The 55584-nt window shown below is 69.9% G+C and carries 59 protein-coding genes, 1 tRNA gene and 1 riboswitch (2 of these 61 only partly in view); of the genes, 30 read left to right on the top strand and 30 right to left on the bottom strand.

The features are described 5' to 3' along the window. The 3 genes from ELY19_RS02620 to ELY19_RS02610 form a co-directional block, all read left to right on the top strand. A protein-coding gene (locus ELY19_RS02620; protein WP_126194814.1) for a DoxX family protein crosses the window boundary here: on the top strand, window positions 1-192 show its end. The gene continues 636 nt to the left of window position 1, outside the view; only the last 192 of its 828 coding nucleotides appear in the window; the start codon falls outside the window, past its left edge; it ends in the stop codon at window positions 190-192. Window positions 193-249: 57 nt separating this feature from the next. Continuing rightward, window positions 250-588, top strand: coding sequence for a hypothetical protein (locus tag ELY19_RS02615; RefSeq protein WP_126194813.1), 339 nt, complete (start codon window positions 250-252; stop codon window positions 586-588). A gap of 155 nt (window positions 589-743) precedes the next feature. Continuing rightward, on the top strand, window positions 744-1046 hold the full coding sequence (locus tag ELY19_RS02610) for a MerR family transcriptional regulator (RefSeq protein WP_126194812.1): 303 nt from the start codon (window positions 744-746) through the stop codon (window positions 1044-1046). Window positions 1047-1061: 15 nt separating this feature from the next. Here the strand turns inward: ELY19_RS02610 and ELY19_RS02605 are convergent, their stop codons facing one another. The 4 genes from ELY19_RS02605 to ELY19_RS02590 all read right to left on the bottom strand — a co-directional run bounded on the left by ELY19_RS02605 (window position 1062) and on the right by ELY19_RS02590 (window position 7158). Further along, window positions 1062-1775, bottom strand: coding sequence for a lytic transglycosylase domain-containing protein (locus tag ELY19_RS02605; RefSeq protein WP_227967136.1), 714 nt, complete (start codon window positions 1773-1775; stop codon window positions 1062-1064). 58 nt (window positions 1776-1833) lie between these two features. Further along, entirely contained in the window at window positions 1834-2796 is a 963-nt protein-coding gene (locus ELY19_RS02600) for a nucleoside triphosphate pyrophosphohydrolase (protein ID WP_126194810.1), read from the bottom strand. Continuing rightward, a complete protein-coding gene (gene mfd, locus ELY19_RS02595; protein WP_416222730.1) occupies window positions 2793-6374 on the bottom strand; it encodes a transcription-repair coupling factor in 3582 nt (1193 codons plus the stop codon). Before mfd ends, ELY19_RS02600 begins: the two co-directional genes overlap by 4 nt. A 124-nt stretch (window positions 6375-6498) precedes the next feature. Then, window positions 6499-7158, bottom strand: coding sequence for a TetR/AcrR family transcriptional regulator (locus ELY19_RS02590; RefSeq protein WP_126194808.1), 660 nt, complete (start codon window positions 7156-7158; stop codon window positions 6499-6501). 69 nt (window positions 7159-7227) lie between these two features. Between ELY19_RS02590 and ELY19_RS02585 the strand changes: the two genes are divergently transcribed. Both ELY19_RS02585 and ELY19_RS02580 read left to right on the top strand, forming a co-directional pair. Further along, the gene (locus ELY19_RS02585; RefSeq protein WP_126194807.1) at window positions 7228-7614 is read left to right on the top strand and encodes a DUF1761 domain-containing protein; all 387 of its coding nucleotides are present in this window, start codon (window positions 7228-7230) and stop codon (window positions 7612-7614) included. A 187-nt stretch (window positions 7615-7801) separates the two neighbouring features. Beyond that, window positions 7802-9232, top strand: coding sequence for a lipase family protein (locus ELY19_RS02580; RefSeq protein ID WP_126194806.1), 1431 nt, complete (start codon window positions 7802-7804; stop codon window positions 9230-9232). Here ELY19_RS02580 and ELY19_RS02575 read toward each other — a convergent pair whose 3' ends face one another. The 18 genes from ELY19_RS02575 to ELY19_RS02490 form a co-directional block, all read right to left on the bottom strand. Continuing rightward, window positions 9233-9871 (bottom strand): TetR/AcrR family transcriptional regulator, encoded by a 639-nt coding sequence (locus ELY19_RS02575; RefSeq protein ID WP_126198659.1) that lies wholly within the window; start codon window positions 9869-9871, stop codon window positions 9233-9235. A gap of 44 nt (window positions 9872-9915) precedes the next feature. Beyond that, window positions 9916-10239, bottom strand: coding sequence for a hypothetical protein (locus ELY19_RS02570; protein ID WP_126194805.1), 324 nt, complete (start codon window positions 10237-10239; stop codon window positions 9916-9918). A gap of 15 nt (window positions 10240-10254) precedes the next feature. Next, a complete protein-coding gene (gene nuoN / locus ELY19_RS02565) occupies window positions 10255-11736 on the bottom strand; it encodes an NADH-quinone oxidoreductase subunit NuoN (RefSeq protein WP_126194804.1) in 1482 nt (493 codons plus the stop codon). After that, a complete protein-coding gene (locus ELY19_RS02560; protein WP_126194803.1) occupies window positions 11733-13247 on the bottom strand; it encodes an NADH-quinone oxidoreductase subunit M in 1515 nt (504 codons plus the stop codon). Before ELY19_RS02560 ends, nuoN begins: the two co-directional genes overlap by 4 nt. After that, a complete protein-coding gene (gene nuoL / locus ELY19_RS02555; RefSeq protein ID WP_126194802.1) occupies window positions 13244-15121 on the bottom strand; it encodes an NADH-quinone oxidoreductase subunit L in 1878 nt (625 codons plus the stop codon). Before nuoL ends, ELY19_RS02560 begins: the two co-directional genes overlap by 4 nt. 3 nt (window positions 15122-15124) lie before the next feature. Beyond that, window positions 15125-15424 carry an NADH-quinone oxidoreductase subunit NuoK gene (gene nuoK, locus ELY19_RS02550; RefSeq protein ID WP_126194801.1) on the bottom strand — a complete coding sequence of 100 codons (300 nt, stop codon included), beginning with the start codon at window positions 15422-15424 and terminating at the stop codon, window positions 15125-15127. Then, window positions 15421-16206, bottom strand: a complete 786-nt coding sequence (locus tag ELY19_RS02545) for an NADH-quinone oxidoreductase subunit J (protein WP_126194800.1) — start codon at window positions 16204-16206, stop codon at window positions 15421-15423. Before ELY19_RS02545 ends, nuoK begins: the two co-directional genes overlap by 4 nt. After that, window positions 16203-16733 (bottom strand): NADH-quinone oxidoreductase subunit NuoI, encoded by a 531-nt coding sequence (nuoI, locus tag ELY19_RS02540; protein WP_126194799.1) that lies wholly within the window; start codon window positions 16731-16733, stop codon window positions 16203-16205. The genes ELY19_RS02545 and nuoI overlap by 4 nt, the downstream gene beginning before the upstream one ends. Then, window positions 16726-18042: an NADH-quinone oxidoreductase subunit NuoH gene (gene nuoH, locus ELY19_RS02535; protein WP_126194798.1), complete on the bottom strand. Its 1317-nt coding sequence runs from the start codon at window positions 18040-18042 to the stop codon at window positions 16726-16728. Before nuoH ends, nuoI begins: the two co-directional genes overlap by 8 nt. After that, window positions 18039-20381: an NADH-quinone oxidoreductase subunit G gene (locus ELY19_RS02530; protein ID WP_126194797.1), complete on the bottom strand. Its 2343-nt coding sequence runs from the start codon at window positions 20379-20381 to the stop codon at window positions 18039-18041. The genes nuoH and ELY19_RS02530 overlap by 4 nt, the downstream gene beginning before the upstream one ends. After that, window positions 20378-21718: an NADH-quinone oxidoreductase subunit NuoF gene (gene nuoF / locus ELY19_RS02525; RefSeq protein WP_126194796.1), complete on the bottom strand. Its 1341-nt coding sequence runs from the start codon at window positions 21716-21718 to the stop codon at window positions 20378-20380. Before nuoF ends, ELY19_RS02530 begins: the two co-directional genes overlap by 4 nt. Continuing rightward, the gene (gene nuoE, locus ELY19_RS02520) at window positions 21715-22437 is read right to left on the bottom strand and encodes an NADH-quinone oxidoreductase subunit NuoE (RefSeq protein WP_126194795.1); all 723 of its coding nucleotides are present in this window, start codon (window positions 22435-22437) and stop codon (window positions 21715-21717) included. The genes nuoF and nuoE overlap by 4 nt, the downstream gene beginning before the upstream one ends. After that, the gene (locus ELY19_RS02515) at window positions 22434-23693 is read right to left on the bottom strand and encodes an NADH-quinone oxidoreductase subunit D (RefSeq protein ID WP_126198658.1); all 1260 of its coding nucleotides are present in this window, start codon (window positions 23691-23693) and stop codon (window positions 22434-22436) included. The genes nuoE and ELY19_RS02515 overlap by 4 nt, the downstream gene beginning before the upstream one ends. A gap of 26 nt (window positions 23694-23719) precedes the next feature. Further along, window positions 23720-24457, bottom strand: a complete 738-nt coding sequence (locus tag ELY19_RS02510; RefSeq protein WP_126194794.1) for an NADH-quinone oxidoreductase subunit C — start codon at window positions 24455-24457, stop codon at window positions 23720-23722. Continuing rightward, entirely contained in the window at window positions 24454-25008 is a 555-nt protein-coding gene (locus ELY19_RS02505) for a NuoB/complex I 20 kDa subunit family protein (protein WP_126194793.1), read from the bottom strand. Before ELY19_RS02505 ends, ELY19_RS02510 begins: the two co-directional genes overlap by 4 nt. Window positions 25009-25063: 55 nt before the next feature. Continuing rightward, window positions 25064-25426: an NADH-quinone oxidoreductase subunit A gene (locus tag ELY19_RS02500; protein WP_126194792.1), complete on the bottom strand. Its 363-nt coding sequence runs from the start codon at window positions 25424-25426 to the stop codon at window positions 25064-25066. A gap of 141 nt (window positions 25427-25567) precedes the next feature. Continuing rightward, window positions 25568-25963: a response regulator gene (locus tag ELY19_RS02495; RefSeq protein WP_126194791.1), complete on the bottom strand. Its 396-nt coding sequence runs from the start codon at window positions 25961-25963 to the stop codon at window positions 25568-25570. A 28-nt stretch (window positions 25964-25991) separates the two neighbouring features. Then, entirely contained in the window at window positions 25992-26966 is a 975-nt protein-coding gene (locus tag ELY19_RS02490; RefSeq protein ID WP_126194790.1) for an isopenicillin N synthase family dioxygenase, read from the bottom strand. Window positions 26967-27117: 151 nt separating this feature from the next. Between ELY19_RS02490 and eno the strand changes: the two genes are divergently transcribed. The 6 genes from eno (at window position 27118) to ELY19_RS02460 (ending at window position 31936) form a co-directional block, all read left to right on the top strand. Continuing rightward, the gene (gene eno / locus ELY19_RS02485) at window positions 27118-28401 is read left to right on the top strand and encodes a phosphopyruvate hydratase (RefSeq protein WP_126194789.1); all 1284 of its coding nucleotides are present in this window, start codon (window positions 27118-27120) and stop codon (window positions 28399-28401) included. A 38-nt stretch (window positions 28402-28439) separates the two neighbouring features. Further along, complete coding sequence (locus ELY19_RS02480) at window positions 28440-28859, top strand: FtsB family cell division protein (RefSeq protein WP_126194788.1); 420 nt, start codon at window positions 28440-28442, stop codon at window positions 28857-28859. After that, window positions 28859-29383 carry a DUF501 domain-containing protein gene (locus tag ELY19_RS02475; protein WP_126194787.1) on the top strand — a complete coding sequence of 175 codons (525 nt, stop codon included), beginning with the start codon at window positions 28859-28861 and terminating at the stop codon, window positions 29381-29383. Before ELY19_RS02480 ends, ELY19_RS02475 begins: the two co-directional genes overlap by 1 nt. After that, entirely contained in the window at window positions 29380-30333 is a 954-nt protein-coding gene (locus tag ELY19_RS02470; RefSeq protein ID WP_126194786.1) for a Ppx/GppA phosphatase family protein, read from the top strand. The genes ELY19_RS02475 and ELY19_RS02470 overlap by 4 nt, the downstream gene beginning before the upstream one ends. 90 nt (window positions 30334-30423) lie before the next feature. Then, window positions 30424-30702 carry a Rossmann-fold NAD(P)-binding domain-containing protein gene (locus tag ELY19_RS02465; RefSeq protein WP_126194785.1) on the top strand — a complete coding sequence of 93 codons (279 nt, stop codon included), beginning with the start codon at window positions 30424-30426 and terminating at the stop codon, window positions 30700-30702. Between the two features lie 88 nt (window positions 30703-30790). After that, window positions 30791-31936, top strand: a complete 1146-nt coding sequence (locus tag ELY19_RS02460; RefSeq protein ID WP_126194784.1) for a DUF418 domain-containing protein — start codon at window positions 30791-30793, stop codon at window positions 31934-31936. On the opposite strand, the gene ELY19_RS02455 is transcribed toward ELY19_RS02460, so the two are convergent. Then, a complete protein-coding gene (locus ELY19_RS02455; RefSeq protein WP_126194783.1) occupies window positions 31920-32234 on the bottom strand; it encodes a DMT family transporter in 315 nt (104 codons plus the stop codon). The two genes, ELY19_RS02460 and ELY19_RS02455, sit on opposite strands and share 17 nt — an antisense overlap. 18 nt (window positions 32235-32252) lie before the next feature. Next, window positions 32253-32319, bottom strand: a riboswitch (guanidine-III (ykkC-III) riboswitch). 68 nt (window positions 32320-32387) lie between these two features. Between ELY19_RS02455 and ELY19_RS02450 the strand changes: the two genes are divergently transcribed. The 3 genes from ELY19_RS02450 to ELY19_RS02440 all read left to right on the top strand — a co-directional run bounded on the left by ELY19_RS02450 (window position 32388) and on the right by ELY19_RS02440 (window position 34628). Continuing rightward, window positions 32388-32963, top strand: a complete 576-nt coding sequence (locus ELY19_RS02450) for a dihydrofolate reductase family protein (RefSeq protein ID WP_126194782.1) — start codon at window positions 32388-32390, stop codon at window positions 32961-32963. A gap of 67 nt (window positions 32964-33030) precedes the next feature. After that, on the top strand, window positions 33031-34005 hold the full coding sequence (locus ELY19_RS02445) for a mechanosensitive ion channel family protein (protein ID WP_126194781.1): 975 nt from the start codon (window positions 33031-33033) through the stop codon (window positions 34003-34005). Between the two features lie 56 nt (window positions 34006-34061). Further along, the gene (locus tag ELY19_RS02440) at window positions 34062-34628 is read left to right on the top strand and encodes a dihydrofolate reductase family protein (RefSeq protein WP_126194780.1); all 567 of its coding nucleotides are present in this window, start codon (window positions 34062-34064) and stop codon (window positions 34626-34628) included. Window positions 34629-34706: 78 nt separating this feature from the next. On the opposite strand, the gene ELY19_RS02435 is transcribed toward ELY19_RS02440, so the two are convergent. Further along, on the bottom strand, window positions 34707-34985 hold the full coding sequence (locus tag ELY19_RS02435; RefSeq protein ID WP_126194779.1) for a hypothetical protein: 279 nt from the start codon (window positions 34983-34985) through the stop codon (window positions 34707-34709). Window positions 34986-35410: 425 nt separating this feature from the next. Between ELY19_RS02435 and ELY19_RS02430 the strand changes: the two genes are divergently transcribed. Next, window positions 35411-36586: a hypothetical protein gene (locus ELY19_RS02430; RefSeq protein WP_164711699.1), complete on the top strand. Its 1176-nt coding sequence runs from the start codon at window positions 35411-35413 to the stop codon at window positions 36584-36586. 256 nt (window positions 36587-36842) lie between these two features. Continuing rightward, window positions 36843-37229 (top strand): hypothetical protein, encoded by a 387-nt coding sequence (locus ELY19_RS02425; RefSeq protein WP_126194778.1) that lies wholly within the window; start codon window positions 36843-36845, stop codon window positions 37227-37229. 369 nt (window positions 37230-37598) lie between these two features. On the opposite strand, the gene ELY19_RS02420 is transcribed toward ELY19_RS02425, so the two are convergent. After that, a complete protein-coding gene (locus ELY19_RS02420; RefSeq protein WP_126194777.1) occupies window positions 37599-38102 on the bottom strand; it encodes a hypothetical protein in 504 nt (167 codons plus the stop codon). A gap of 136 nt (window positions 38103-38238) precedes the next feature. On the opposite strand from ELY19_RS02420, the gene ELY19_RS02415 reads away from it, so the two are divergent. The 8 genes from ELY19_RS02415 to ELY19_RS02380 all read left to right on the top strand — a co-directional run bounded on the left by ELY19_RS02415 (window position 38239) and on the right by ELY19_RS02380 (window position 46380). Further along, a complete protein-coding gene (locus ELY19_RS02415; protein ID WP_126194776.1) occupies window positions 38239-38502 on the top strand; it encodes a helix-turn-helix domain-containing protein in 264 nt (87 codons plus the stop codon). A gap of 871 nt (window positions 38503-39373) precedes the next feature. Continuing rightward, a complete protein-coding gene (locus ELY19_RS02410) occupies window positions 39374-39652 on the top strand; it encodes a hypothetical protein (protein WP_126194775.1) in 279 nt (92 codons plus the stop codon). Beyond that, the gene (locus tag ELY19_RS02405) at window positions 39649-40461 is read left to right on the top strand and encodes a hypothetical protein (RefSeq protein WP_126194774.1); all 813 of its coding nucleotides are present in this window, start codon (window positions 39649-39651) and stop codon (window positions 40459-40461) included. Before ELY19_RS02410 ends, ELY19_RS02405 begins: the two co-directional genes overlap by 4 nt. After that, window positions 40461-40736 (top strand): hypothetical protein, encoded by a 276-nt coding sequence (locus ELY19_RS02400; protein WP_126194773.1) that lies wholly within the window; start codon window positions 40461-40463, stop codon window positions 40734-40736. The genes ELY19_RS02405 and ELY19_RS02400 overlap by 1 nt, the downstream gene beginning before the upstream one ends. Window positions 40737-40876: 140 nt before the next feature. Next, complete coding sequence (locus tag ELY19_RS02395) at window positions 40877-43105, top strand: AAA family ATPase (RefSeq protein WP_227967132.1); 2229 nt, start codon at window positions 40877-40879, stop codon at window positions 43103-43105. Window positions 43106-43310: 205 nt separating this feature from the next. After that, window positions 43311-44033: a putative phage terminase small subunit gene (locus ELY19_RS02390; RefSeq protein WP_126194772.1), complete on the top strand. Its 723-nt coding sequence runs from the start codon at window positions 43311-43313 to the stop codon at window positions 44031-44033. A gap of 237 nt (window positions 44034-44270) precedes the next feature. Then, window positions 44271-44900: a recombinase family protein gene (locus ELY19_RS02385; protein WP_126194771.1), complete on the top strand. Its 630-nt coding sequence runs from the start codon at window positions 44271-44273 to the stop codon at window positions 44898-44900. A gap of 1 nt (window position 44901) precedes the next feature. Beyond that, window positions 44902-46380 (top strand): tyrosine-type recombinase/integrase, encoded by a 1479-nt coding sequence (locus ELY19_RS02380; protein WP_126194770.1) that lies wholly within the window; start codon window positions 44902-44904, stop codon window positions 46378-46380. Here the strand turns inward: ELY19_RS02380 and ELY19_RS02375 are convergent. Both ELY19_RS02375 and ELY19_RS02370 read right to left on the bottom strand, forming a co-directional pair. Further along, a complete protein-coding gene (locus tag ELY19_RS02375) occupies window positions 46377-47243 on the bottom strand; it encodes a DUF4062 domain-containing protein (protein WP_126194769.1) in 867 nt (288 codons plus the stop codon). The two genes, ELY19_RS02380 and ELY19_RS02375, sit on opposite strands and share 4 nt — an antisense overlap. A 151-nt stretch (window positions 47244-47394) precedes the next feature. Continuing rightward, window positions 47395-47468, bottom strand: a tRNA-Leu gene (locus ELY19_RS02370). Between the two features lie 84 nt (window positions 47469-47552). Here ELY19_RS02370 and ELY19_RS02365 point away from each other — a divergent pair. The 3 genes from ELY19_RS02365 (at window position 47553) to ELY19_RS02355 (ending at window position 49373) form a co-directional block, all read left to right on the top strand. Next, window positions 47553-47759, top strand: coding sequence for an RNA polymerase subunit sigma-70 (locus ELY19_RS02365; protein WP_068524404.1), 207 nt, complete (start codon window positions 47553-47555; stop codon window positions 47757-47759). A gap of 18 nt (window positions 47760-47777) precedes the next feature. Beyond that, on the top strand, window positions 47778-48317 hold the full coding sequence (locus ELY19_RS02360; protein ID WP_126194768.1) for a Clp protease N-terminal domain-containing protein: 540 nt from the start codon (window positions 47778-47780) through the stop codon (window positions 48315-48317). 129 nt (window positions 48318-48446) lie between these two features. Next, window positions 48447-49373 (top strand): Bax inhibitor-1/YccA family protein, encoded by a 927-nt coding sequence (locus tag ELY19_RS02355; protein ID WP_126194767.1) that lies wholly within the window; start codon window positions 48447-48449, stop codon window positions 49371-49373. 63 nt (window positions 49374-49436) lie between these two features. Here the strand turns inward: ELY19_RS02355 and ELY19_RS02350 are convergent, their stop codons facing one another. Then, entirely contained in the window at window positions 49437-50354 is a 918-nt protein-coding gene (locus tag ELY19_RS02350; protein WP_126194766.1) for an SGNH/GDSL hydrolase family protein, read from the bottom strand. A 70-nt stretch (window positions 50355-50424) separates the two neighbouring features. On the opposite strand from ELY19_RS02350, the gene ELY19_RS02345 reads away from it, so the two are divergent. The 3 genes from ELY19_RS02345 to ELY19_RS02335 all read left to right on the top strand — a co-directional run bounded on the left by ELY19_RS02345 (window position 50425) and on the right by ELY19_RS02335 (window position 54391). Then, the gene (locus tag ELY19_RS02345; RefSeq protein WP_126194765.1) at window positions 50425-51807 is read left to right on the top strand and encodes a cystathionine beta-synthase; all 1383 of its coding nucleotides are present in this window, start codon (window positions 50425-50427) and stop codon (window positions 51805-51807) included. 14 nt (window positions 51808-51821) lie between these two features. After that, window positions 51822-52994, top strand: coding sequence for a cystathionine gamma-synthase (locus tag ELY19_RS02340; RefSeq protein WP_126194764.1), 1173 nt, complete (start codon window positions 51822-51824; stop codon window positions 52992-52994). A gap of 329 nt (window positions 52995-53323) precedes the next feature. Then, window positions 53324-54391: a polysaccharide deacetylase family protein gene (locus ELY19_RS02335; protein ID WP_126194763.1), complete on the top strand. Its 1068-nt coding sequence runs from the start codon at window positions 53324-53326 to the stop codon at window positions 54389-54391. Between the two features lie 96 nt (window positions 54392-54487). Here ELY19_RS02335 and greA read toward each other — a convergent pair whose 3' ends face one another. Then, complete coding sequence (gene greA / locus ELY19_RS02330; RefSeq protein WP_126194762.1) at window positions 54488-54982, bottom strand: transcription elongation factor GreA; 495 nt, start codon at window positions 54980-54982, stop codon at window positions 54488-54490. Window positions 54983-55149: 167 nt separating this feature from the next. Then, window positions 55150-55584 carry the 3' portion of a queuosine precursor transporter gene (locus ELY19_RS02325; RefSeq protein WP_227967131.1) on the bottom strand. 330 nt of this gene lie beyond the right edge of the window, so the window shows 435 of its 765 coding nt (coding positions 331-765); its start codon lies off the right edge, out of view — the gene reads right to left on this strand; it ends in the stop codon at window positions 55150-55152.

Below are 55584 nucleotides of genomic sequence, written 5' to 3'. Positions count from 1 at the left end.
GCGATCGCCGACGCCGCGGACAAGGTGAAGCCGGTCGTCGACGACGCGGTGGACCGCGCGCGACCGGTCCTCGCCGACGCGGCGGACACCGCGGCCGGTCTCGCCGAAAAGGCAGGGGACCGTCTGCATGCCCTGCGGGACGAGGCGTCCGCGACGGTGGCGGACAGGAAGAAACGGGCCCGGGTCGCGTAACGTGGGGCCGCCCGGCCCGGATCGCGGCCGCGGTAGGTCGAGCAGAATCGAGACGCCGTGCCCCGCAGGCCAGAGTTCACCGGGCGCTACACCGACGCGCTGCACGCGCTGGAGGTCTCGACGCAGCGGAGCGCCCGCGTCGAGAACCTCGGCGGGCAGTACGCACTGCGCGTCGACTTCGAGCTCGGTCGCTACCTGCTCGCGACCAACACCGACGCGGAGACCGGCTTGGCCGACGAGGACGCGGGCGCACCCTGGCGGGTCCGGTTCTTCGACGGGGCCCTGGCCGACACTGCGGCCGTCCAGGTGGCGGACCGCTCGGCGGCGTGGCTGATCGACGCCTACGACGCGGCGGTCGGCGACCTCCCGCCGCTCACCGAGGTCCCGCACGCCTGATCGTCCCCGCGGAGCCGATCCGCGGGGACGATCCGCGGGTGACGGCGGCGGGGGTCCACGCCGCGGCGGTCGCCAGGATCTACAGTGGAGGGTGTAGGTTTTCGCTCCCGACGGGCACAGCAGTGGAGCGACGGTGCGAAGGAGGTGTGCGTGCGATGACCCAGTCCCATCGCGTGCGCTCCGACCTCGGCGTGTACAGCATCTCGGTGGCGTCCGAACTGTCACAGGTCGGCCTTCAGACGCTCCGACTCTACGAGCGGCGGAACCTGATCCAGCCGCAGCGCACCGCGGGCGGCACCCGCCGCTACAGCGAGGACGACATCGCACGCATTCGCCGCATCACCGACCTCGTCGCCACGGGGGTCAATCTCCCTGGTGTCGACCGCATCCTGGCCCTCGAGGACGAGTGCGCGGCGCTGCGGGCGGAGCTCGACGCCTGCCGAGCCGGCGCCGAATAGGCGCCGAGTGGGCCGCTACGGCTGCACGTTCACCGAGTAGGCGGCCGCGGCGTCGCGCACGTCGAGCACGTACTTGCGGGACTGGTTGTAGACCATGACGGCCTTCTCCCAGCCCTTCGCCGTCGTCAGGTCCTTGCCCGAGACGCACAGGTAGCGCGCCGCGGTCATCGCGGCGTCGTCGATGTTGTCCGGGTCGGCCTTGCCGTCGCCGTTGGCGTCCACGCCGAAGCGCTGCCACGTCTCCGGGATGAACTGGAACGGACCCATCGCGGCGTCGTACTTGGCGTTCGGCCGGTGCGGGTCGGTCCCCGTCGCGAGGATCTCCTGGTTCCCGTTGGTCCCGTCGAGCGGCACGCCGCGGATCGGCGGTGAGACCTTGCCGTCGGGTGCGATCGTCGCGCCGTGGTACGTGCCGTGCTTGCTCTCGATGAAGGCGATGCCGGCCAGCGTGGTCCATGCGATGCCGCACTCGGGCGTGCGTTGCCGCAGCGCCTCGGCCGCATTGCCGTACGCCTCGAGCGAGATCACCGGGATGCCGGTCGCCACGCTGATCGGCGTCGCCCAATCGCGGAGCAGGTCCGACGTGCGGCCCGGTCCGTTGACGTTGATGTACGGCACGGGCGCGCCCGCACCGGGCGGGATGCCCTGTGGGATGTCGGGGCGCGGATCGATCGCGCCGCACCCGGCGAGCACCGTCGCCGCACCTACGGCGACCACCGCTGCGCGCATGCGGGAACTGACCATGATCCTGCCGTGAACTCTCTCGCCGAAAACTGGGGACGCGATCTCAACGTCCGGGTCGTGCCTCGGGGTTCCCGGCGTGACCGGCCCCCCAGGCGGTGACCCATGAGTCTACCTCGCCGGAGGCCATCGCGGCCTCGGCCCGGCGCACCCGGTCCATGAAGGCCAGGACCCGCCGCCGGTAGTCCAGTTCGTACGACGCGTCCGGTTCCGTCGGGTCGACGGTGACGGTCCGCACGTCCTCCGGCACCAGCTCGGCCGGGAAGTCGACGGTGCGCAGCCGCTCGAAGACCTTCGCCACCAGCGCCAACGCGGGCTGGCCGAGGGAGATCGAGTCGAGGACGGAGGCGCGGTCGCCGCGCTCGAGCCGCTTCTGCCGCTCCCAGTTCTCGGCCTGCGTCGCCACGTCGACCTCGGCACCGTCGGCGAGGTGCGGCGTGCGCCGACGCACCTTCGCGGACAGGGTGCGGGCCACGTCGTCGATGCCGAAGGGGTGCGGCCCCTCCTCCGCGATGCGGGAGTGGAACACCACCTGCAGGAGCAGGTCACCGAGCTCGCTGCGCAGCTCGTCCGCGGCGGCCGCCCCGTCCTCCGGGGAGTCGAGCGCTGCGACCGCGTCGGCCACCTCGTAGGTCTCCTCCACGAGGTAGCGCAGCAGGCTGGCGTGCGTCTGCTCGGACTCCCACGGTCCCGCGCGCCGCAGCCGATCGATCAGCTCGACGGTGTCGAGGACGGCCAGCCCGGCGGGCCGCGGCGCGGTGATCACGTCGGCGCCGGCCGTCCGCAGCGCGGCGGCGGCCGGGTGTTCCCCGTCAGTGGTGAGCAGGGTCGCGCCGGCGGGCATGTCCGCGCCGAGGGCCGGGCGGCCGTCGGGCAGGTGCCAGGCGAGCTTCACCGGCAGCTCCTCCGTGTAGTACACGGTGCCGGTGAGCCGGCCGAGGGCCGCGACGGGCAGCAGGGTGGGCAGCTCGGGGTCGAGCAGGACGACGGTGCCGCGCGCGCCGCTCACGGGGCGTCCGCCGTCGCGACGGCGCGGGGCGGCTGGTCGAGCCGCCAGTACCCGGCGCCCTTACCGTCCATCGCCGCAAGGAAGTCGGCGACCGCCTGCAGCACCTCGATGTCGCGCACCCGCTCGCTGCCGACGCCGCCCCCGCCGACCCGGGGGAGCGGGAAGGTGACGGTGCGGGTCGCGGCGCGGTACGAGCCGCCCGGGTACAGGCGTTTGAGGCGCATCTGCTGCGAGTCCAGCAGTTCCATCGGCGCGATCCGGAGATTGGTTCCGGTGACGGTGATCTCGGTGACCCCCGCGTTCCGCGCGAGCGAGCGCAGCCGGGCGATCGCGGCGAGCCGCTCCACCTCGACCGGCGGCGGGCCGTAGCGGTCGGTGAGCTCGGTGAGCACTTCGGCGACCGCCGCGTCGTCGTGCGCCGCCGCGAGTTTCCGGTAGGCCTCGAGCCGCAGCCGGTCGCTGGTGACGTAGTCGGGTGGGATGTGCGCGTCCACGGGCAGGTCGATGCGCACCTCCTTCTGTTCCTCGGGAACGGTGATCGGCTTGCCGTCGGCGGCGGCGCGGTAGGCCTCGACGGCCTCGCCGACGAGCCGGACGTACAGGTCGAAGCCGACGCCGGCGACGTGGCCGGACTGCTCCGCACCGAGAACGTTGCCGGCACCGCGGATCTCGAGGTCCTTCATCGCCACCGCCATACCGGCGCCGAGGTCGTTGTTCTGCGCGATGGTCGCCAGCCGGTCGTAGGCGGTCTCGGTGAGCGGCTTCTCCGACGGGTAGAGGAAGTACGCATAACCGCGCTCGCGGGAGCGGCCCACGCGCCCGCGAAGCTGGTGCAGCTGGCTCAGGCCGAGGTTCTCGGCCCGCTCCACGATGAGCGTGTTCGCGTTGGATATGTCCAGGCCCGTCTCGACGATCGTGGTGCACACGAGCACGTCGAACTCGCGGTTCCAGAAGCCCTGGACCGTGCTCTCGAGGGCCTCCTCGCCCATCTGTCCGTGCGCGACCACGACCCGCGCCTCGGGCACCATGTCGCGGATGTGCTTGGCCGCCCGGTCGATCGAGCTGACGCGGTTGTGCACGTAGAAGACCTGGCCGTCGCGCAGCAGCTCGCGGCGGATGGCGGCGGCCACCTGCTTGTCGTCGTAGGCGCCGACGTAGGTCAGCACCGGGTGCCGCTCCTCGGGCGGGGTGAGGATGGTGGACATCTCGCGGATGCCGGCCATGCTCATCTCCAGCGTGCGCGGGATCGGGGTGGCGCTCATGGTGAGCACGTCGACGTTGGTGCGGAGCGCTTTGATGTGTTCCTTGTGCTCGACGCCGAAGCGCTGCTCCTCGTCGACGATCACGAGGCCCAGGTCCTTCCAGCGCACGCCGGTCTGCAGGAGTCGGTGCGTGCCGACCACCACATCGACGCTGCCGTCGGCGAGGCCCTCGAGCACGGCCTGCGTCTCCTGCTTGTCGGTGAATCGGGACAGCCCCTTGACCGTGACGGGGAAGCCCTGCATCCGCTCCTCGAACGTCTTCAGATGCTGTTGCGCGAGAAGGGTGGTGGGCACGAGCACAGCGACCTGCTTGCCGTCCTGTACGGCCTTGAAGGCGGCGCGCACGGCGATCTCCGTCTTGCCGTAGCCCACGTCGCCGATCACCACGCGGTCCATGGGGACGGGCTTCTCCATGTCGGCCTTCACATCGCCGATCACCGTCATCTGATCGACGGTCTCCGTGAACGGGAAGGCGTCCTCCATCTCGCGCTGCCACGGGGAGTCGGGCGCGAAGGCGTGGCCCGGGGCGGCGTTGCGGGCCGCGTAGAGCTGCACCAGCTCGCCCGCGATCTCGCGGACGGCCTTGCGCGCCTTGCGCTTGGTGTTCTGCCAGTCGCTGCCGCCCATCTTCGACAGCGCCGGCATCTCGCCGCCGACGTACCGGGAGAGCTGATCCAGCGACTCCATCGGGACGAAGAGCTTGTCGCCCGGCTGGCCGCGCTTACCGGGCGCGTACTCGATCACGAGGTACTCGCGACGGGCGCCCGCGACGGTGCGCTCGATCATCTCGACGAACTTGCCGATGCCGTGCTCGTCGTGCACCACGAGGTCGCCGGCCGTGAGGGCCAGCGGGTCGACCTGGTTGCGGCGCTTGGCCGGCAGTCTCCGGCCATCGCCGACGCCCGCGACCCGGTTGCCCGTGAGGTCGGGCTCGGCGAGCAGCACGAGCTTCTCCGCGGGCACGGTGAGGCCCGTCTGCAGGCTGCCGCGCAGCACGCCGACGGTGCCGGGCCGCGGCGCGGCGCCCGCGTCCAACTCGGCGGCGGGGACCTCCGCGTCGCGCAGCCGCTCCAGGATACGGGCGCGGGTGCCCTGTCCGGCGACCACGATCACGCCGGTCCCGCCCGCCGCGGCGTGGGCGCGCAGCGTCGCGAACAGCTTCTCCGCCTCGGCCTCGGAGCCGCGGGGCGCGGGCGCGTGCTCGGCGCGCACCGTCAGGTGGTCCGGCCCCTCGTCCGGCCCCGTCGCCAGCGGGGAGACGGTCCACCAGGGGCGGCCGGCGTCGGAGACGGAGTCGTGCACCTCGTCGAGCGAGCGATAGGCGCTGGCACCCAGGTTCATCCCCGTCGGGTCCAGTGGCGCCGCGGAGCCGAGCGCGGCCGCGGTCCACGACGCCTCGAGGAACTCCTGACCGGTGCGGCCGAGATCCGCTGCGCGGGTGCGGATCTTCTCGGGGTCGAGGAGCAGGGTGTGCGCGCCCGCGGGCAGTACGTCGGTGAGGAGCTGCAGCTCGCCCGGGATGAGGGCGGGGATCAGCGCCTCCATGCCCTCGACCGGGATGCCCTGGGAGAGCTTCTCCAGCATCTCCACGAGGGCGGCGTCGGATTCGTGCTCGGCCTTCAGTGCTGCGGCGCGCTCGCGGACCTCCGCAGTGAGCAGGAGCTCGCGGCACGGGTACACGTGCACGGTTCCGACCTCGACTTCGGGCTGGGAACGCTGGTCGGCCACCGAGAAGGCGCGCAGGTCGGTGATCTCGTCGCCCCAGAACTCCACGCGCACCGGGAGATCCGTGGTCGTGGGGAAGACGTCGAGAATGCCGCCGCGGACGGCGAACTCGCCGCGCTTGCCCACCATGTCGACCCGCGTGTAGGCGAGCTCCACGAGGGTCTCGATCAGCTGGTCGAAGTCGTGCTCGACGCCCTCGCGCAGCGTGATCGACGGGGCGTCGCCGAGGCCGGGCGCCATCGGCTGCACCAGCGAGCGGACCGTCGCCACCACGGCCCGGAGCGGCTCGCCGTACTGGGCGTCCTCGGGGTGGGCGAGCCGGCGAAGGACCTGGAGCCGTCGTCCGACGGTGTCGGCGCCGGGGGAGAGACGTTCGTGGGGCAGCGTCTCCCAGCTGGGGAACTGGGCCACCGCACCGTTGCCCAGCATCTCCCTCAGCTCGGAGGTCAGGTCGTCCGCCTCGCGGCCGGTGGCGGTGACGACGAGGACCGGTGCGCGGTCGGCGAGCGCCGAGACGAGGAAGGGGCGGGCACCGTCGACCGCGGTCACCGTGAGGTCGGGCCTTCCCGCGGCGTCGGCGAAGGCGGCGATGTCCGGATCTGCGGCGACCGCCCTGGTCAGTCCGGAGAGGGCTGGGACGGAGGAGGGGGCGGCGTCAGGCACCGAACCAGTGTATTGGCGCGGTCCGACACGCGCCGACGGGCCCGAGTGCCGTTCACGCGCCGGAGCCGGGCGCGGCGTAGCGCGCCAGGAACGTCGCCACCGCAGCGTCCGCGACGGCGTCGGATTCCTCCTGCGTGCCGCCCGTCCGGCCCCCGGTGAGCGTGAGGCGGTTGAGCGGCGCGGCGAGGGCGAGCCAGGTGAACTGCTCGGCGGCGACGGCCGGGCTGTCGATGCGCAGGAGACCCCGCGCGGCGAGGTGCGCGAGGGCGTCCGCGAGCAGGGCCAGGTTGCGGTCCCAGCTGCGGCGCACGTAGTCGTCGGCCACCTCGGGGAAGCGGTGCGCCTCTGCGGCGACCAGGGTGCGCATCCGCAGGACGGGGGCGCTGAGGACGCCCGCCTGCAGCGTTCGGGCCAGGGAGCGCAGCCCGCGGCCGACGTCGTCGGTCGCGATCAGCGCGTCGAGGTGGGGGCGCATCGCGTCGCGCCCGCGATCCACCCAGTCCCGGACGACCGCGGCGTACAGCCCGTCCTTCGACGGGTACTGCCGGTAGAGGGTCTGCTTCGAGATCCGGGCACCGGCCGCGACGGCGTCCATCGTCGTGCCCGCGAAGCCGCGATCGAGGAACAGGTCGCGTGCGATGGCGAGCAGGTCGGCGCCGCTGCTGCCGCCGGGCCGGCCACGCGGGCGCGGTACGTCGGATGCGCTGTCCATGCCGAAATAGTACTGGACAGTACTGAGGCTCGGACGTAGAGTACTCATTAGTACTAAAAGGAGGACGTCATGATCGTCGCAGGTATCGCCGTCGCCGCCCTTGCGGCATTCGTTCTGAGCTCGGTCTACTACGTGCTCCTCTCGCCGGTCGAGCAGCGCGCGCTCGGCGACCGCGCGCTCGACCGCGGCACGCCGGGGCCCGCCAAGGTCGTGGCGGAGTTGGTCCGCACCGCGGTGGTCGCCGCCGGCTTCGCGTGGATCGCCGAGCGGTCAGCGCTGCTCGCGCTTCCGAGCTCCCTCGCGCTCGCCCTGGTGCTGTGGGTCGCGTTCCCGGTGGTCCTGCTCACGGGCTCGATCATCTGGGAGCGCGTCCCGTGGCAGACCGCCGCGATCCACGCCGGCGACTGGCTGCTCAAGCTGGCACTCGTCGCGGTCGTGCTGGGGTTCCTGCACTGACCCCGGCCGTCCCTAGCGGGGCATGCACCGCCCTCGCGTGTCGTGCATTCCCCACGTCCATGGACCTGGGGAGGCGGCCGTCCCGCTAGGGGCGTCCCGCGAGCGCGAGCCCCAGTCGCCGATCATGTGTGAGCCCGGTCGCCGCAGGTCTTGACAGGTGACGCGGGTCACTTTAAATTCCTTGCTCATGGTGAATGAAACATCAGCGTTCCGGATGGGGTCGCGGGCGCTCGCCGCGCTGCTCGGGGCCGTCCTCGTGATCGCCGTGGGCGTCGTGACCGCTCCGAGCGCCCGGGCGCTGCCGCCCATCGTCGAGCCGGCTCCGCCCGCCGACGCCTTCTACGACCGGCCCGCGAACCTCGCATCGCTCAAGCCCGGCGAGATCGTGCGCACCCGCACGACGTCGATCCGGTCGCTGCAGGTGATGCCGCTCAACGTGGACGCCTGGCAGCTCGCCTACCGCACGACGGGAATGACCGGCGAGCCCGACCTCAGCGTGACCACGGTGATGGTGCCGCGCGGCAAGAAGCCCACGAAGCTGCTCTCCTATCAGGCGGCCGCCGACTCCACGCTGCGGATCTGCCAGGCCTCGTACGCGACGACCAAGGGCGGTCCCATCGACCTCGCCGCCAAGGAGGGGCCGCTCACCTTCGGCATGCCCGGCGCCGAGTTGCTCTTCGCCGGCCTCGGCGTGCAGGAGGGCTGGGCGGTGGCGATGCCCGACCACGGCGGCGGTGACGACCGCTTCCTCACGCCGCGCCAGCCGGGCTGGGCCGTGCTCGACGGCATCCGCGCGGTGGAGAACTTCTCCCGCCTCGGGATGAACGAGAAGACCCCGGTGACCCTGTGGGGTTACTCCGGTGGCGCGATCGCCAGCAGCTGGACCATCGAGGAGCACCCGACCTACGCGCCGGAGCTCAACATCCGCGGCGCCGCGTTCGGCGCGCCCGAGCGGGACCTCGCCGCGTCGCTCAAGGCCGTGAACACCTCGCTGCTCGCGGGCCTCATTCCGCTGGCGCTCTCCGCGCTCGGCAAGGACTCCGAGGAGTTTCGCGTGGCCCTCGACGGGGTGCTCACGCCCGAGGGGCGGGCGCGCGTGAACGAGACCCGTCGGCACTGCATGCCGCAGAACGTCGTCGCCAACCTGTGGTTCGACTACAACCGCCTGCTCACCAAGCCGGTCGACGAGGTGCTGCGCATCCCGATCATCGCCAAGACCATTCGCGAGCGCGGCATCAGCGGCCGCATCCCGACGGTGCCCGCGTACGTCTACAACGGCGTCACCGAGGAGGTCGCGCCGATCACCGGAACAGACAAACTGGTGAACTCGTACTGCGCCGGCGGCGCGTCCGTGACCTACCGCCGCGAGGACTTCCCGCCCAACCCGGTCAAACAGCTCATGACCACCCACGGGACCGTCGTGGTGACCGGCGCGGGCGGCGCGTTCGACTGGCTCAAGCAGCGCATGAACTCGACCGGGCCGGCACCGTCGGGCTGCGACATCCGCACCGTCTTCAGTAGCGGCCTCGAGCCCGCGGCGATCGGCACCTTCGGGCAGGCCATCGGTACCGTCCTCGCCTCGCTGGTCGGCGCGCCGATCGGGGCGGGACCCCGGTAGTCAGTCCCCGGGGGCGGGTTCGACGGTGCCGTCGGGCCCGCCCAGCCGGCTCGGCTCGATGGCGACGGGGTTCTCCTTGAGGCCGATGAGGCCGTACCAGGAGAGGTTCACGATGTGCGCGGCGACGGCCTCCTTGGGCGGAGTGCGTACCTCCAGCCACCACTGCGCCGTCATGGCGACCATGCCGACCAGGGCCTGCGCGTACAGCGGGGCGAGCTCCGGATCGAGGTTCTTGCGCTCGAACTCGCCCTCGAGGTGGTTCTCCACCTGTCCGACGAGGTCGTTGAGCAGCGTGGAGTACCCGCCCGAGTGCTCGACGGAGCTGTTGCGGGTCAGGATCCGGAAGCCGTCGGCCCGCTCTTCGACGTAGGTGAGCAGGGCGAGCGCGATCTGCTCGATGCGCGTCTTCGACCGGTCCTCGCGCATCGCGCGGGAGAACACCTCGAGGACCATCTCCATCTCGCGGTCCACGACCACCGCGTACAGGCCCTCCTTGCCGCCGAAGTGCTCGTAGACGACGGGCTTCGAGACGCCGGCCTTCGCCGCGACCTCCTCGATGGTGGCCGCCTCGTAGCCGCGATCGGCGAACACCGACCGCGCCGTGTCGACCAGTTGGTTCCGGCGCTCGGCCGCGGTCATCCGCTTCCGCGCCGGCGCGGCGCGGTTCGCCTTGGCGGAGGAGGTCACGACGCGTCCGTCGGGCCGGGCACGGCACCGTCGTCGCCGGGGGCGTCCGACGGCTTGCGCGCGGCATCGGCCTGCGCGGCGATCTGCGCGCGGTACGCCGCCTCCGCCTTGTCGTGCTGCTTCTTGATGAACCGGCTCGCGAAGATCAGGCCGACGAAGAACAGCACCTCGAAGACGATGGCCGCGACGTACAGCACGCGCGCCGTGGTCGTGGTCGCGTCGGTCAGCCGCCAGATCAGCACGCCGAGCACCAGCAGCAGGACTGCGCCCATGGACTTCAACTGCAGGCCGTTGCTGAACGGAAGCGGCTTGTCACTCATGGGTGCCGATTCTACTTATCGGCCCGTGAACACCGTGAGATCGGCGAACAGGTCCAACAACGGCTGGGGGAGGATCCCGAGCGCGACCACCGCCGCCACGCCCAGGACGATCGCGAAGCCGGTGAGCGGGTCCACCCGCGGCACGTCCGGCGCGAACTCGTGGGCCGGAGCGAAGTACATGGTCATCAGCACGCGGATGTAGAAGACCGCGGCCAGCGCGCTCGCCAGCACGCCGACGACCACGAGCCACCCACCGCCCCGCTGCGCCGCCGCCGCGAAGACCGCGAACTTGCCGACGAACCCGGCGGTCAGCGGTATGCCGGCGAACGACAGCAGGAACAACGCCATGGCCCCCGCGAGCAACGGGCGCGACCGCCCGAGCCCCGCCCACCGATCCAGCTCCGCCACCTCCGCGGTCGTCCCGTCGGGCCGCGTCTCCCGGACGGCGGCGGCGACGGCGAAGGCGCCGACGGTGCTGATCCCGTAGACCCCGAGGTAGAAGCAGACCGCGCCCGTCCCCCGGACGGTCCCGGCGAAGACGCCGATGAGCAGGAAGCCCGTGTGCGCGATCGCGGAGTAGGCGAGCAGGCGCTTGACGTCCGACTGGGTCACCGCGATGACCGACCCCACGACGACGGTGACCACGGCGACCGCGGCGATCACCGGCCGCCAGGGCACGTCCCGGAACGCGACCAGGGTGAGCCGCACGATCACGCCGAACGCGGCGATCTTGGTGGCCGCCGCCATGAACGCGGTGACCGGGGTCGGTGCGCCTTGATAGACGTCGGGGACCCACGAATGGAAGGGCACCGCACCGACTTTGAACAGCAGCCCCACACCGATCAGTGCCGCGCCGAGCGTGCCGAACGTCGCGTCCTGCGGCACCGCCGTGATCGCCGTCGATCCCGTCGCGGCGAACCGGAGGGCGACGCCGAACAGCAGGATCGCCGAGCTGAACGCCCCCAGCAGGAAGTACTTCAGCGCCGCCTCGAGCGGCAGCAGGCCGCGCCGTTTCGCGAGCGCGCACAGGAGGTACAGCGGCAGCGAGAACACCTCGAGTGCGACGAACACCGTCAGCCAGTCTTGCGCGGAGACGAAGGCAAGCATGCCGCCGAGCGCGAACAGCGTCAGTGGCACCGCCTCGGTGTGCGTCAGAGAGTCGTACCGCGCCACCATGAGCGCCAGCGCGGGCAGCGTGGACACCAGCAGCAGACCCTGCAGCGCGAGGGAGAGCCCGTCGTCGGCGACCGACCCGGCGAGGACGGCCCGCGGGCGCGCTCCGGCGTCCGCGAGCAGCGCCACCGCGAGCAGCGCCACCCCGACGGCGCCACCGCCGAGCACCGCGTGCACCCGCGCGCGGACGCCGGCGGGCGCGAAGGACTCGACGAGCACGCCGATGATCGCCGCCGTGAAGACGATGATGGCCGGGGCGATCTGCGAGTACTCGATCGACGGCGCCGGGAGCGCAGCGAGCGGGCCGAGTGGTTGCGGGTTCATCGGGCGACCTCCGCGACCGTGGGTGAGACCGACGGGTTGATCGCGTCCAGCGCGGGGCCGGGGAAGAAGCCCAGCAGGAACAGCGCGACGACCAGCGGGACCAGCACGAGCAGTTCGCGCGGCCGGGCATCGCCGGAAGCATCCGGCCCGCTCGCCGCGCTCCCGGCACCGAAGGTGCGCTCCACGGCTTCCGGCGCGGGGCCGGTGAACATGCGCTGGTAGGTCCACAGCACGTACATCGCCGACAGCACCAGTGCGAGGACGGAGACGACCGCGGCGAGCGCCCACCGCGGGTAGGTGCCGACCACGACCAGCAGCTCGGACACGAACGGGCCGAGGCCGGGCAGGGAGAGCGTGGCGAGGCCGGCGATGAGGAAGATCGCGCCCAGCTTCGGCGCGCGGGACCAGACGCCGCCGAAGTCGGCGACCCTGCGGCTCCCGCGACGCGCCACCAGCACCCCGGCGGTGAGGAACAGCGCGGCCGTCGCCACGCCGTGGTTCACCATGTAGAGCACCGAGCCGGCCTGCGAGTCGCCGGTGCGCGCGAACACGCCGAGGATGATGAAGCCGAAGTGGCTGATGGACGTGTACGCGATGAGCGACATCACGTCGGACTGCCCGATCGCGAGGATCGCGCCGTAGACGATCCCGATCACCGCCAGCGCCGCCACCCACGGAGCGATTCGGGCGGCGGCGTCGGGGAACAGGGTGAGGCAGTAGCGCAGCATGGCGAAGGTGCCCACCTTGTCGACGATCGCCATCATCAGCACGGCGGTCGGCGGATTCGTCTGCACCGCCGCGCCGGGCAGCCAGGTGTGCAGCGGCCACAGTGGCGCCTTCACCGCGAAGGCGAAGAGGAAGCCCAGGAACATCAGGTCCTGCGCGATCCCGGGGCCGGGCCGCGCACCGTCGAGCAGGGCCCGCAGGTCGAAGGTGCCGGACGCGGCGTACAGCCCGACCATCGCCGCGAGCATGACGAGCCCGCCCGCCAGGTTGTAGAGCAGGAACTTCACCGCGGCACGGATGCGGACGCCGGGTTCGCTTCCGGTGCCGCCGAATCCGGCGAGCAGGAAGTACAGCGGGATCAGCATCGCCTCGAAGACGAGGTAGAACAGCAGCACGTCGGTGGCGACGAAGCTGACCAGCACCATCGCCTCGACCGCCAGCGTGAGCGCGACATAGGTGCCGGCCCGCTCGCTCTGCGGGGAGGTCTCGCGCCACGCGGCGAGCAGGAGGACGGGCAGCAGCGCGGTGGTCAGCAGTACCAGGACCAGACCGGTCCCGTCGAGCCCCAGGCGGTAGCCGGCGCCGAACGACGGTATCCACGAGTGTGATTCGACGAACTGGAAGCCGCCGGCGGTGTCGAACGCGAACGCCAGCGCGACGCCGATCACCAGCGCGACGAGTGACGCCGCCAGCCCGATCCACCGCGCCGCGCGAGGCGCCGCAGCGGCGGCGACGCCGCCGACCGCGGGCGCCGCCCACAGCAGCGTCAGCCACGGCCCGCTCATGAGAGCCACACCGCCGCGGCGCCGATGAGCACCGCCGTCCCGGCCAGCATGGTCAGCGCATAGCTCCGCGCGTACCCCGTCTGCGAGCGGCGCAGGAGGAGGGATCCGAGGTGCACGCCCGCGGGGATCGCGTCGACCGCGCCGTCGATGCCCCTGCGCTCGGCGATGAGCAGCGCTTCGGTGGCGGCCTGGCCCGGACGCATGAAGACGGCCTCGTTGAGGGCGTCGCCGTACAGGTCCTGGCGGGCCGCGCGGGTCAGGGGGCTCACGGCCGTCGGTGCCTCGACGGGCACCGTCCGCGTCAGGCGGACCGCTACCGCGACGCCGATCGCGACCGCGCCGAGGACCAGCAGGGTGACCGCCCACGCGGGGATCGCGTGGTGCGCCTCGGGTGCGGATCCGACGGCGGGGGAGAGGAAGTCGGAGAGCGTGCCGCCGAGCACGAGCAGCGCGCCCGCACCGACGCTGCCCAGCGCCAGCACGATCATGGGCGCCGTCATCACGCTCGGCGACTCATGGGGATGCGTGCCCGCGCGCCAGCGGGGCTCGCCGTAGAAGGTCAGCACCATCACCCTCGTCATGTAGAAGCCGGTGATCCCCGCGCCGAGGATCGCGGCGCCGCCCAGCACGACGCCCCAGAAGCCGCCGCGGCCCAGCGCCGCCTCGATGATTCCGTCCTTGGTGAAGAAGCCCGACAGCGGCGGGACGCCGATGATCGCGAGGTAGCCGAGGCCGAAGGTGACCGCGGTGACCGGCATGACCTTCGCCAGGCCGCCGTACCGGCGCATGTCCGTCTCGTCGTTCATCCCGTGCATGACCGAGCCCGCCCCGAGGAACAGCCCTGCTTTGAAGCAGCCGTGCGCCAGCAGGTGCGCGATGGCCAGGGCGTAGCCCGCGGGGCCGAGGCCGGCGGCGAGCACCATGTAGCCGATCTGGCTCATCGTCGACGCGGCGAGGGCCTTCTTGATGTCGTCCTTCGCGCAGCCGATGACGGCACCGAAGAGCAGCGTCACCGCGCCGACGGCGAGTACGAAACCCTGCGCCACGGGAGCGGCCTCGAAGACGGGGCCGGTGCGCACGATGAGGTAGACGCCCGCGGTGACCATCGTCGCGGCGTGGATGAGCGCGGAGACGGGCGTGGGGCCCTCCATCGCGTCCCCGAGCCAGCTCTGCAGCGGAACCTGCGCCGACTTGGCACACGCGGCGAGCAGCAGGAGCAGCCCGAGCCAGGTGAGCGCGCCCTCGCCGGCCTCACCCGCGCGCGGCAGGAACTCGCCGAAGGTGGTGGTGCCGAAGGTCGTCAGGGTCACGGCGACCGCCAGGGCGAGTCCCATGTCGCCCACGCGGTTGACGATGAAGGCCTTCCGCGCCGCCGTCGCCGCCGAGGGCTTGTGCTGCCAGAAGCCGATGAGAAGGTACGAGGCGAGGCCCACGCCCTCCCAGCCCAGATAGAGCACCACGAGGCCGTCCGCCAGCACCAGCACCAGCATCGCGCCGAGGAACAGGTTGAGGTACCCGAAGAACCGTCGTCGTCCCGGATCGCTCGCCATGTATCCGATCGAGTAGATGTGGATCAGGGTGCCCACGCCCGTGATGAGGAGCGTGAAGCACACCGACAGCTGGTCCAGCCGGAACGCGAGGTCGACCGACAGGTCTCCGCCCGAGAACCAATGATAGAGAACGGTGCCCACGGACCGGTCCGCCGGATCGCGGGCCAGGAGCAGGCCGAAGGCGATGGCCGCGACCACGAAGGACAGCGCAGCGACGGCGGTCCCCACCAGGTGCCCCCAGGCGTTCGTGCGGCGCCCGCCGAGCAGCAGGACCGCCGCTCCGGCGAGGGGGATCAGCGGCAGAGCCGCGAGGAGTACGGTCACCGGTCACCGCCTCAACAGGTGCGGCTCGTCGACCGACACGGACTTGCGGACCCGGAAGATGGCGATGATGATCGCGAGGCCCACCACCACCTCGGCGGCGGCCACGACCATCGTGAAGAAGGCGAGTACCTGGCCGTGGGGCACCGCGTGCATGCGGCCCGCGGTGACCAGCGCCAGGTTGGCGGCGTTGAGCATGAGCTCCACGCACATGAACACGACGATGGCGTTGCGGCGCAGCAGCACCCCGGCCGCGCCGATCGCGAACAGCAGCGCGGCCAGGTACAGGTAGAGATGCGGGTTCACGGAGACACCTCCTCGTCGCGGAGCACGTGCGGGACCTCGTCGTCGAGCGACGCGGCGCGGTCGGGCAGGGCGCGGCGTTCGCCGGGCGCGCGCGGCGTGAGCGTGTGGTTGACGGAGTCGAGGGCAGGCGAACCGTCGGGCAGTCGGGCCGGCAGGTCGACGGCGTTGCCCAGCGCGTACACACCGGGGTTGGGCAACGGCGTGGCCCGGCGGCCCTCGCGGAACCGGCGGATCGACTGCTCGCGCTGACTGAGCGCGGTGGTGAGCTTCTCCCGGTGCGCCAGGATCATCGCGCCCAGCGTGGCCGTGATGAGCAGCGCGGCGGTGAGTTCGAACGCCCAGAGGTAGCGCACGAAGACGGTGTCGGCCAACGCCTCCACGGAGTTCGGCGGGTACTCGCCCGGGGGCGCCCCCTGCGCGGCCCCGGCGTCCCGTACCGAGGCCCGGGCGACGAGGCCGATGAGCAGCATGCCGAAGCCGAGCCCCGCGACGGCGGCGGCCACCCGGTGCCCGCGCAGGGTCTCCACGAGCGAGTCGGAGGAGTCGACGCCCACGAGCATGACGACGAACAGGAACAGCATCATCACCGCGCCGGTGTAGACCACGATCTGGACGACACCCAGGAAGGTCGCGCCCTGGGCGATGTAGGCGACCGCCAACAGGATCATGGTGGCGGCCAGGCACAGCGCCGAGTAGACGGCCTTGGAGGCCAGCACGACGCCCAGCGCGAAGACGACCGCGGGTACCGCGACGATCCAGAACGCCCACTCCTCGCCCGTCATTCGTCCACCGCCCCGCGGTAGTAGTCCGCGGCCGTGAGGCCCTCGCGCATGGCGTGCGGTGGCGGCTGCTCGCCCTCGTGCAAGGGGGCCAGCAGGTCGTCCTTGTCGTAGATCAGCGCGCCGCGATCCCGGTCGGCCATCTCGTAGTCGTTGGTCATCGTCAGCGCGCGCGTCGGGCAGGCCTCGACACAGAGGCCGCAGCCGATGCACCGCAGGTAGTTGATCTGGTAGGTCCGGCCGTAGCGCTCGCCGGGGGAGTACCGCTCCTCCTCGGTGTTGTCGGCGCCCTCCACGTAGATCGCGTCCGCGGGGCAGCTCCACGCGCACAACTCGCAGCCGATGCACTTCTCCAGGCCGTCCGCGTAGCGGTTGAGCTGGTGGCGCCCGTGGTAGCGGCCCGCGGTGGGTGCCTTCTCCTCCGGGTAGTTCTCGGTGACCGGTTTGGTGAACATCGTCCGCAGGGTCACGCCGAACCCGGCGAGGCCGAGCGGGTGGCCTCCGGGTGGGGGCGATGCAGCATCAGCCATGGGACGCCTCCTTCGCATCCGCCTCACTCGGCAGGGCGCGCCGAGCGGGCTCGGACAGGTACTGGCCCGGCAGGGGCGGCACCGGGAAGCCGCCGGCCATGGGATCGAAGGGCATCGAGAAGGTCTCGGGGTCGGGGCCGGGATCGGGCGCCTTCTGGCGACGGTGCCGCGCCACCAGGACGGCGAGCACGACGAGGGTGAACAGCAGTGAGACGACGGGGGCCAGCACCGTCGTGGAGCGCCCGGTGAGCGCCCACGCCTGCACCGCGCCGGCGACGAGCACCCAGGCCAGCGCCGTGGGGATCAGTAGCTGCCAGCCGAAGCGCATGAACTGGTCGTACCGCAGCCGCGGCAGGGTGGTGCGCAGCCAGATGAAGGCGAACAGGAAGCACCACACCTTGCCCACGAACCAGACCACCGGCCACCAACCGGAATTGGCGCCCTCCCACATGTTCAGCGGCCACGGCGCGTGCCAGCCGCCGAGGAACAGGGTGGTCGCCAGGGCGGAGACCGTGGTCATGTTCACGTACTCCGCGAGCATGAACATCGCGAACTTCAGCGAGCTATACTCGGTGTGGAAGCCGCCCACCAGTTCGCCCTCGGCCTCGGGGAGGTCGAACGGCGCGCGGTTGGTCTCACCGACCATGGAGACCACGTAGACCACGAACGAGGGCAGCAACAGGAAGACGTACCAGGTGCCCTCCTGCCGGGCGACGATGCCCGACGTCGCCATGGTGCCCGCGTACAGGAAGACGGCGGCGAACGAGAGGCCCATCGCCACCTCGTAGCTGATCACCTGCGCCGTGGACCGCAGCCCGCCGAGCAGCGGGTAGGTCGAGCCGGAGGACCAGCCGGCGAGCACGATGCCGTACACGCCGATGCTGGTGATCGCCAGGATGTAGAGCACCGCCACGGGAAGGTCCGTGAGCTGCAGCGGCGTCCACGTCCCGAACACCGAGACCTGCGGTCCGAAGGGGATCACGGCGAACGCCATGAAGGCGGGGATGGTGGCGATGATCGGCGCGAGCAGGTAGACCGGCTTGTCGACGCCCGCGGGCGTGATGCCCTCCTTCAGCGCGAGCTTGATGCCGTCCGCGAGGGACTGCAGGATGCCGAAGGGACCCACCCGGTTCGGCCCGTACCGGTGCTGCATCCGCGCCATGACCTTGCGCTCGATGAGGATCGCGGCGAGCACGGTCAGTACGAGGAAGGCGAAGATCGCCACGGCCTTGAGCAGGATGAGCCACCACGGGTCGCGGCCGAAGGCGGAGAGGTCGACCGGGTCGTGCGGTCCGAGGGCGAGGGTCATCGTGCCACCCCGATCCCCACCACGGCGCCCCAGCCGACGCCGAGGGTCTCGGCGACGGTGCTCCCGGGAGAGTTTCGCGGCACCCACACCACGCCGTCGGGCATCTCGGTCACCGCGAGCGGCAACGTGATGGTGCCGCGGTCGGTCGAGATCGATACGTCGGCGCCGTCCGCGGCGAGGATGCCGGCCGCCGTCGCCGCGGACATCCGTGCGACCGGGCGGCGCGCGGTGGCCGCGAGGTCGGGCTCCCCGTCCTGGCCGCGGCCCAGGTCGAGCAGCTGCCGCCACGTCGCGAGCAGGGCCTCCCCATCGCCAGGAGCCCCGACGGTGCCGGGTCGCCCGGTGACGGGGCGGCGCGGCAGCCGGACGGTGCCGAGCGTGCGGAGGGCGGCGGCGGCCCCGTCGCTGTCGGTGAAGCCGAGGTCGGCGCGCATCGCCCGCGCGAGCACGGCGAGCACCCGCGCGTCGGCGAGGGCGCCGGGCGTCGGGAGGGCGGCGGCGAAGGACCGGTCGCGGCCCTCCCAGTTCCGGAACGTGCCCGCGCGCTGGGTCACGGTGGCGACGGGGAGCACCACGTCGGCCCGGGCCGTCACCTCGGACTCGCGCTGTTCCAGGCTCACCACGAAGGCGGCGTCGAGGGCGCGGCGCGCGGCCCGTGGGTCAGGCAGATCCGCGACGTCCACCGCGCCGCACACCAGTGCGGGGAGTTCGCCGCTCGCCGCAGCGGCGAGGATGCCTGCGGTGTCGCGACCGGGCCCCTCGGGCAGGGTGACGCCCCAGAGGCTTTCGAGCTCGGCGCGGTGGGCGTAGTTGGCCGTCAGCCGACCGCCGGGGAGCATCCCGGGCAGCGCGCCCCCGGCGACGGCGCCGGGCTCGCCCGCGCGGCGCGGGATCCATGCGAGCCGAGCGCCGGTGGTGCCGGCCAGTGCAGCGGCGGCCGCGAGCGCGTTCGGGGTCTCGGCGAGCCGCTCGCCGACGAGGATCACCGAGCCGGGCTCCGTCAGCCGCTCCATGAGGGCCGCGTCCGCGAGGGCGGCGGGTTCGTCGCCGGGCGGGCAGGGCAGCAGGGTGCCGTGGAGGCGGCCGAGGCCGCGCGAGGCGAACGGGGCGATCGACAGCACCCGGGTGCCGCAGGCCCGGACGGCCTTGCGCAGCCGCAGGTGCACGATCGGCGACTCCTCCTCGGGTTCGAGGCCGGCGAGCAGGACGACCGGCGCCGCCTCGAGGTCGGCGTACGTCACCCCGCCCACGGCTCCGGAGGCGAGGAAGGACGCCTCCTCCGCGCTGTGCGGCCGGATCCGGAAATCGATGTCGTTGGTGCGCAGTGCGATGCGGGCGAAAGCGGAGTAGGCGTAGAGGTCCTCGACGGTGCCGCGGCCGCCGGCGAGGACGCCCGCCGCCCGCCCGGTCAGCCCCTTCGCGGCGGCCGCGATCGCCTCCGGCCACGACGCCGGGGCGAGGGCACCGTCGGCCGCGCGGACCAGGGGCGTCGTGAGCCGGTCCGGCGCCGACGCGTAGGTGAACGCCCAGCGTCCCTTGTCGCAGCTCCACTCCTCGTTGACCTCCGGGTCGTCGCCCGCGAGGCGGCGCAGTACCTCGCCTCGGCGGTGGTCGACGCGCAGCGCGCAGCCGCTGGCGCAGTGTTCGCACGCCGACGGGGTGGAGGTCAGGTCGAAGGGGCGGGCGCGGAACCGGTACGACGTGTTCGTCAGCGCGCCGACCGGGCAGATCTGCACCGTGTTGCCGGAGAAGTAGGAGTCGAGCGGCTGATCGCCGGCGACGCCCACCTGCTGCAGCGCACCGCGATCCATGAGTTCGATGAAGTCGTCGCCGGCGATCTCGTCCGAGAAGCGGGTGCACCGGGCGCACAGGACGCAGCGCTCGCGGTCGAGCACGATCTCCGCCGAGAGGGGGATCGGCTTGGGATAGGTGCGCTTGTCGGCCGCGGGAAAGCGCGAGGTGGCGCGGCCGGCGGACATCGCCTGGTTCTGCAGCGGGCACTCGCCGCCCTTGTCGCAGACGGGGCAGTCCAGCGGGTGGTTCACCAGCAGCAGCTCCATCACGCTCCGCTGCGCCCCCGCCGCGGCGGCGGAGGTGGCCTGCGTCCGCACGACCATGCCGTCGGTCACCGTCGTCGTGCAGGAGGCGAGCGGCTTGCGCTGGCCCTCCACGTCCACCAGGCACTGCCGGCACGCGCCCGCGGGGGCGAGCAGTGGGTGATCGCAGAAGCGGGGGATCGCGATGCCCAGGTCCTCGGCGGCGCGGATCACGAGAGTGCCCGGCGGGACCTCGATCTCGATGCCGTCGATGGTGGCCTTGACGGGTTCGGGCGCGGTCATCGCGCACCTCCCGGGACCGGGGCCTCGCGCATCGAGGCGGCGGGGTCGAAGGGGCAACCGCCCTCGGCGACATGTCTCGCGTACTCCTCGCGGAAGTACTTCAGGGAGCTCTGGATCGGGCTCGCGGCACCGTCGCCGAGCGCGCAGAAGGCCTTGCCGAGCACCCCATCGGCCACCTCGGCGAGCGTGTCGAGGTCCTCCGCGCGGCCCTCGCCCTCCTCCAGCCTGCGCAGCAGCCGCACCAGCCAGTAGGTGCCCTCGCGGCACGGGGTGCACTTCCCACAGGACTCGTGCGCGTAGAACTCCAGCCAGCGCAGCACGGCCCGCACGACGCACACGGTGTCGTCGAAGATCTGGAGCGCCTTGGTGCCCAGCATCGAGCCGGCCCCGGCGACCCCCTCGTAGTCGAGCGGCACGTCGAGGTGCTCCGCGGTGAGCAGCGGCGTCGACGATCCGCCGGGCGTCCAGAACTTGAGCTCGTGCCCGGGCCGGACACCGCCCGCCAGCTCGAGCATCTCCCGCAGCGTCACCCCGAGTGCGGCCTCGTACTGGCCGGGGCGGACCACATGCCCCGAGACCGAGTACAGCGTGAAGCCCGGCGACTTCTCGCTGCCCATGGTGCGGAACCACTCGGCGCCGCGCGCGAGGATCGCCGGGACGCTGGCGATCGACTCGACGTTGTTCACGCACGTCGGCGAGGCGTACAGGCCGGCGACCGCGGGGAAGGGCGGCCGCAGTCGCGGCTGCCCGCGGCGGCCCTCCAGGGAGTCGAGCAGCGCCGTCTCCTCGCCGCAGATGTACGCGCCGGCACCGCCGTGGACCACGAGCTCGAGGCTGAAACCGCTCGGACCCATGGGTTTGCCGAGATAGCCCGCCGCGTACGCCTCGGCGACGGCGGCGCGCAGCCGCCGCTGCACGCCCAGTACCTCGCCACGGACGTAGATGAACGCCCGCCGTGCTCGGATGGCGTACGAGGCGATGATGACGCCCTCGATCAGGGTGTGCGGCGTGGCGAACATGAGCGGCATGTCCTTGCACGTACCGGGTTCGGACTCGTCGGCGTTCACCACGAGGTAATGCGGTTTGTCGGCGCCGGGTGCGGGGTCCTCGCCCGGGCGGAGCTGCGGGATGAAGCTCCACTTCAGGCCGGTCGGGAAGCCGGCGCCGCCGCGGCCCCGCAGCCCCGCGTCCTTGACCAGGGCGATCACCTCGTCGGGGGTCATCGTGAGCGCGCGTTCGAGTCCCTCGTAGCCGCCCGCGGCGCGGTAGGAGGTGAGGGTCCAGGGCTCGGGGTCGCCCCAGTGGGCGGAGAGCACGGGGGTGAGCTGCGCGGTCATGACTCCGCCTCCCGGGCGGCCTGCAGGCCGGCCATCGTGGGCGCGCCGCCAGCGCCGGAAGCGGAGACGGCGCCGGGCCGGGGGTCGTCGAAACCGGCCAGCAGCCGGGCGGTCTCGCGGAAGGTTCCGAGCGGGGCGCCGCGCGTCGGCGACGGTGGCCGGCCCGACCGGAGCGCGTCGACCAGGTCCCGGGCGCTCGCCACCGTCTGGTCGTCGAAGAACTCCCAGTTGACCATCACGACGGGGGCGTAGTCGCAGGCCGCGTTGCACTCGACCCGCTCGACGGTGACCTTCCCGTCGTCGGTGGTGCCGCCGGGGGCGATCCCGAGGTGTTCGCAGAGCGAGGACAGGATGGCGTCGCCGCCGAGCACCGCGCACAGCGTGGTGGTGCACACGCCGACCAGGTATTCGCCCGTCGGGCCGCGCCGGTACATCGAATAGAACGTGGCGACGGAGACCACCTCGGCGGCGGTGAGGCCCAGTGCGGCCGCGCAGAACTCGATGCCCGCGGGCGTGATGTAGCCGTCCTCGGACTGCACCAGGTGCAGCAGCGGCAGCAGGGCCGACCGCTTCTCGGGATAGCGTGCGATCAACTGTGCGGCGTCCGCCGCGAGCCGCTCGGCGACGGGCGCGGGGTACTCGGTGGGCGCGCCGGGCCGGTACAACTGCACGGCCTCCTGCGGTCGCGCGCCGAACTCGAGGAAGACGGGCTCGCTCATCGATCCACCCCTCCCATGACCGGGTCGATGCTGGCGACGGCCGCGATGACATCGGAGACCATGCCGCCCTCGCACATCGCCGCGACCGCCTGCAGATTCGTGAACGAGGGGTCGCGGAAGTGCACCCGATAGGGCCGGGTGCCACCGTCGCTGACGGCGTGCACGAGCAACTCGCCCCGCGGTGCCTCGACCGAGACCGCGACCTGGCCGGCGGGAACCGCGAAGCCCTCGGTGACGAGCTTGAAGTGGTGGATGAGCGACTCCATCGACTCGCCCATGATCTCCGCGATGTGCGCGCGCGAGTTGCCGAGACCGTCGGGACCGACCGCGAGGTCCGCCGGCCAGCCGAGGCGCGCATCGTCGACCATGACGGGGCCGGGCGCGAGCTTGTCGAGGCACTGCTCCACGATGCGGAGGGACTGGCTCATCTCCAGCACGCGGATCAGGTACCGGCCGTAGCAGTCGCAGCCACTGTCGGTGACCACGTCGAACTCGTAGTCCTCGTAGCCGCAGTACGGTTCGCTGCGGCGCAGATCGTGGGGCAGGCCCGTCGACCGCAGGACCGGCCCGGTGACGCCGAGCGCCATGCAGCCGGTGAGGTCGAGGTAGCCGATGTTCTTGGTCCGGGCGATCCAGATCGGGTTGTCCGTGAGCATCGACGACATCGCGTCCAGCTGTGGCGGCAGCGTCCGCAACAGCTCCCGGATCTGCGGGACCGCCTCGGCGGGCAGGTCGGCCGCCACGCCGCCGGGCCGGATGTAGGCGTGGTTCATCCGGAGCCCGGTGATCGTCTCGAAGACGTCGAGGATCTGCTCGCGGATCTCGAAACCGCGGAGCATCGGGGAGACGGCGCCCAGCTCCATACCACCGGTGGCCAGCGCCACGAGGTGGCTGGTGATCCGGTTCAGCTCCATGAGCAGTACGCGGATGACCGTCGCGCGCTCGGGGATCTCCTCCGTGATGCCCAGCAGTTTCTCCACCGCCAGGCAGTACGCGGTCTCGTTGAACAGCGGCGCGAGATAGTCCATCCGGGTGACGAAGGTGGTGCCCTGTGTCCAGGTGCGGAACTCCAGATTCTTCTCGATGCCGGTGTGCAGGAAGCCGATCCCGCACCGCGCTTCGGTCACGGTCTCCCCGTCGAGCTCGAGGATCAGGCGCAGCACGCCGTGCGTCGACGGGTGCTGCGGGCCCATGTTGACCACGATCCGCTCCTGGCCGATCGCCTCGGCGGCGATGTCGTCCCAGTCGGAGCCCATGGCGGTGAACTCGCTGTGGTCGGTGGTCACGAGTACGACCTCCGGGTGTCGGGCGCGGAGACCTCGGCGCCGTGGAACTCGACGCCGATGCCGCCCAGCGGGTAGTCCTTGCGCTGCGGATGCCCCTCCCAATCGTCCGGCATCTCGATCCGGGTGAGCGAGGGGTGGCCGTCGAAGACGATGCCGAAGAAGTCGTAGGTCTCGCGTTCGTGCCAGTCCGTCGTGGGGTACACGGAGAACAACGACGGGACGTGCGGATCGGCGTCGGGGCACGAGGTTTCGAGGCGCAGCCGGCGGCCGTGGGTGATCGACTGCAGGTGCGTGACCGCGCGCAGTTCCGCGCCGGCGTCCTCGGGGAAGTGCACGCCGGAGGTGCCCAGGCACATCTCGAACCGCAGGGCCGGCTCGTCGCGCAGCAGCCGCGCCACGGCGACCACGTGCTCGCGCGGTACCCGCAGCGTGACCTCGCCCCGGTGCACCACCACCGCGCGGACCGCCTCGGCGAAGGGCGCACCGTCGGTGCGGTCCAGGGCGTCCCGCAGCACGGCGAGCATCCCGTCGAAACCGTCGGGCAATGGTTCCTCGCCGGGCCCGGGCATCACGACGGGACGGCTGATCCGCCCGTAGCCCGAGGTATCGCCGGTGCCGCCGCTGAACATCCCGGTACGCGTCCGCACGACGTCGGGCTGGGGTGTCGTGCGCTCGACGGCGTCGCCGGGGTCGACGGTGCCGCCGGGCTCGGGCGGGTCGGGGGACTCGGTCATCGCAGCAGACCCTTGAACTCGATGGTCGGGCGTGCGGCGAGAGCGGCCTCCTCCGCGGCGCGGCGGGCGGCCTCGCGGTTCACGCCCATCGGCGTCTCCGCGACCTTCTCGTGCAGCGCCAGCAGTGCGTTGAGCAGCATCTCCGGGCGGGGCGGGCACCCGGGCAGGTAGATGTCGACGGGAACCACGTGGTCGACGCCCTGCACGATGGCGTAGTTGTTGAACATGCCGCCCGAGCTGGCGCAGACCCCCATGGCCAGGACCCATTTCGGCTCCGCCATCTGGTCGTACACCTGGCGCAGCACCGGTGCCATCTTCTGGCTCACGCGGCCGGCGACGATCATCAGGTCGGCCTGCCGCGGTGAGGCGCGGAACGCCTCCATGCCGAACCGGGCGATGTCGAAACGCGGGCCGGTGGTGGCCATCATCTCGATCGCGCAGCAGGCCAGGCCGAACGTGGCCGGCCACAGCGATCCCTTCCGCGCGTACCCCGCCACCACCTCGAGCGTCGACAGCAGGAATCCGCCCGGAACCTTGTCCTCTACCCCCACGGCGGAACCTCGCTCCCGACGAATCCGTCAGCGTGGCGCACCGCGGGCGCCTCCCTCAATCCCACTGCAGTCCCCCTCGCCGCCACTCGTAGACGTAGGCGACCGTGACGTTCACCAGGAACAGCGCCATTGCGAGCAGGCCGTACGTGCCCAGCACGTCGAAGTGCACGGCCCACGGATAGAGGAAGACGATCTCGATGTCGAAGATGATGAACAACATGGCCGTCAGGTAGAACTTCACCGGGAACCGGCCGCCGCCCGACGCGGGCGTGGGGGAGGGGTCGATGCCGCACTCGTACGCCTCGAGCTTCGCGCGGTTGATGCGGCGCGGCCCGACGAACCGGGCGACGCCCACGGAGAACACCGCGAAGGCGGCCGCGATCGCCCCCAGTACCAGGATGGGCACGTACAGGTTCACGGCGACGCTCCTTCCGCGGTGTATGCGAAATCCCATTCAGCAGAACCGGTTAGGCTCCCCTGAGTGAAGTTGTGAGCTACATCACAACTATATGTCCTACGTGTGATCGGGGTGGGCTTTTGGGGCGAGCGTGTCTGATTTTCAGAGGGTCGCGGTGGCGAGCAGTCGTCCGGCGGCCTCCGCCAGCTCGAACGGGTCGAGCGGGTGGCTCACCCAGGCGTCCGCCTGGGACCACCGTGCCAACCAGCGGTCGGCACGACGCGCTGTGACGACCAGCAGCGGAGGGCACGGATCGATCTCGTCGCGCACCTGCCGCGCCAGGCCCATGCCGCCCGCGGGGGCGGCCTCCCCGTCGAGCACGACCAGTGCGACCCCGCCCTCGTCGAGCCGCGCGATGACCGCCGGGGCCGTGGCGGCCTCGAGGACCGTGATCGGAGGTCTGTCCGGGGCGGGGCGTGTGCCCAGGGCCGCCGTGATCTCCGCGCGGTGGCGCGCGTTGGAGCTGTAGACGAGGACGAGCGGGGCTGCGCCGGTCATGGTCCCCACGATAGGGACGAGGATCGGGTTACGAGGCGGTTTGCGGGTAGTGCCGCGCCGCCACGTCCGGGTGCGCCCGCAGGCGGCTCTTCCAGGCGTTCTCGCCGTAGGTGTCGAAGATCGGGTTGTCCGGGTCGACGGTGACGCCCGTGCGCAGCTCCGCGGGGAGCGGCAGGTGCGGCATGCGCGCCGTGACCGACGGGTTGAAGAAGTACGGCACGGAGATCCGGTCGGCGCCGGTGCGGCGATTCACCACGCGGTGCTCCGTCGCATGCAGGTAGCCGTCGGTGCCGACCTCGAGCATCTCGCCGATGTTCACGATGAACGCGCCGGGCAGCGGTGGCACGTCCACCCATACGGTCGCGCCGGGCGGCAGTACCTGCAGGCCCTCCGACGCCGGGTCCACCAGCAGCAGCGTCAGCACCCCGGAGTCCTTGTGCGCGCCCACGCCCTGGGCGGTGGCCGTGCCCGCGGGATAGCGCACCACCTTGATCAGCGTCGCCGGCCGCTCTGCGAAGGCCTCGTCGAAGACGTGCGGGTCGGCGCCCAGTGACCGCGCCCACGCGCGCAGCAGCGCGAGCGAGATCCGCGACAGGTCCGCGTCCCAGCGCTCCATGACCGTCCGCAGCTCCGGCAGGGCCGCCGGCCACTGGTTCGGGCCGAGCAGGTTCCGGTAGTCCGGTCCCGGGCCCGACGGTGCCGGGTCCTCCCGTCCCAGATCGATCTGCTCCCGCCAATCCACCTCGCCGCGGGTGAGCTCGCCACCGAGACGGGTGTACCCACGGAAGTGGGGCGAGTTCGTCATCGCGACGGCGTCCTTGTCCGCCTGCGGCAGCGCGAAGAAGGCGCGGGCCACGGAGAGCACCTCGTCGATGCGGTCCTGCGGGAGGCCGTGCCCCGTCAGATAGAAGAAGCCCACGTCGTGCGCGGCGGCGCGGACGGCACCGTCGAACCGCGCGGGGTCGGTGTCCAGGAGGGCGAGGTCGAGCACCGGGACGGACATGACCGCAGGGTAGCGCCGGACGGTCCCGGTATGAGTGGATCCGATCAGCGTGATCGGGACTTCGTGCGCGCCGGGCTTCGTGTCGTGGGTGCCGGGCACTAGGCTGGCTGCTGAGTTGCCCCCGAGCTCGGCCAGTGCATAAGGAGAGACCGTGTCCGAAATCATCCAGGTAGGCGCCCGCGAGATTCTCGATTCGCGTGGTAACCCCACGGTGGAGGTCGAGATCGTGTTGGCCGATGGCAGCTTCGCCCGTGCGGCGGTGCCGTCGGGTGCGTCCACCGGTGAGCACGAGGCCGTGGAGCTGCGCGATGGTGGCGACCGGTATCTGGGTAAGGGTGTGACGAAGGCCGTCGAGGGGGTGCTGGAGGTCATCGCGCCGGAGGTGATCGGCATTCCGGCGGATGAGCAGCGGATCATCGATCAGACGCTGCTGGATCTGGATGGCACTCCGGATAAGAGCCGCCTCGGCGCGAACGCGCTGCTCGGCGTCTCGCTCGCCGCTGCGAAGGCCGCCGCCGAGTCCGCCGCGCTGCCCCTGTTCCGCTACCTGGGTGGCCCGAACGCGCACATTCTGCCGGTGCCGATGATGAACATCCTCAACGGCGGCGCCCATGCGGACAGTGGTGTCGATGTGCAGGAGTTCATGGTCGCGCCGATCGGTGCCGAGACCTTCAAGGAGTCGCTGCGCTGGGGTGCGGAGGTGTACCACGCCCTGAAGTCGGTGCTCAAGAGCAAGGGGTTGAACACGGGGCTGGGTGATGAGGGTGGTTTCGCGCCGTCGGTCGCCGGCACCCGCGAGGCGCTGGACCTGATCTCCGAGGCCATCGGCAAGACCGGCCTGCAGTTGGGCTCCGATGTGGCGCTCGCGCTCGATGTGGCGGCGACGGAGTTCTACGGCTCGGGGGGCTACAAGTTCGAGGGCAAGACCCTGAGCGCGGCGGAGATGGGGGAGTTCTACCGGGGTCTGATCGGGGAGTTCCCGCTGGTCTCGATCGAGGACCCGTTGTCGGAGGACGACTGGGAGGGCTGGGTCGATCTGACCGATGCCATCGGCGACAAGGTGCAGTTGGTGGGTGATGATCTGTTCGTGACGAACCCGGAGCGGCTTGAGGACGGTATCGCTCGGGGTGCTGCGAACGCTCTGTTGGTGAAGGTGAATCAGATCGGCACGCTGACCGAGACGTTGGATGCGGTGGCGTTGGCGCATAACAACGGTTACAAGTCGATGATGAGTCACCGTTCGGGTGAGACGGAGGACACGACCATCGCGGACCTCGCCGTCGCCGTGGGCAGCGGCCAGATCAAGACGGGTGCGCCGGCCCGGTCGGAGCGGGTCGCGAAGTACAACCAGCTGCTGCGCATCGAGGAGGAGCTCGGCGATGCCGCGCGGTACGCCGGCGACACCGCCTTCCCCCGCTTCGAGTTCACCAGCTAGCCGAGTAGTACCCCGAGAGTCGAAGGAGCACAGCCGAAGTGAGCAGCAGGTCCCGCCTCGTGCGCAGCCCGTCGGGCGCTGAAGCCCGCGCGGACGGTCGGAGCGCCGGGCGCACCGTCGTGCTGTTCCTCGTGCTGTGCGTCCTCGCGCTCACCCTCGCGGTGCCGGTGCGGACGTACATGTCCGAGCAGGCCCGCGAGGAGAAGGTCGCGGCCGAGCACGCCCAGTTGTTGGCCGACATCGCCCGGCTCGAGGAGCAGAAGCGCCTGCAGGACGATCCGGAGTACATCAAGGCCCAGGCCCGGATCCGGCTGCAGTACGTGATGCCCGGCGAGACGCCGTACCGCGTGCAGGTGCCCGGCGCCCCGAAGCCGACGCCGGAGCAGGTGGAGGCGGAACAGGCCAAGCAGAACCCCTGGTACACCAATGTCTGGCGCACGATCGCGGTGCCGCACTGATGAGTGACGCAGTCTCCCAGGAGGACCTGGACCGGGTCGCCGCGCAGTTGGGCCGCACCCCGCGCGGCGTCCTCGCGATCGCGTACCGCACGCCGGACGGCGAGCCCGCCGTGGTCAAGACCGCACCGCGACTCCCCGACGGGACGCCCTTCCCGACGCTCTACTACCTGACGGACCCCCGGCTCACCGCCGAGGCGAGCCGCCAGGAGAGCGCGGGACTCATGCGCGAGATGGAGGCGCTCCTCGCCTCCGACGAGTCGATCGCCGAGAACTACCGTGCGGCGCACCGGCATTACCTCGAATCCCGCAACGCCCTGGAGGACCTGGGTACCGACTTCACCGGCGGCGGCATGCCGGACCGGGTGAAGTGCCTGCACGTACTCATCGCCTACGCGCTCGCCGAGGGGCCCGGGGTCGTCCGGCTGGGCGACGAGGCCGTGGCACTCGCCGCCGCGGCCGGCCTGCGCGGCAACGCGGTCCCCGCCGACTGGCCGGAGCCGCAGTTCCCCTGGGGTGGTGAGTGAGCCCCCTGGTCGTCGCGGCGATCGACTGCGGTACCAACAGCATCCGCCTGTACGTCGCGCGGTCCACCGCCGCGGGCCTGGAGGAACTGCACCGCGAGATGCGGATCGTCCGGCTTGGCCAGGGCGTCGACGCCACCGGTGAATTCGCCGCAGAGGCCCTCGAGCGCGTACGCACGGCGCTGGACGCGTACGTCGCCACCGCACTGGAACTGGGCGCGACCCGGGTGCGCATGGTCGCGACCTCGGCCGCCCGCGACGTCTCGAACCGCGACGCCTTCCTGGACCTCACCGCGGCCGCGCTGGGCCGGATCACGCCCGGCGTCCGCGCCGAGGTGATCGCCGGCACCGAAGAGGCCGAACTCTCCTACCGCGGCGCCACCGCGGGCCTCGACGCAGCCGACCCGGCCCTTGTCGTCGACCTCGGAGGGGGGTCGACGGAGCTCGTCGTGGGTTCGGGAGGCACCGTCGCGCACGCTCATTCGGCCGACATCGGCTGCGTCCGCATCACCGAACGCGCGCTGCGCACCGACCCGCCGACCGACGCGGAGGTGGCGGACGCGATCGTGCACATCGACGCCGCGCTCGACGGAGCGACCGCGGTGGTGCCGCTCGATGGCGTTCGCACGTGGATCGGGGTCGCGGGAACCTTCACGACGCTCGCCGCGCTCGCGCACGGGCTCACGGAGTACGACCCCGCCCGCATCCACGGCTCGCGGGTGCCGCTCGACGATCTGATCGCGCTGTGCCGCCGGCTGGTGGGCATGACCTCGGTGGAGCGCCTGGCCCTCGGCCCGATGCACCCCGGTCGCGCCGATGTGATCGGCGGCGGCGCGCTCGTGGCGATGCGTCTGGCGGAGCGACTGGCCACCGTCGGCGTGACCGAGCTCACTGTTTCCGAGCACGACATCCTCGACGGCGTGGCCATGGGGCTCGCCGAATCCGGGAATTAACGCACTGTTGACGAACTCACAGCCTTTCCGCAGCGCACGAAGCAGTTCGGCCGCCTAACGTCTTCCTCGAACGGCGAAAGGGAGTCGAAGATGACGAAGGCAACCGAATGCGTGATCGTGGTACTGGACGGCACCGACGCGACAGCACGACTGGTCGCTGAGCTCGCCACGGCGGGGAACCGGGTGACCGCGGTCGGCTCGAACTTCCGCGACGTGGTCTCCGTGCTCTCCGGTGACGTCTACGCGCTCGTCGCGGACCTCGCCGACCCCGAGCAGTGGGCGACGGCCGTCGGTCGCGCCGAGGCGCGGCACGGCACCGTCGACACGGTGCTCGACCCGGCCGGCCGGCTGGCGTCCCGCGCGGCCTGACCGACCCGCACCGTCCGACCCCGGAATCGGGGTGGATATCCGGGACTTCACGGAGGCGGGCGCGGCGATGCGGTCCTAGCTTTGCCGCATGACGACGACCAGCCCGTCGGTGCCGCGGATCGCGGCGCTCGACGCCCTGCGCGGTTTCGCGCTCGGCGGGATCTTCGCGGTCAACATCGCCATCATGGCGAACCCGGCCGGATTCGCGGAGGGGCCGGTGCGGGCCTTCGAGGAGATGTTCCTGCACAACCGCTTCTACGTGCTGTTCTCCTTCCTCTTCGGCTACTCGCTGACCCTGCAGTTCCGCTCCGCGGAGCGTGACGGCGCGAACGCCACGGCGCGCACCGTGCGCCGGCTCGCCGCGTTGGTGGCGATCGGCACCCTCCACACCGTGTTCCTGTTCACGGGCGATGTCCTGTTCGGCTACGGCGTGATCGGCTTCGCCCTGCTGGCGCTGCGCGGACTCGGTCCGCGGTCCGCGCTGCGCCTCGCCGGTGTGCTGTACGGAGCGTGCCTGGTGTTGTTCGTCGCGCTGACCGTCGCACGGATGGGCCAACCGCCGGATGCGGCGCAGACCGCGGCCGACAACGCCGCCGCCCTCGACGCCGTCCGCGCGGGCTGGGGCGAGGCCGCGATGTACCGCTGGACCGACGGTGTCGATCGCCTCGCGCCCACCGTCGTCTTCGGACTGCTCAACGTGCTGCCGCTGTTCCTGGTCGGCCTCGCGGCGGGGAAGGTCCGCCTGCTCGAGGACCCGGCCCGCTACCTCCCGCACCTCCCGCGGGTGCAGGCGGTCGGATTCGGCCTGGGGCTTCCGCTCTCGGTGATGCCGGTGGCGCTGCACATCCCGCACACCGAGGCACTCGGGTACGTCTCCGGCCCCCTCCTGGCCGCCGCGTACGCCGCCACCTTCCTGCGGGTGATCCACGCCCGCCCCGCCGTGTCCGAGGTCTTCGCCCCGGCAGGCCGGATCAGCGCCACGGTGTACCTGTCGCAGTCGCTCATTGCGGCGATCGTCTTCACGGGTTACGGATTCGCGCAGGCCGGAAAGTGGTCCGACGGTGCCGTACTCGCCTTCGCCGTCGTCGTGTTCGCCCTCCAGCTCGCGGCGGCGCGGTGGTACACGCGACGGTTCCGGTACGGCCCCGCCGAATGGGTGCTGCGGGTGGCGACGTACGGCGGGACCCGCAGCGTCCGCGAGCACGCGCGCACCGCGGTCAGTGAGCGAGCTTGAGCCCGATGACGCCGCCGACGATGGCCAGGATGCAGACGATCTTGATCAGGGACGCGGACTCCTCGCCGGTTGCCATGCCGTAGACCACCGTGAGGGTGGCGCCGATACCGACCCAGACCGCGTACGCGGTGCCGGTGGGCAGGTCGCGCATGGCGTAGGCGAGCCCGGCCATGCTCGCGACGAGCGCGACGCCGAAGACGATCGACGGGGTGAGCTTGGAGAAGCCCTCGGACTTGCCGAGCGCGGTGGCCCAGACGGCCTCGAGAACGCCGGAGACGACCAGAACGATCCATGCCATGATGCGAACCTCCTCAGGTACACACCGTCTTTTCGCTCGCCGGGTACGGTGTGCCTCGTCCGGATGTCCTTCGCGACGACAACCAGATTACTCGACCGAGTCCGACGGGCAAGTGCCGGTGACGAATCTGACCCGCGCACTAGGGTGAGCGATATGACGCGCGAACTGGTGTACACGGGATTCATCTCGCTCGACGGGGTGGCGGATTCGCCCGGCGGGACGGTCGAGGGGCACCGCAGCGGCGGCTGGGTGGCGCGGCACGAGTTCCTTCCCGAGGCCTTCTCGCTCAAGGGCGAGGAACTGGGGGAGACGACGGCGCTGCTGTTCGGGCGGCGCAGCTACGAGGCGTTCGGCGCGGTGTGGCCGCAGTCCGAGGACCACGCCGCCTACCGGGACCTGCCGAAGTACGTCGCGTCCACGACGATCGGCGAGGGCGATCTCGTCGACGGGTGGGGCGGCACCACGATCCTGCGGTCGGCGGAGGACGTCGCCGCCCTCAAGCAGACCGACGGGGGCTCGATCTTCATCCACGGCAGTTGTGAACTCGCCCGCAACCTCGCCGACGCCGGCCTCATCGATCGCTACAACCTCCTCGTCTTCCCGTACCTGCTCGGCGCGGGCAAGAGCATCTTCGGCCGCCAGGACCGCGACGCGACGGCTCTGCGCCTGCGGGAATCGCAGGCGTACCCGAACGGTGTGCTCAAGGTGATCTACGACGTGATTCGTTGACCGGTCCGCCACGCATCCCCGGTTTCGGGAACTTGCGTGTGCGGGAGTCGTCCGTACCGTCGGGGGCATGTCCGATCTAGCCCTTCAACTCAGCGAGAACGGACGGCAGTGGCTGATCCACACGCCTCTGGAGATCGGCCTCTACGTCGTCCTCGCCGTCGTCGTCCGGTACGTGCTGCACCGCGGCATCGACCGGCTCGTCCGCGGCAACCGGCGCGACGGCGACTCGGCCCCACGGCGATTCGGCCTGGATCGGCTCCGCGGCAGACTCGGCAGCCGGCGGCTGCCCGCTGTACGGCGGCGCACCGTCGACGATCCGGCGAAGGCGCAGCGCGACCGGGAGGCCCGGGCCCGGCGGGCGCAGCGGGCGGAGACCATCGGGTCGGTGCTCAAGTCCGCGGTCTCCTTCCTGGTGCTCATCTGGGTGGTGATCCAATCGCTGGCGATCCTCGGGGTGAACGTGGCTCCGCTCATCGCCTCCGCCGGTGTGGTGGGTGTGGCCCTGGGCTTCGGTGCGCAGAACCTGGTGCGGGACTTCATCTCCGGAATCTTCATGCTGATCGAGGACCAGTACGGCGTGGGCGATGTTGTTGACCTGGGGGAGGTGACCGGCACCGTCGAGACCGTGGGCATGCGGATCACGACGGTACGCGACGTGCAGGGCACGCTCTGGTACGTCCGCAACGGTGAGATCATGCGCGTCGCCAACTTCAGCCAGGACTACGCGGTGGCCTTCCTGCAATTGCCCATCTCGTACTCCGCCGACGTGGACCTCGCGTGCCGCGTCGCCCTCGAGGCGTCACTGGATGCGGTGGCCGAGGCGCCGCTGGCGGACGACGTGCTCGGAGCACCCGACATGCTCGGCGTCGACGGTGCCACGGCCGACCGGGTGAGTATCCGCCTGACCGTGCGGGTGCGCGCCAACCGGCAGTGGGCGGTGGAGCGCGAGCTCCGGCGCCGCATCCTGCGCGCCTTCGACGAGCACGGCATCGCCCCGCCCTACCGCAGCGGACTCCCGGTGGCCGCCGGGGTGCAGGACTGACCTGGGTCTCTCCCGGGAGTGCCGCGGGGAGCGGACGATTCGGTCATCATGGACGGATGCGCAGTGTCACCTACTCCCTGAGCACGTCGGCGGACGGGTACATCGTGGGGCCGGACGGGGCCTTCGACTGGTCCCAGCCCGACGAGGAGGTGTTCCGCTTCGCCACTGATGAGGTGCGGGGACTGGATGTCCACCTGATGGGGCGGCGGCTGTACGAGACGATGCTGTACTGGGACACCGCCGCGGAGACCCAACCGCTGGACGCCGACGAGCGGGTCTTCGCCGCGCTCTGGAAGGACCTGCCGAAGGTCGTCTTTTCCACGACGCTCACCGAGGTGCACGGCGCCAACACCCGCCTCGCCCATGGTGACCTCGCGGAGGAGATCGCCCGGCTGCGCGGCGAACCCGGCGAGGGGAACATCGGCGTCGGCGGCGCCGGCCTGGCCGCCGAGGCAGCTCGGCTGGGGTTGCTCGACGAGTACCGCGTGCGCGTGTATCCGGTGCTAGTCGGCGGCGGAACCCCGTACTTCCCGCAGCAGGGGACGGCCACCGCTCTGGAGCGTGTGGGCGGCCGATCCTTCGCATGCGGCGTCGATTTCGTGCACTACCGCGTGCTGCGCTGAACCGTGACCGCGCAGGTTCCTGCGGCGGAATTGATGAGGTCCTGAGCGAAGCGTTCGACGGTCGCATTCGTCGGCGGATCAGATGGCCAGGAGTATCAACCAGCCGAAGCAGATGAGGAGAGCGACGCCCGACAGCACCATTCCTCGATCGCTAGCCCCCCTCGGCGACTTCGCCAAGCCGACTCCGGAGAGCAGTAGTCCGATCGGCGACAGCAGCCAGGCGATCATGCCGATCAACGGGATGAATGCGAAGAGCAGCGCCAGGAGCCCTGCCTGATCGGCATCTTTCCGGACATTGCGCGGCCGGTCGGGTACGCGCGCTGCGACAGGTGCCCCCAGTCGGACTCGAACCGACACTCGGCGGATTTTAAGTACTCCCGGTGTGCTGTTCTCCGAGATACGCCACCAGGCATGACGCCATTGTCGATCCCGCAGACTCGCAGGTGAGCGCCCATAACTGACCACCGTTTGACCACCAGCGGCTACCGCTGGCGCACCGCCAAGCTGGCGCCGGTGGGTAGCACGGGGGTGGCATGGCACCGTCCGTTCAGCGATTCGCCTGGCTCCCCTGCGTGCGCTGGCCGCTGGTCGGACGGTGGGCGTACGGTGGCAGCAGCCAGCACGCCGCAACCGGGCAGTACCCGCAGCGCCCGCGACCCGAGGTCGCAGCTGTCGCAGTTCAGGTTCACCGCGAACCGCGTAATTCTTCGCTTGGTCAGAGACCGGCGTCGTCGAGAAAGAGCCCCGACGAATCCAGTCCCTTCTACCGAACGGAGAAATCCATGAACGCCACCCTGACCCCGCCCGATCTCCGCGATCTTCGCGACGAACTGTTCGCCTTCGGCGGTGACGCAGCCACCGGCTATTCGACCGCGGGCGATGTGCTCGTGCACCAAACGGCCGACGGCGTCGATCTTTCGTCCCTCTGGTCCGACGCGCAGGCCGCGATGGCAATGTGGAATCAGAAGCGCTCCGCGCTGGCTTCGCTCATCTCGTACTCGACGGTGAACGTGGGCGACGCCATTCCGCAGAGTCTCGGCGGCGACCATTTCGAGGTCGCGTCGGAATTCGGCGAGCCGACCGGTCTCCGCGCAGAGCCGAACGCGCTTCTGCTCGGGTATGACTACGAGGACTACGACATCGCGTCGCGGTTCACCTGGAAGTTCTTGCGCGATGCGAACGCTGAGCAGGTCCGCAGCGTCGTCAACCGCGTGATGGAGGCCGACAATCGTCAGACGACCGGCGCGATCCTCCGGCGGCTGTTCAGCCCCGAGCAGGGGGCCAACGAGTTCGGCACTCCGGTTTACGGCCTCTACAACGGCACCGACGGAATGATCCCGCCCGAGTACGCCGGTCAGGTGTTCCCACCCGAGACCAGTCACTACCTCGTGAGCGGGAACACCGATCTCGACCCCGGCGACCTGAAGGATGCAATCGACCAGGTCCGCTCCAAGGGCTTCGGCGTCGACGGCAATTCTCGGCTGATCATCCTGGCGAACCCCGCGGACGGCGAGATCATCCAGACCTTCCGTGCAGGCATCGCCACGAACGGCATCGAGAGCAAGTACGACTTCATCCCGTCGTCGTCCGCCCCGGCGTACCTCACCACCGAGAACGTCGTGGGCCAGATCGCCCCAGCAGAATTCGGAGGCCTGGAGGTCAGCGGCAGTTACGGCCCGGCATGGCTGATCGAGAGCCACTACCTGCCCGTCGGGTACGTCGCCGTTGTCGCGACCGGTGGACCGAATAGCTCGATGAACCCGGTCGCCTTCCGGCAGCACAATAACCCCAATTACCAAGGCCTGCGAATGATTCCGGGCCGGGACCAGAGGTACCCGCTGCAGGATTCGTTCTTCGCTCGCGGGTACGGGACGGGCGTCCGGTACCGGGGCGCGGCGTGCGTCGTCCAGGTCAAGTCGTCCGGTCCGTACTCCGAGCCCGAATGGTCGTGGCGCTGATGCACGCGTCGCGACCGAGGACGACCGGTAGGCCGCTCGCTGGCAGTCACGAACACGACCTGCCCGAGCTGGAGCCGAGCGAATTCAGCTGGGGGCCGGGCCTCACGCCGCCCGAGCTCGCGGACGCTCCGCCCTCGCAGGGTGGGATGTATCGCGGGACGACGCCACCCATGCCTGAGTCCGAGGACTTGCGCGCCCTCACTGACGAGCTGGCCGAACGGCGCGCACGCCGCGAGCGTCTGCAGGGCGGTCGGCAATGAGCCGCCGCGTCCAGCGCAGGGACCGGCTGGGCCGGTTCGCTGGGGCGGGCTCGAAGGTCGTCAGCTCCACGAAGGCGGCGACGGCGAACGCGGGCAAGAAGGTGTCCAAGTCGGTGAGCAACGCCTACGTCCAGGGCAGCTTTGAGAAGCACCTGACCGTCGGTCAGGGCGGCGACTACAAGGGCGTGAAGATCGGTGCTGAGTTCCGTTCGCCCGCCGGTCGTGGAGTGGTCGCGAAGGGCATCGTCGGTTACCACGGCCGTCCTGATCGCCGGCTCGACGTCACGCCCTCGCTGGACAAGGCGCAGAAGAAGCTGACGGTCACCGCGCGGCCGAACCCCGCGAGCCGTAAGGCCACGGCAGGGACGAAGGTGCGGCGATGATCGCCGGCGATCTGCCCCAGATCGGACCTACGCCGTTGACGCAGCACCGGGCACGCCCTGTGGGCCACCCACCCCGCGCAGGGAGCCACCGCGACAGCCTGTGGCCCGCGATAGGCGGTTGAGCGGCCACGTTGCAGCCGCCCCACCACCACAACTACACAGCGAGCCGGGCACCGCCCGGCCACAGACTCGGTGAGTTCCCCGCTCACCGACGGCAGGTCGACTTGTCCCTGCCGCGCGTCGTCGACTTGTCCGACGCGGTGCGGGAGGAGAGCCAGGCTCGGCCCTCTTCCCGCAAACACCGAACCCCCGCCGAGGACGACTCGATCGCAATCATCGCCTCGGCGGGGTTTCGGCTGTTCGACGTAGCTACTTGAACGACGCCGACTTGAAGAACTGCACCTCGCCGCCGAGCACGCCAGAGACCGCGCTGCACGCTGCCTGTTGCTTAGCTTGGACCAGTCCGTCGCACGAGACGAACCAGTTCGACCCCTGAACCAGGTATAGGGCCAGTGCGGCACTGTTAGTCGTGACCATAGACGTCTCCAGGTACAGCCGCTTCTGGAAGACGGAGGGGTCCGCCGAGTAGTAGATGGAGAGACTCTTCATCGCGTCGCCATCCACATTGCACCGCTGAGACTGAGCGCCAGGGGCTGCAATCATGTCCTGAACGCAGTTGACGCCTCCTGCTTGCAGCGCGACCAAAATCGCCTGCGACCCGCTGAACGTCTGCGCGCTTACCTTGGCCGCCGTAGCAGTCGCCTCAGTCGTCGTCGACGTGCTGCCGGTCGTCGCCTTCTCGCCCCCGCCGCATCCTGTCAGGACCATCGATCCCACTGCCAAGCCGACCCCGGCCCGCTTCCATCCATGCATCTGTGCCTCCTTCTAGACCAGGCAGATCATGCCCGACTTGCCGGACAATCCGGCTGGAATCGAATACTAAACCGTTTGGCCGTGGACCGATTGGCTCTGGTCCGTCTGGCCGCAACCCGCTGTAGTGGATGCCGCTATGAGTCCAGCTGCCGAACCGACGCCGCCCACGCCCGCCGTGGTGGAGTTCGGCCGACGGTTGCGCGCTCGACGCGAGGAACTCGGACTCTCGCAGGAAGCCGCCGCCGCGAAGGCGGGGGTGCACTGGAGCTACTACGCCCGCGCCGAGCGCGGGCAGCGGAGTAGCCGCATCGACTCCATCCTCAAGCTCGCGCACGGCCTTGACACATCGCCGGGAGCGTTACTTGACGGGCTTCCTCTCGAAACCAGGGAGCTACCGTAGCTCCACAATTTGGGCCCGTACTCCACGGCGGCACAGTCGCTTCGGTGAGGGCGTCACTTGCGTGCGTTCTTTCGTGAGCGGTAGTCCCGTTGTCGGCACGCCGATGAGCAGTATCGCCGGTCTGATCGACCTTCCATAGGCGACCCGCAACCGCGACAACAACTCGCAGCGGAGGGCGTGGGCCGGTCTCGGTTGCGGTAGTAGGACCAACGACACGTCGATGAACAGGTCGCGACCTTGAGGAACGAGTCTTCGCCGGCCAGAAACTGCCGCGCACATGTCACGCACTCGTGAAGCGTGAGCGCTCCGGGTGACACGGGCGTCGCCACGGTGCGCCCGCTCGGCGACTCGATCCCAATCTCACCTGAGCCCTCGAGGCTGCCCAATGTCGCACACGATCGACACACCAGCTCCCAGCGTCTCGACATCACGTCGAGCCGCCTGCGCGACCGGTACACCACGACGTGGGTCCGGACCCCTGGCGGCTCGATCGGGCCGCGGCAGACCGGGCAGGAGAATATTTTTTCGGCACCCACAGGCTCGACGTTACACCTAGCGCACACGTCGGTTGACTTCTCCGGCGCGCACCCCTGCACGCACACAGAAAGAAAATCGGGCAGCGGGGCTATTGGCGGGCGGCAATTACCCCCTAGTGTGGTCGAAATAAATCGGACAAAGCAATCATGGATGAAACCTGTTGCGCTGGACTATCTCTGCGCAAATTGGTGGTTGCGCGCCGGGCTGCAGCTGTGCTTATAGTGGGCCAGCGCAACGCAAACAATGGGGCAACGGCAGTACGCCAGTCCATTTGTTTCAAGACGCGAATGGCAAAACAAACGCTGCGCAATATCCAATTCGAGAGGTTACTGACATGAGTAAGGCGACCGCCACCCCTGCTCGTCCGACCGAGACGGTCGGCCCCATCACCCTGAACGAGATGCCGACGATCCGCGGACGCGACGGCGCGGTCGAGTTCATCAACGACGTGTTCAACGTCCCGGTGACGAAGACCCGCATGAGGTCCGCGATCGAGGGGCGCGAGCTCCCGGTGTTCAAGATCAGCGGCTGCAACTACTTCAGCGAGCGCGACCTGTACCTGTGGGTCAAGAGCCTGGCTCGCCCCGCCGTTCAGCGCGGGGGTGCCGCATGAGCGGGCCGATCCCCGATCCGGGCTGGAAGCCCGAGTTTGAGCAGTTCCCGGCGCTGTCCGACCGTGAGTACACCGACCCGTCATTGCGCGCGACCTCGAACTCCACGTGCGACCAGTACCTGACGGTCATGGAGCACAGCGAGAGCCCGCTGAGGGACAAGAGCCGTGACGTTCGGTACTCGCAGGGCGCTACGCGCTACCTCCGGTCGGTCGCGAGGGCGGTCGAGCGTGCCCGTGCTGGCGAGCTTCACTCCGAAGGGATGCCGTGGGGCTACCTCGAGACGAACTGCGGGCGGGAACGGATGCCGATGCACGGCGGATACGTACCGACCGAGGAGGAGAAGCGCAGGGTCACGCTTCGTAACGCCGCCGACCGCGGCGAGCGCGAAAAGGTAGTCCGCGACGCCGAGACCTATCCCACTGCGGTCGCGGTCGCAGAGCACGGCGGTAGCCCGGTACCGACGGTGATTCTCGCGGGCGGTCACGAGGGCAACTATGAGTTCCTGGTCGTCCCCGGATACTGGACCGCCTACCGCCTCTGCCAGTACATCGCGAAGCACGTCACGGTCCGCGAGTGCGCGTTCTGTCGGGTGACGCGGTGCGGGTCGCGCGGACTGGACGACTTCATGATCGTCGATTCGGGCGGGACGACCTACCTGTTGCCGAGCTGCCAGTCATGCCACTGGTCGGTCTACAGCGAGGCGCAGGCTATGGCCGACCAAGGCGTGCCAGTTCGCACGGACTGGATCGCCGGCCGATCCGACACCTGGCCCGCGTCCGTCGGTTGGCCTGATCAGGGGTTCTGGTGATGAGCGCCGTCGAGATCGCCGCCCTGGCCTGGCTGGCCGGATGGGCGGTGTACGCGGCCGTCAAGGTTGATGCCGCGCTGCGGCCTGGCGTCGTCCGGGTCGGATGCAACGGTGCGGCTGGCAGTAGCGGGCGCACGGTGTGCATCTCAACGCTGGGCGTCGGCCTGGAGGCGCTGTGCGTCTGCTCGAAACGAACGGACGACCCCGAGAACGCTGTCCTCGAGGCCGTCCCGACCGATTTCCACACGGCGAGCAAGAGCTCTCGGGTCAGCTGAGCTGACCCTCCATATCCGTTGTAGGGCAACGGATACCACAACCTGAAGGCTGCATCTTGAAGCATACAAGCAACTCCGATCTGGACGGTATTCCGTTGCCGTCATACAGATGCGGCGACAACTCTGTCGGTCTCTACGAAGTGCTGCTCGTGCTCGGGCACGAGGACGACGCCGTGGTCAGCGTCTGCACCCAGGAGCCAGACCACACGACGCCCTTTCGAGGACGGACGATGCGTGTCGAGCTCCTGGGACAAGGGTGGTCGCCGCCCGACGACGTCAACGTGTGGTTCTCGCCCAACCCGCTGACCCTGGAGCCTGGCATCTCACGCAAGGGTGGCGAGGCGGACGTCTCGCGGGGGCTCGCCCTGTACGTGGACCTGGACGTCGTAATCCCCGGCGTGAAGGACAAGGGGTTGGCGTCGCTGGCGGAGTGCGAGCAGGTGATCGAAAAGCTCGCCGCGGCGCTCGGCTGTGCGCCTGCCGTGGTGATCGAGAGCGGGCATGGCCTGCAACCGATATGGCGCGTCCGAGATGCGCCGACCATCACCGACGGAGCGGTGGCCTGGAAGACGATCAGTGCGCGATGGGCAGCCCTGGTGCGGCAGGTCGCCGCAGAGATCAACCCCGACGGGCACGTGGACTCGGTGTTCAACATCGACCGCGTGCTCCGGTGCCCTGGGTCGACCAACTGGAAGGTCCCTGACGAGCCGGTGCCTGCGCGGTGCTCGGTGAATGCAGAGGCCGGGTGGCTCGAAGTCGCGGAACTCGGAGCCATCCTGCCGGAAGCGCCCGTAGCGTCTCCCGTCCATGCGAAGGGCACCCCTGCGGAGGGCTGCGCGGTACTCGACGGCTTCCGTAGCGGCGCGATGAGCGCGACGGTCGCCGCGAAGGTCCGCGAGGTGGAGGCCGCGATCGAGGACGGCGCTGACCGCCACTCAACCATGAACTCCGCGACGCTCGGCCTTGTCCGGCTCGGCGCGAAGGGCGAACCCGGCGTGCGCACCGCGCTGATCACCGTGGAAGCGCTATTCGAAGCGGTGGGTGACTCCCCAGGGCACGATTCCGGCGAGTTCCAACGGTCTCTGACCAGCGCGCTGCGCGTCGTCGCCGGCGATCCCGACTACGTCGCGTTGGACTTCTACAGCGGCGGTGCGTTCGAGCTAGACGGTATCTGGGGGCCGAGGTCGGGGTGGGTCGCCAACGAGGACGGCACCCGGTCCCGGGCTGTGTTGAAGCCGAACACCGACGGCTCGGCCGGGGATGCCGGTCGGCGCTTCACTGAGTCGCTGGCCGATGTGACGCCGAAGAAGGTGGACTGGCTGTGGTGGCCCTGGATTCCGCGCGGCAAGTTGACGATGTTCGAGGGCGAGCCGGACGTGGGCAAATCGACGATGACCCTCACGTGGGCGGCGCTGGTCACTCGCGGCGGTCCGTGGCCGACGACGATGGTCGGTGAGCGTGAAACCCGCAACGAGAAGGGGTTGAACGAACCGGCGTCGGTGGTGTTGGTCGGCGTGGAAGACGACCTGGCTGACACCGTCGTGCCGCGGTTGCTCGCCGCCGGTGCCGACATGCAGCGGGTGGCGACGCTCGCACGCCCGCGCGACGAAAACGGACGGCCCGTCCCCTTCCTGATCCCGGACGATGTTGACCGCTTGAAGAAGGCGATCGAAGAGGTCGATGCGGCGCTGGTCATTGTTGATCCGATCACCGCGTTCATGTCGGATGCCGTGAGGCCGGGAAGCGACACGGCAAACCGTAAGGCGCTGATGGAGATCGCCGATGTAGCCGAGCAGACCGGCACAGCGGTGGTGCTGGTGCGGCACCTGAACAAGGCCACCGGCATGAGCGCTAAGCATCGTGGCGGGGGCTCCATCGCGTTTACGGCTCTGGCGCGGTCGTCGCTGTTGGCGGCGAAGCTCCCACCCAGCGACGAACGTCAGAACACGGATGCCACTCACGGGCTGGCGTCAATCAAGGGGAACTTGTCGCGGACACCCTCGGCCCTTGGGTATCGCCTGACATCCAGTCCTCACGACGCCGACTCGCCGGTCGTGGCATGGGCCGGGGTGCTCGACGAGGACGCCGATCAGCTGGTCGGTGCCGACGGCGCCAAGCCGGACGCACGTAAGGCGGCACCGTCAAGAGACGAGGCCGCACGAATGTTGAAGGAACTCCTCGCTGGTGGGCCGATGGACGCGAAGGAGGTTCGCCGGATGGTCAGCGCGGAGACCGGATGCAGCGAGAAGACGGTGGCGAACGCCGCGAGCAAGCTACTGATCGTCAAGACGCCGATCCGTGGCGAAAGCGGCAAGGTCGACCGATGGACGTGGGGACTGCCGCCGAACACGTTCAAGGCACGGGGGTAGCCACATGCCCCGCGTTTGTACCTGTGGCAACCGGTGGCTTCTGGGGGCATCTGGGCACCTGGCTACCTGGCACCAGAAGCCCCCAGATACCCCCATAACCCCCTAGAAGCAAAGGTGGGTATTTCCCCGCGCGCAATAGGGGTATGTGGCGCTACCAGCTCGGAATAGCCCACACAGAAACAGAATTCAGTTGAAAGGACAGATGATGACCGAGAACAACTACGACGATGTCGAACGCGAGGCGGTCGACGATCAGGACGCGGGTGGCCTGGAGCCATCGAAGGTGGCAGACCTGGAAGACGTATTCGACACCGCATGGCAGGACGGCCGACGACCAGAACGGCAGTGCACCGCGCATCGCACCAACGGCGACCCGTGCCGCAGAGCCGCTATCAACGGCGGAACCGTGTGCGCCACGCACGGAGGCCGCTCGCCGCAGGTGAAGGCGAAGGCCCGCGTCCGCCTGGAGATGGCCGCCGACCGCATGGCGAAGGAGCTCCTGAAGATCGCTGTCAGCGACGACGCCCCGGACAACGTGAAGCTGGCCGCGATCAAGGACGCGCTCGACCGCGCTGGCCTCAGCCCGAAGACCGCCGTGGAGGTCTCCGTGGACCCGAAGCCGTTCGAGCAGTTGCTATCTGGCATGGCAACGCTCACGGGCGGTAGCCGTGCGGCCTCCCGCGGGGAGCGTGGCGTGGCCGAGGACCAGGACGCCGACACCGCGTGGATCACGGAAGAGCTCGCAGCGTCCAACGTGATCGACGTCGAGGTCGAGGACCCCGAGCCACGTCCGCGGCCCAGCGAGGAGCCGGCGACACCGAAGCCGCGCGACACGGGACTGATGGACATGGAGACGGCCCTCGCGCAGCTCCGTGCCACCACGCCGCCGCCCGCGCCCACCGGCAAGCGCCGGGGCCGCACCGGGTAGCGGCAAGGGGCTATCGCGGTGGCCTGGCTGCCCCGCTGCCAGCTTGGCGGGGCGGCCTGGCCCGCGGGTGTGGGGCGCGTGGCGTCAGCGCTTACAACGACGTTGAGCGATACGCGAATCAATCGACAGCACACAGATATTCGTCAATAGTGATGCACCTCACAGTGCGGTAACGTGGGGTGCATGGGGTGCAGGCAGGGCCGCGCCCCCTGAACCACACAGCAAGGGAGACAACGGATGAGAGTCATCGGATACGTCAGGGTCAGTACGCAGAATCAAGGGGTCAGCGGTCTCGGTCTTGAAGCGCAGCGCGATTCACTCGCACAGTGGTGTGCGGCTCGCGGTCACGAACTACTCACGGTCACGACGGACGTGGTCAGCGGCGCGAAGAACGACGCGATGTTCGGCCGTGAGGTCGCCGTCGCCGCAGTGGAAAGCGGAGTGGCGCAAGGGCTACTCGTCCGCGCCCTGGACCGTGTCACCCGCGACCAGCTGGACGCCGCGAAGATCATGAAGCGAGCCAACGACTACGGATGGCGACTCCTGGACTGCGAGGGCGCCGACAGCGGCGACCCGAGCCAGCGTCTCGTAGCGGATGTGCGCCTGGCTGTGGCCGCAGAGGAACGCCGCAAGATCGGCACCCGTACCCGCGAAGCCCTGGACCAGAAGCGCAGCAAGGGCGACCCCGGCCTGATCAGCGTCTCGGCTCAGCGGCGCATCCAGGTGCTCGCCGCGCAGGGCCTCGGCGCTAAGGCCATCGCCAGCACGCTCACCAACGAGGGAATCCCCACCGCCAAGGGCGGCAGCGAATGGAGCTACAGCTCGGTCAGGCGAGCCCTGGCCCGCATCGAACGAAAGGCAGCCTGACGTGGCTTGGATCAAGACGCGGGATACCGCCACGCGACATCGCGGCAAGCCCGTGAAGGCGTACGTCGTCATCTGGAAGGAGACCGAGCGAGACGACTACGGCCTGCCGATCCCGGTGGACCCCGCGAAGCCGAACGGTCGCAAGAAGACGGCCAACCGGCAGGAGACGTTCCCGACGAGAGAGCTGGCCGAGGCTCGTCGTGACGAGCTGAACGCCGCCCGCCACACCAACGGCACCTCCGCGCTCGCGGATCAGAAGGTCGCCGGCGATCTACCGTTCGGGCACTACGCCCAGGCGTGGATCGAGAGTCAGGCGCTGAAGGTGGCGCAGGGCCGACTGAAGCAGCGCACCCTCGACGACTACGAGAAGGTGCTGCGGCGCTACGCGCTGGATCACTTCGGAGGCAGGGCGGTCGCGAGCATCACGCCGCGAGACTGCGAGCTTTTCCTCGCGGGTCTGGTTGGGCAGCAGTCGCGGCAGAATGGGGGAGAGCCGATCAAGCCCGCGACCGTGAAGCACGCGTGGGGCACGTTCCGTCGAGTGATGCGGTACGCACTCCAGCAAGGCGCGCTGACGGCGAACCCATGCGACCGGGTGGACTTTGCGACCAATCGCGCCACGGGCGACCACGACAAGTTCGAGCATCACCCGCTGACGGCGGCGCAGGTCGCCAAGCTGAGCGCGGCCGTCGGAGGAGAGTTGGACGGTAAGCCGTCGGCGGAGCTTCCGGCGTACCCGGTGTATGCGCTGATGGTGGACTTCCTCGCGTACAGCGGTCTCCGCAGCGCCGAGAACGCCGGTCTAGAGGTGGGGGATCTCCTGTTCACTACCCGCCCTGGCAGCGACTCCACACCGACGGTTCAGTGCGCGGTCCGGGTGCAGCGGACCAAGGAGCGTAAGGGCGGCGCGTGGACCACCAGCACCCCCAAGAGCCGGAAGTCTCGCCGCTCGGTGCCGCTGCCAGGCTGGCTCGCAGAGCGGATGCACGCCTACCTACGGAACGTTCATCCTCGCGCTGACGAGCCGACTGCGCCGTTGTGGCCGAGCCGGAAGAACGGCGGAGGGCATCGTGCGGCGGGGGAGCGGTACGCGGTGCCGTTGGACTGGTCTCAGCCATTGGCGATGGGCACCTTCTACGACACGATCCTTAAGCCCGCGCTGCTCGCGGTAGGACTGCCAGCGAGCCAGCCCGCTAAGCCCGCGACGAAAACCCGGCCCGCTGAACCAGCGCACCAAGGAGTCCGTCTGCACGATCTGCGCCACACCTTCGCCACCATGCAGCTGATGGCCGGGGTGCACTTCATGCAGGTGTCCAAGTGGCTAGGTCACGGCACGTTCACCTTGACCCTGGACACCTACGGCGACTGGATCCCCGAAGAAGACGGCGGCGCGCTCAACAACCTGCCCGCGCCGGTTTCGATAGCCCAATTGGCAGAGGCAGCGGACCTCGCCCCGGTTATTCAACTATTCGGCCCTTAGATTGTGAGGGGCTGATCGAATGAATGTTCGTTGCCGTCCTCTGTCCAGCGGAAGGTGACCGTCAACTGAGGAGGGATGTCGCCGACAAGTAGGGCAACCCATTCAAGGGGAGAGTCGGGTGGTAGGTCGAAAGGCTCCGTAGTTGGGCGCCTGACCCACGATTCCAACTCGCCGAGGTCCACTGTAAGTCCCTCAGCGGTCACGGTGTCGGATAGATTTTCTAGCACGAGGCGATTTCTGGTTTTAAATTTTGCAGCGCCGGATCGTCTGTCGATTCCGTCCTGTTCGCGCCACGACCGGATCTTGGCGCGAGGCTTCGCGTGTTCACCTTTTCGTTTGACCGACGGTGTTCCGAGTCCCATTTTGGAGATGTCGGATTCCACTGCGTCGCGCACCTTGTAGGCGAGGTCGTTCAGGTCGGCGTAGACGCCGAGCAGCCCCTTGTCCTCCAACTCGTCTCGGAACTTCTTCAGGCGCCCCAACTCTTTGAGGTCCGTGTGTCGGTCGATCGGCTCGTCCGAAAACCAAACATGAACGGGCTTGCCCGCACCGTCCGCCCGCTCAATCTCTTCCGCGGTCCCCGATACTGCGGTGTCGGTGGCTTGGCCGAGCCGAGAATCAAACAACACAATGACGATGTCTGCATCGTCGAGGAGTTGCGAATTGATGACGCTCTGACCTCCGGAACTACTGAGCGTTGGCACCGCGTCAGTCTTCCAGAAGCGGGGTAGTAGAACCGTTTCGGCGTTCTCGGACCGCGACCCGTTCCAGCCGTACAGTGCGTCCTTGACGGCCTGAACCTCGTCTGTGGTGTCGCCTGGCGACGAGATCATCACTTTGAGTACGTGTGCGTCGAATCCCATGCGCAGATCGTCGCATGCGGCACCGACAAGCTCGATCCTTTTTGCGAGATACCACCCCGGCTCACGCATGTTGGGTAGCACGGGGGTAGCGCGGCCGGGGTGGTAGTACCTAGGTGAGCCGGGAAAACCTGGCCTGCCTGCGGTGATGCAGTGCCCCCAGTCGGACTCGAACCGACACTGTGCGGATTTTAAGTCCGCTGCCTCTGCCAATTGGGCTATGGGGGCGCGAGGGAAGCGTAGCGTGCGGCGCACCGTCGGATCCGTCAACATGCGTTGACAAGGCGGAAGTGTCAACGTAAATTGACGGGTGTGAGCTCACCACCCACCCTCGTCGGATCGGCGGCGTCGGAGGACCCCGCGGAGGGGCTCCGCGCCGTCGTCGCACTGCGGAAGCTGGCCGACCAACTCGAGGCGGTCCAGGTGTCCAACGCCAGGAATCTCGGCTGGTCCTGGCAGGACATCGCGGAACATCTCGCGGTCAGCCGCCAGGCGGTGCACAAGAAGTACGGCAAGTAAGCCGGGAACAGGACTGCTGTGTTCGAACGGTTCACCAAGAGTGCCCGCGTCGCGGTCGTACTCGCCCAGGAGGAGGCGCGCGACAGCGGCGCCGACAAGATCACTCCCACCCACTTGCTGCTCGGTGTGCTCGGCACCGTCGACGGTCCACTGCAGCGCGAGCTGACCGACGTCGGCCTCACGCCCGAGGCGGTGCGCGCCTCCGCCGCGGGCCGCGTGCTCACCGACCAGGACGCCGAGGCACTGCGCGGCATCGGGATCGACGTGGGCGCCGTCGCGGACGCCGTCGAGAAGCGCTTCGGTTTCGACATCCTGCGGCCCATCCGCAAGAAGTTCCGCGCCGGTCACATCCCCTTCGATCCCGCCTCGAAGAAGACGCTGCAACTCGCGGTGCGCGAGGCGGCGCACCGAAAGGACCGCACGATCGACGGCGCCCACATGGTTCTCGGTGTGCTGCGCAGCGACGATGCCGACGCGCTCGCGGCCGTCGAGTCCGTGGTGCCGCGCGACGAGCTGCGCCAGCGGCTGTACAGCCTGTTGGACCGGCCTGCGGCGTAAGCCACCTGCACTCCCGCCGGGACACGGTTAAGCTGTTCGTAAAGAATTGTCGCAAGAATCGGGAACGCAACCGCCGACTCGAGCGTTGAACAGTACGTACAGGTGCACGACCAGGGAAAGGACCCCACGGTGCGCGAAAGCAGCAACCCGATCTTCCGCGGGCTGACCAAGGAGACCCGCCAGCAGGCGCCCGCCGGCTATCAGCAGGGCTACCCGCAGCAGGGCTACGGTCAGCAGCAGGGATACCCGCAGGGCATGAACCTGGGGATGGGTGCCGCAGGCGCCGCCCAGGGCATGCAGTTCCAGCAGTACCAGCAGCCGCCGCAGGCCCCGTACCAGCAGGGCACGGGCTCCGGCACGATGACGATCGACGACGTGGTCACCAAGACCGCGGCGACGCTCGGCGTGCTCATTGCGTTCGCGGTCGCGGCCTATGCGCTGATTGCAGGAGGCATCGTATCCGCGATGCCGCTCATGCTCGTCGGCGCTATCGGCGGCTTCATCCTGGTGATGATCGCGAGCTTCGGCCGCAAGCAGGACAACCCCGCCATCGTGCTGTCGTACGCGGCGCTCGAAGGTCTGTTCGTCGGCTCGATCTCCTTCGTGTTCGCGGCCATCACGGTCTCGCAGGGCGGCCCCAGCGCCGGTGCCCTCATCGGCCAGGCTGTACTTGCCTCCATCGGCGTGTTCATCGGCATGCTCGTGGTCTACAAGACCGGCGCGATCCGCGTGACCCCGCGCTTCACCCGCATGCTGTTCGCGGCCATGATCGGCGTGCTGGTGCTGGCTCTCGGCAACATGGTCATTGCTATGGTCACCGGCGGCGAGTCGAACCCGCTGCGCGGCGGCGGCACCATCGCGATCATCTTCTCGCTGGTGTGCATCGCGATCGCGGCGTTCAGCTTCCTGCTGGACTTCGACCAGGCGGATCAGCTGATCCGCGCCGGCGCACCGTCGAAGGCGGCGTGGGGCGTGGCCCTGGGCCTGACCGTCACGCTGGTCTGGCTGTACGTCGAGATCCTGCGCCTGCTGAGCTACTTCTACAGCAGCGACTAGTCACTACCCGCGCGAACGCCCCGCAGCCCTGGGCTGCGGGGCGTTCGGCGTGTCCGGGCCGCGTCAGCCCCGGCGCAGGGCGCGCCCCAACCGCGCCGTCAGCCGGTTCGCGTCGGCGGCCTCCGAGACCTCCGGCGGAGAGGGGAGCGGGCCGTGCCACTCGCCGAGCGCGGCGAGCACCTCGGGGAGCAGCAGCCGCGCCGCCAGCTCGTAGCCCGCTGCCGACGGGTGGAAGTTGTCCGGCGAGAACATGCGCTCCGGCGCATCGAGGAACTCGGGGGTCAAGGTGTCGGCGAAGGGCACGGGATGCCCGCCCGCAGCCAGCACGTGCGCCCGCTGCCGCGCCGCGAGCTGCAGCCCGTACCGCCGAATCACCGACCGCAGGGGCTGCGGGATCGCCTGCACCACCCCGATGTCCGGGCAGGTGCCCACCACGACCTCGGCGCCCGCGCCGCGCAACTGGGCGACCGCCGCCCCGAGCCGGCGCGCCGACGGCTCGATCGAGTTCAGCGCCGTCACGTCGTTCGCGCCGACGATGATGACGGCTACATCGGGGATCTGCTTCGCGATGAACGCCGCCTCGATCTGCCCGGCCAAGCCCTTCGACGTCGCGCCCACGATCGCCTTCACCGCGAGCCGCACCGTACGGCCCGTCTCCGCCACGACGCCCCGCGCGAGGAGCACGCCGGGGGTGTGCTCGGCATCGTCGACCCCGAGGCCCGCGGCCGTGGAGTCGCCGAAGACCATGAGGCTCACGTCGGCGGAGACGTGCGGCCCCGGCCGTTCGACGACGGTGGTGCCGGGCGAGTAGATGCCGTCCTTCGACGGCGCCATGTCGGTGCGGTGGGGAATGACGGTGCGCGCGGTGCGCGCCTGCTTGGTGAGCAGGGCGTAGGCGCCCCAGGTGGCTCCGGCGCCGCTGACGGCGGCCGCCGAGGTGTACAGCGCGTCACGGGCGAGCCGGCTTCGGGAGTACCCCATGCTCACCAATCTAGACGTCCTGCCGTGGACCGGGCGTGAGGCGTACCGGGCGCTCTGGGACGATGGAGGCATGCGTATCGCAGGACACGTCAGCGAGTTGATCGGCGACACCCCACTGGTGCGACTGAACTCCGTGGTGAAGCCCGGGTCGGGCCTGGTCGCGGCGAAGATCGAGTACCTCAACCCCGGCGGGTCCAGTAAGGACCGGATCGCGGTGAAGATGATCGACGCCGCGGAGGCATCGGGTGAGCTCCAGCCCGGCGGCACCATCGTCGAGCCGACCTCCGGCAACACCGGCGTGGGCCTCGCGATCGTCGCGCAGCAGCGCGGCTACAAATGCGTCTTCGTGTGCCCGGACAAGGTCAGCGAGGACAAGCGCAACGTCCTCAAGGCCTACGGCGCCGAGGTCGTCGTGTGCCCGACCGCCGTCGCGCCGGAGCACCCCGACTCGTACTACAACGTCTCCGACCGCCTGACGCGCGACATCCCGGGCGCCTGGAAGCCGAACCAGTACTCCAACCCCAACGGTCCCGCCTCGCACTACGAGACCACCGGCCCGGAGATCTGGCGCGACACCGAGGGCAAGATCACCCACTTCGTGGCGGGCGTCGGCACGGGCGGCACCATCACCGGCACCGGCCGCTACCTCAAGGAGATCTCCGGCGGCACGGTCAAGATCGTCGGCGCCGACCCCGAGGGCTCGGTCTACTCCGGCGGCACCGGCCGGCCCTACCTCGTCGAGGGCGTGGGCGAGGACTTCTGGCCCACCGCCTACGACCCCGACGTCCCCGACGAGATCATCGCCGTCTCCGACGCCGACTCCTTCGAGATGACCCGGCGCCTCGCCCGCGAGGAGGGCCTCCTCGTAGGCGGTTCGTGCGGCATGGCCGTCGTCGCCGCGCTGCGCGTCGCCGAGCGCGACCCCGACGCGGTCGTCGTCGTGCTGCTGCCCGACGGTGGCCGCGGCTACCTGTCGAAGATCTTCAACGACAAGTGGATGTCGAGCTACGGCTTCCTGCGCGCGCCCCTCGACCCCAACGAGCAGGAGGCCCTCGTCGGAGACATCCTGCGCGGCAAGAAGGGCGAGCTGCCCGACCTGGTGCACACGCACCCGTCGGAGACCATCCGCGACGCCATCGAGATCCTCGCGGAGTACAACGTCTCGCAGATGCCCGTCGTCGGCGCCGAGCCCCCGATCATGGCCGGCGAGGTCGCGGGTGCCGTCACCGAGCGGGAGCTGCTCTCCGCGGTCTTCGAGGGCCGCGCGAACCTCGCCGACCCGGTGAGCAAGCACATGGGCCCCGCGTTCCCGCTCATCGGTGCGGGCCAGCCGATCTCGGCCGCCAACACCGCGCTGCGCGAGTCCGACGCCCTCATGGTGATCGACGACGGCAAGCCCGTCGGCGTGATCACCCGGCACGACGTGCTGAACTTCCTCTCCCACGGCAAGTAGAAAGGGCCAGCGACATGAGCGAGCAGAAGAGCGCGATCGACAAGCACGCGGCGCAGGGCTTCTCGACCCGCGCGATCCACGCCGGCTACGAGCCCGACCCGCTGACCGGCGCCGTCAACGTCCCGATCTACGCCAGCTCCACCTTCGCCCAGGACGGCGTCGGCGGCATGCGCGGCGGCTTCGAGTACGCCCGCACCGGCAACCCCACCCGGCGCGCGTACGAGGCGAACCTCGCCGCGATCGAGGAGGGCACCTTCGGCCGGGGCTTCGCCTCCGGCATGGCGGCCACCGACACGCTGCTGCGCGCCACCCTGCGCCCGGGCGATCACCTGGTGATCCCCGACGACGCCTACGGCGGCACCTTCCGCCTCATCGACAAGGTGTTCTCGCAGTGGGGGATCGAGCACACGCCCGCCGCCGTCAACGACGTCGACGCCGTGCGCGCCGCGATCCGCCCGAACACCAAGCTGGTGTGGATCGAGACGCCGACCAACCCGCTGCTCAACATCGGCGACATCGAGGCCCTCGCCGAGGTGGCCCATGCCGGCGGCGCGAAGCTGGTGGTGGACAACACGTTCGCCAGTCCGTACCTGCAGACGCCGCTCACGCTCGGCGCCGACGTGGTGCTGCACTCGGTGACCAAGTACCTCGGCGGGCACAGTGACACCGTCGGCGGCGCGCTGGTGACCAACGACGAGCAGCTCGACACCGATTTCGCCTTCCTGCAGAACGGCGCGGGCGCGGTGCCCGGCCCGTTCGACGTCTACCTCGCGCTGCGCGGCATCAAGACGCTCGGCGTCCGCATGGACCGGCACTGCGACAACGCGGAGAAGATCGTCGAGTTCCTCTCCGGCCGTCCCGAGGTGTCGACGGTGCTGTACCCGGGCCTGGAGAGCCACCCGAACCACGCGGTCGCGGCCAAGCAGATGAAGCGCTTCGGCGGCATGATCTCCGTGCGCCTCGCCGGCGGCCGCGAGGCCGCGCAGCGGTTCTGCGCCCGGACCGAGGTCTTCACCCTCGCGGAGTCGCTCGGCGGCATCGAGTCGCTGATCGAGCACCCCGCCGCGATGACCCACGCCTCCACCGCCGGCTCGCAGCTCGAGGTCCCCGAGGACCTGGTGCGGCTGTCCGTCGGCATCGAGGACATCGGCGACCTCATCGCCGATCTGGAGAACGCGTTCAGCTGACCCCGCAGTACCCGCGTCGACGTCGGCGCCGTACCAGCTCAGCCGTGACCGGACCGCGCTCGTCGTGCTCGTCGACGGGCACCGGGTCGGACAGGGGGCGCCAACAGTGCGCCTGAGACGGGCGCGGCCGCATCTTTCGAGGCGTTCTGCGAGCTCCGAGGCGGGATCCGGCGCAGAAACCTACGAGAAATGTCCGATCGGCGACCGCATGGGAGGCGGCCGGCAGTAACGACTCGGTCACCATCTGAACCTTCGACTTCCCCTTTAAGGTTCGTGGGACTAAAGTGGCGCTTGTTGTAGAAAGTGACACAAGTGGCTGGAGTGTGTTCGTGAGGCCGAAGCAGAGCCGGAAGGTCCGCAATTTCGCGGTGGCGGGGAGCGTCCTCGTGATCGCCGCTGCCGTCGCGGTCGGATGCGGCGTCACCGGCGGCGACCCGAGCCGTCTCGGTTCGAGTCTCACGTTCGACCCGCTGCCGTCGGCCCCGTCGGGCGCCTCCGCGACGCCGGGCGCCGGCATCAATCCGGGGGCTCCGCCCTCCGGGCAGACGACCGCTCCGCCGTCGCCGCAGCCGCCCGCCACGATGACCGTCGTGGTGCCGCCGCCGAGTGCGCCGGCGAAGCCGCAGCCGACGGTCGCCGGGCCCACCGCGGCCGCGGTACCTCCCGCGCCCACCGCGCCCGCGGGCGGCGACGCGGCGAACCGGGGCGAGGGGGCACCGTCGGGCGAGGGCGGCGGCACCTCGGCGCCCGCGCCCGCCCCGCAGGCGGCGGCGAAACCGGTCACCAAGCCCGTGTACCTGCCCGACGGCAGCGTCGACTGCGCGCGGAGCAAGTGCATCGCACTCACCTTCTCCGGCGGCCCCGGCCCCGTGACCCGGCAGTTCCTGCAGATCCTCGACAGTCACGGTGCCAAGGGCACGTTCTTCGTGACGGGCGCGCAGGTGAACCTCAACCCCGACATCATGACCGCGATCGCGGGCACCGGGAACGAGGTCGCCAACGGCACCTGGACCCAGCCGGACATGACGACGCTCTCGGACACCGACACCACCGCGCAGCTGCAGCAGACCAACGACGCGATCCGCGCGTCCGTGGGCAGCGCGCCGACGCTGTTCCGGCCGATGGGCGGCCACACCTCCCCGGCGGTCGTGGACGCGGGGAAGCGGCTGGGCCTGACCCAGATCCTGTGGGACCTGGACTCGATGGACTACAACTACCAGGCCAACCCCGACGGGCTGACCCAGGTGCTGCTCAAAGCGAAGCCGGGGCAGATCGTGATGCTGCACGACACGTTCTCCGCTTCGGCGACGGCGATGGACCGCATGATGACGCAGCTCGGCGACCAGGGCTACGCCTTCGTCACGGTCAGCCAGCTGCTGCGCAGCCGCGCCGGCTGACCGGGCTCCACCGGCCGACCGACCGCCGGCCGCGGAACGCGAAATGCGGCCCGCCCCTCTCGAAGGGGCGGGCCGCATTCTCGTGGTGCGGGGAGCCTACGAGTGGTAGGGCTCCGCGCTGACCAGCGTGACCTTGACGACGGCACCGCTCGGGATGGTGTACTCGCGCGTCTCGCCGACCTTGGCGTCGATGAGCGCGGCACCGAGCGGCGAACTCGGGGAGTACACCTCGAGGTTGCCGTCCTGCGCGCCCTCCTCGCGTGTGGCGATGAGGAAGGTCTCGGTGTCCTTCTCGTCACCGTCGTAGTACACCTTCACGACCGAGCCCGGCAGCGCCACACCCGACTGGGTGGGGGCCTCGCCGACCTTGGCGTTGTTGAGGAGTTCCTGCAGCTGGCGGATGCGCGCCTCCTGCTGGCCCTGCTCCTCGCGTGCAGCGTGGTAACCGCCGTTCTCCTTGAGATCGCCCTCTTCGCGGCGCTCGTTGATCTCGGCGGCGATGACGGGGCGGTTGGCGATCAGCGCGTCCAACTCGTTCTTGAGGCGCTCGTGGGACTCGGGGGTCAACCACGTCACCTGAGTGTCCGTCATTTCTTCGTCCTTCGTCGTAGTCGGCACGGCCTGCTGTGGGACTCGCCATCCCGCAGCCGACCGGCCCCGGAACGGCGCCCGGGGCCCGTAAATGCAGCAATACACGGCTCCATGCGGAACCGTGTATCCGCTGATTCTAGCATGGGAAACGGAAACGGGTATTCGGTTCAGGCGGCCTGCAGTGCCTGCTGGTAGGTGGGCTCGCGCCGCTTGAGGTAGCCGCACAGCGCGTAGCTGAGCGGCATGATGACGATCTCGACCAGCGTCTTCCACACGAAACCGAGGATCAGGTAGTTGAGGAACTGGCCGGGGCTGGTGAAGCCCAGCGCGGGCGCGGCGATGGAGCAGAACACCAGGGTGTCGAAGAACTCCCCGACCACGGTGGACCCGAGCAGGCGCGACCAGAGGTGCTTCTCGCCGGTCCACGCCTTCATCCGCACCAGGACCCAGGAGTTCATGAACTCGCCCACGAGATAACCCGCGAGGCCGGCGATGAGGAAGCGCGGCACCACCCCGGCGACGGTCCTGAAGGCCTCGTCGTTGGGCCAGCCCGGCGCGGGCGGCAGCAGCGTGGTCACCCAGAAGCACAGCGCGGCCAGGGC

This window comes from Tsukamurella paurometabola (genome assembly GCF_900631615.1).
GTDB classification, from domain to species: domain Bacteria; phylum Actinomycetota; class Actinomycetes; order Mycobacteriales; family Mycobacteriaceae; genus Tsukamurella; species Tsukamurella paurometabola_A.
The sequence above is the reverse complement of the archived record's forward strand: the minus strand, read 5'-3'. Positions and strand labels throughout refer to the sequence as shown.

Coding starts and splice junctions, on each gene's coding strand:
- ELY19_RS02415 (WP_126194776.1), top strand. CDS start 38,239: ATGAGTCCAGCTGCCGAACCGACGCCGCCCACGCCCGCCGTGGTGGAG.
- ELY19_RS02375 (WP_126194769.1), bottom strand. CDS start 47,243: ATGGGATTCGACGCACACGTACTCAAAGTGATGATCTCGTCGCCAGGC.
- ELY19_RS02385 (WP_126194771.1), top strand. CDS start 44,271: ATGAGAGTCATCGGATACGTCAGGGTCAGTACGCAGAATCAAGGGGTC.
- ELY19_RS02605 (WP_227967136.1), bottom strand. CDS start 1,775: ATGCGCGCAGCGGTGGTCGCCGTAGGTGCGGCGACGGTGCTCGCCGGG.
- ELY19_RS02530 (WP_126194797.1), bottom strand. CDS start 20,381: ATGACCGCGCCCGAACCCGTCAAGGCCACCATCGACGGCATCGAGATC.
- ELY19_RS02450 (WP_126194782.1), top strand. CDS start 32,388: ATGACGCGCGAACTGGTGTACACGGGATTCATCTCGCTCGACGGGGTG.
- ELY19_RS02465 (WP_126194785.1), top strand. CDS start 30,424: ATGACGAAGGCAACCGAATGCGTGATCGTGGTACTGGACGGCACCGAC.
- ELY19_RS02445 (WP_126194781.1), top strand. CDS start 33,031: ATGTCCGATCTAGCCCTTCAACTCAGCGAGAACGGACGGCAGTGGCTG.
- ELY19_RS02350 (WP_126194766.1), bottom strand. CDS start 50,354: ATGGGGTACTCCCGAAGCCGGCTCGCCCGTGACGCGCTGTACACCTCG.
- ELY19_RS02405 (WP_126194774.1), top strand. CDS start 39,649: ATGAGCGGGCCGATCCCCGATCCGGGCTGGAAGCCCGAGTTTGAGCAG.
- ELY19_RS02430 (WP_164711699.1), top strand. CDS start 35,411: ATGAACGCCACCCTGACCCCGCCCGATCTCCGCGATCTTCGCGACGAA.
- ELY19_RS02340 (WP_126194764.1), top strand. CDS start 51,822: ATGAGCGAGCAGAAGAGCGCGATCGACAAGCACGCGGCGCAGGGCTTC.
- ELY19_RS02580 (WP_126194806.1), top strand. CDS start 7,802: ATGGTGAATGAAACATCAGCGTTCCGGATGGGGTCGCGGGCGCTCGCC.
- nuoN (WP_126194804.1), bottom strand. CDS start 11,736: ATGAACCCGCAACCACTCGGCCCGCTCGCTGCGCTCCCGGCGCCGTCG.
- ELY19_RS02575 (WP_126198659.1), bottom strand. CDS start 9,871: ATGACCGCGGCCGAGCGCCGGAACCAACTGGTCGACACGGCGCGGTCG.
- ELY19_RS02440 (WP_126194780.1), top strand. CDS start 34,062: ATGCGCAGTGTCACCTACTCCCTGAGCACGTCGGCGGACGGGTACATC.
- ELY19_RS02425 (WP_126194778.1), top strand. CDS start 36,843: ATGAGCCGCCGCGTCCAGCGCAGGGACCGGCTGGGCCGGTTCGCTGGG.
- nuoE (WP_126194795.1), bottom strand. CDS start 22,437: ATGAGCGAGCCCGTCTTCCTCGAGTTCGGCGCGCGACCGCAGGAGGCC.
- ELY19_RS02570 (WP_126194805.1), bottom strand. CDS start 10,239: ATGAGTGACAAGCCGCTTCCGTTCAGCAACGGCCTGCAGTTGAAGTCC.
- nuoI (WP_126194799.1), bottom strand. CDS start 16,733: ATGGCTGATGCTGCATCGCCCCCACCCGGAGGCCACCCGCTCGGCCTC.
- ELY19_RS02390 (WP_126194772.1), top strand. CDS start 43,311: ATGACCGAGAACAACTACGACGATGTCGAACGCGAGGCGGTCGACGAT.
- ELY19_RS02345 (WP_126194765.1), top strand. CDS start 50,425: ATGCGTATCGCAGGACACGTCAGCGAGTTGATCGGCGACACCCCACTG.
- nuoF (WP_126194796.1), bottom strand. CDS start 21,718: ATGACCGCGCAGCTCACCCCCGTGCTCTCCGCCCACTGGGGCGACCCC.
- ELY19_RS02410 (WP_126194775.1), top strand. CDS start 39,374: ATGAGTAAGGCGACCGCCACCCCTGCTCGTCCGACCGAGACGGTCGGC.
- ELY19_RS02610 (WP_126194812.1), top strand. CDS start 744: ATGACCCAGTCCCATCGCGTGCGCTCCGACCTCGGCGTGTACAGCATC.
- ELY19_RS02590 (WP_126194808.1), bottom strand. CDS start 7,158: ATGGACAGCGCATCCGACGTACCGCGCCCGCGTGGCCGGCCCGGCGGC.
- ELY19_RS02585 (WP_126194807.1), top strand. CDS start 7,228: ATGATCGTCGCAGGTATCGCCGTCGCCGCCCTTGCGGCATTCGTTCTG.
- greA (WP_126194762.1), bottom strand. CDS start 54,982: ATGACGGACACTCAGGTGACGTGGTTGACCCCCGAGTCCCACGAGCGC.
- ELY19_RS02420 (WP_126194777.1), bottom strand. CDS start 38,102: ATGCATGGATGGAAGCGGGCCGGGGTCGGCTTGGCAGTGGGATCGATG.
- ELY19_RS02475 (WP_126194787.1), top strand. CDS start 28,859: ATGAGTGACGCAGTCTCCCAGGAGGACCTGGACCGGGTCGCCGCGCAG.
- ELY19_RS02510 (WP_126194794.1), bottom strand. CDS start 24,457: ATGACCGAGTCCCCCGACCCGCCCGAGCCCGGCGGCACCGTCGACCCC.
- ELY19_RS02400 (WP_126194773.1), top strand. CDS start 40,461: ATGAGCGCCGTCGAGATCGCCGCCCTGGCCTGGCTGGCCGGATGGGCG.
- nuoH (WP_126194798.1), bottom strand. CDS start 18,042: ATGACCCTCGCCCTCGGACCGCACGACCCGGTCGACCTCTCCGCCTTC.
- ELY19_RS02460 (WP_126194784.1), top strand. CDS start 30,791: ATGACGACGACCAGCCCGTCGGTGCCGCGGATCGCGGCGCTCGACGCC.
- ELY19_RS02490 (WP_126194790.1), bottom strand. CDS start 26,966: ATGTCCGTCCCGGTGCTCGACCTCGCCCTCCTGGACACCGACCCCGCG.
- ELY19_RS02545 (WP_126194800.1), bottom strand. CDS start 16,206: ATGACGGGCGAGGAGTGGGCGTTCTGGATCGTCGCGGTACCCGCGGTC.
- ELY19_RS02455 (WP_126194783.1), bottom strand. CDS start 32,234: ATGGCATGGATCGTTCTGGTCGTCTCCGGCGTTCTCGAGGCCGTCTGG.
- ELY19_RS02495 (WP_126194791.1), bottom strand. CDS start 25,963: ATGACCGGCGCAGCCCCGCTCGTCCTCGTCTACAGCTCCAACGCGCGC.
- ELY19_RS02560 (WP_126194803.1), bottom strand. CDS start 13,247: ATGAGCGGGCCGTGGCTGACGCTGCTGTGGGCGGCGCCCGCGGTCGGC.
- ELY19_RS02515 (WP_126198658.1), bottom strand. CDS start 23,693: ATGGGCTCCGACTGGGACGACATCGCCGCCGAGGCGATCGGCCAGGAG.